The sequence below is a fragment of the Bacillus sp. SIMBA_005 genome, from assembly GCF_046535585.1.
Taxonomy (GTDB): Bacteria; Bacillota; Bacilli; order Bacillales; family Bacillaceae; genus Bacillus; species Bacillus pumilus.
In genome coordinates, this window is the sequence record NZ_JAWRWI010000002.1 from 345802 (window position 1) to 403472 (window position 57671).

At 41.1% G+C, this 57671-nt stretch carries 53 protein-coding genes and 1 riboswitch (2 of these 54 only partly in view); of the genes, 24 read left to right on the forward strand and 29 right to left on the reverse strand.

Annotated features, from left to right (window positions below; translation table 11 throughout):
- Positions 1–895 carry the 5' portion of a methyl-accepting chemotaxis protein gene (locus SB660_RS04425; RefSeq protein ID WP_169056026.1) on the reverse strand. The gene continues 620 nt to the left of window position 1, outside the view, so only the first 895 of its 1515 coding nucleotides appear in the window; the start codon lies at positions 893–895; the stop codon falls past the left edge of the window.
- A gap of 318 nt (positions 896–1213) precedes the next feature.
- Between SB660_RS04425 and SB660_RS04430 the strand changes: the two genes are divergently transcribed.
- Complete coding sequence (locus SB660_RS04430) at positions 1214–2551, forward strand: amino acid permease (RefSeq protein WP_410581524.1); 1338 nt, start codon at positions 1214–1216, stop codon at positions 2549–2551.
- Positions 2552–2582: 31 nt separating this feature from the next.
- Here SB660_RS04430 and SB660_RS04435 read toward each other — a convergent pair whose 3' ends face one another.
- The 8 genes from SB660_RS04435 to SB660_RS04470 form a co-directional block, all read right to left on the reverse strand.
- A complete protein-coding gene (locus SB660_RS04435; protein WP_339164524.1) occupies positions 2583–3689 on the reverse strand; it encodes a DNA alkylation repair protein in 1107 nt (368 codons plus the stop codon).
- A 90-nt stretch (positions 3690–3779) separates the two neighbouring features.
- Positions 3780–5108: a GntP family permease gene (locus SB660_RS04440; protein WP_339164526.1), complete on the reverse strand. Its 1329-nt coding sequence runs from the start codon at positions 5106–5108 to the stop codon at positions 3780–3782.
- A gap of 24 nt (positions 5109–5132) precedes the next feature.
- Complete coding sequence (gntK, locus tag SB660_RS04445) at positions 5133–6677, reverse strand: gluconokinase (protein ID WP_058013286.1); 1545 nt, start codon at positions 6675–6677, stop codon at positions 5133–5135.
- Positions 6678–6861: 184 nt separating this feature from the next.
- Complete coding sequence (locus tag SB660_RS04450; RefSeq protein WP_410581527.1) at positions 6862–7719, reverse strand: MurR/RpiR family transcriptional regulator; 858 nt, start codon at positions 7717–7719, stop codon at positions 6862–6864.
- Positions 7720–7811: 92 nt separating this feature from the next.
- A complete protein-coding gene (locus SB660_RS04455) occupies positions 7812–8747 on the reverse strand; it encodes a nucleoside hydrolase (RefSeq protein ID WP_410581529.1) in 936 nt (311 codons plus the stop codon).
- A 98-nt stretch (positions 8748–8845) separates the two neighbouring features.
- Positions 8846–9331: a DUF1433 domain-containing protein gene (locus SB660_RS04460; RefSeq protein WP_339164530.1), complete on the reverse strand. Its 486-nt coding sequence runs from the start codon at positions 9329–9331 to the stop codon at positions 8846–8848.
- Between the two features lie 58 nt (positions 9332–9389).
- Positions 9390–9872: a DUF1433 domain-containing protein gene (locus tag SB660_RS04465; RefSeq protein ID WP_410581531.1), complete on the reverse strand. Its 483-nt coding sequence runs from the start codon at positions 9870–9872 to the stop codon at positions 9390–9392.
- Positions 9873–9963: 91 nt separating this feature from the next.
- Positions 9964–10461, reverse strand: coding sequence for a DUF1433 domain-containing protein (locus SB660_RS04470; protein WP_169056032.1), 498 nt, complete (start codon positions 10459–10461; stop codon positions 9964–9966).
- 123 nt (positions 10462–10584) lie between these two features.
- Between SB660_RS04470 and SB660_RS04475 the strand changes: the two genes are divergently transcribed.
- From SB660_RS04475 to SB660_RS04485, 3 genes are all read left to right on the forward strand, one after another.
- Positions 10585–12075, forward strand: a complete 1491-nt coding sequence (locus tag SB660_RS04475; RefSeq protein WP_339164535.1) for a lipase family protein — start codon at positions 10585–10587, stop codon at positions 12073–12075.
- Positions 12076–12087: 12 nt separating this feature from the next.
- Positions 12088–12498, forward strand: coding sequence for a hypothetical protein (locus SB660_RS04480; RefSeq protein ID WP_339164537.1), 411 nt, complete (start codon positions 12088–12090; stop codon positions 12496–12498).
- A gap of 82 nt (positions 12499–12580) precedes the next feature.
- Entirely contained in the window at positions 12581–14257 is a 1677-nt protein-coding gene (locus tag SB660_RS04485) for a hypothetical protein (RefSeq protein ID WP_268497323.1), read from the forward strand.
- Between the two features lie 14 nt (positions 14258–14271).
- Here the strand turns inward: SB660_RS04485 and SB660_RS04490 are convergent, their stop codons facing one another.
- Entirely contained in the window at positions 14272–15171 is a 900-nt protein-coding gene (locus tag SB660_RS04490; RefSeq protein ID WP_268497322.1) for a LysR family transcriptional regulator, read from the reverse strand.
- A gap of 172 nt (positions 15172–15343) precedes the next feature.
- Here SB660_RS04490 and SB660_RS04495 point away from each other — a divergent pair, with 172 nt between their 5' ends.
- The 7 genes from SB660_RS04495 to SB660_RS04525 all read left to right on the forward strand — a co-directional run bounded on the left by SB660_RS04495 (position 15344) and on the right by SB660_RS04525 (position 24939).
- Positions 15344–16339, forward strand: a complete 996-nt coding sequence (locus SB660_RS04495) for a LacI family DNA-binding transcriptional regulator (protein ID WP_058013278.1) — start codon at positions 15344–15346, stop codon at positions 16337–16339.
- Between the two features lie 172 nt (positions 16340–16511).
- Positions 16512–17777: a galactooligosaccharide ABC transporter substrate-binding protein GanS gene (gene ganS / locus SB660_RS04500; protein ID WP_058013277.1), complete on the forward strand. Its 1266-nt coding sequence runs from the start codon at positions 16512–16514 to the stop codon at positions 17775–17777.
- A gap of 111 nt (positions 17778–17888) precedes the next feature.
- Entirely contained in the window at positions 17889–19160 is a 1272-nt protein-coding gene (locus SB660_RS04505) for a carbohydrate ABC transporter permease (RefSeq protein ID WP_339165821.1), read from the forward strand.
- A gap of 1 nt (position 19161) precedes the next feature.
- Positions 19162–20004: a sugar ABC transporter permease gene (locus SB660_RS04510; protein ID WP_012011808.1), complete on the forward strand. Its 843-nt coding sequence runs from the start codon at positions 19162–19164 to the stop codon at positions 20002–20004.
- A gap of 11 nt (positions 20005–20015) precedes the next feature.
- Complete coding sequence (locus tag SB660_RS04515) at positions 20016–21224, forward strand: glycoside hydrolase family 53 protein (RefSeq protein ID WP_061410068.1); 1209 nt, start codon at positions 20016–20018, stop codon at positions 21222–21224.
- A gap of 23 nt (positions 21225–21247) precedes the next feature.
- Entirely contained in the window at positions 21248–23314 is a 2067-nt protein-coding gene (locus tag SB660_RS04520; RefSeq protein WP_410581536.1) for a beta-galactosidase, read from the forward strand.
- A gap of 296 nt (positions 23315–23610) precedes the next feature.
- Positions 23611–24939 (forward strand): CitMHS family transporter, encoded by a 1329-nt coding sequence (locus SB660_RS04525; RefSeq protein WP_058013273.1) that lies wholly within the window; start codon positions 23611–23613, stop codon positions 24937–24939.
- Positions 24940–24980: 41 nt separating this feature from the next.
- On the opposite strand, the gene SB660_RS04530 is transcribed toward SB660_RS04525, so the two are convergent.
- From SB660_RS04530 to SB660_RS04560, 7 genes are all read right to left on the reverse strand, one after another.
- On the reverse strand, positions 24981–25409 hold the full coding sequence (locus SB660_RS04530; RefSeq protein ID WP_253621993.1) for a DUF4064 domain-containing protein: 429 nt from the start codon (positions 25407–25409) through the stop codon (positions 24981–24983).
- Positions 25410–25437: 28 nt separating this feature from the next.
- Entirely contained in the window at positions 25438–26391 is a 954-nt protein-coding gene (locus SB660_RS04535) for an ABC transporter permease (RefSeq protein WP_144461448.1), read from the reverse strand.
- Entirely contained in the window at positions 26388–27317 is a 930-nt protein-coding gene (locus SB660_RS04540; RefSeq protein WP_268497317.1) for an ABC transporter ATP-binding protein, read from the reverse strand. The genes SB660_RS04535 and SB660_RS04540 overlap by 4 nt, the downstream gene beginning before the upstream one ends.
- A gap of 322 nt (positions 27318–27639) precedes the next feature.
- Positions 27640–27978, reverse strand: a complete 339-nt coding sequence (locus SB660_RS04545) for a zinc ribbon domain-containing protein YjdM (protein ID WP_058013269.1) — start codon at positions 27976–27978, stop codon at positions 27640–27642.
- Positions 27979–28070: 92 nt separating this feature from the next.
- Positions 28071–29210 (reverse strand): glycerate kinase, encoded by a 1140-nt coding sequence (locus SB660_RS04550; protein ID WP_339164548.1) that lies wholly within the window; start codon positions 29208–29210, stop codon positions 28071–28073.
- 31 nt (positions 29211–29241) lie between these two features.
- Positions 29242–30513: a GntP family permease gene (locus tag SB660_RS04555; protein WP_268497315.1), complete on the reverse strand. Its 1272-nt coding sequence runs from the start codon at positions 30511–30513 to the stop codon at positions 29242–29244.
- 118 nt (positions 30514–30631) lie between these two features.
- Positions 30632–31744: a CdaR family transcriptional regulator gene (locus tag SB660_RS04560; protein WP_339164551.1), complete on the reverse strand. Its 1113-nt coding sequence runs from the start codon at positions 31742–31744 to the stop codon at positions 30632–30634.
- A gap of 161 nt (positions 31745–31905) precedes the next feature.
- Here SB660_RS04560 and SB660_RS04565 point away from each other — a divergent pair, with 161 nt between their 5' ends.
- From SB660_RS04565 to SB660_RS04580, 4 genes are all read left to right on the forward strand, one after another.
- On the forward strand, positions 31906–32556 hold the full coding sequence (locus SB660_RS04565; protein WP_216888126.1) for a TetR/AcrR family transcriptional regulator: 651 nt from the start codon (positions 31906–31908) through the stop codon (positions 32554–32556).
- 69 nt (positions 32557–32625) lie between these two features.
- Complete coding sequence (locus tag SB660_RS04570; RefSeq protein ID WP_339164554.1) at positions 32626–33879, forward strand: MFS transporter; 1254 nt, start codon at positions 32626–32628, stop codon at positions 33877–33879.
- Positions 33876–36203 carry an FtsX-like permease family protein gene (locus SB660_RS04575; protein ID WP_410581541.1) on the forward strand — a complete coding sequence of 776 codons (2328 nt, stop codon included), beginning with the start codon at positions 33876–33878 and terminating at the stop codon, positions 36201–36203. Before SB660_RS04570 ends, SB660_RS04575 begins: the two co-directional genes overlap by 4 nt.
- Positions 36204–36216: 13 nt before the next feature.
- Entirely contained in the window at positions 36217–36963 is a 747-nt protein-coding gene (locus tag SB660_RS04580) for an ABC transporter ATP-binding protein (protein ID WP_061410084.1), read from the forward strand.
- 32 nt (positions 36964–36995) lie between these two features.
- Here the strand turns inward: SB660_RS04580 and SB660_RS04585 are convergent, their stop codons facing one another.
- Positions 36996–37208, reverse strand: a complete 213-nt coding sequence (locus tag SB660_RS04585; RefSeq protein ID WP_058013261.1) for a hypothetical protein — start codon at positions 37206–37208, stop codon at positions 36996–36998.
- 412 nt (positions 37209–37620) lie between these two features.
- Here SB660_RS04585 and SB660_RS04590 point away from each other — a divergent pair, with 412 nt between their 5' ends.
- Positions 37621–38799 carry a Rap family tetratricopeptide repeat protein gene (locus tag SB660_RS04590; protein ID WP_216888118.1) on the forward strand — a complete coding sequence of 393 codons (1179 nt, stop codon included), beginning with the start codon at positions 37621–37623 and terminating at the stop codon, positions 38797–38799.
- Between the two features lie 99 nt (positions 38800–38898).
- Here the strand turns inward: SB660_RS04590 and SB660_RS04595 are convergent, their stop codons facing one another.
- The 5 genes from SB660_RS04595 to SB660_RS04615 form a co-directional block, all read right to left on the reverse strand.
- Positions 38899–39747: a PRD domain-containing protein gene (locus SB660_RS04595; protein WP_058013259.1), complete on the reverse strand. Its 849-nt coding sequence runs from the start codon at positions 39745–39747 to the stop codon at positions 38899–38901.
- A 30-nt stretch (positions 39748–39777) separates the two neighbouring features.
- Complete coding sequence (locus SB660_RS04600) at positions 39778–41244, reverse strand: glycoside hydrolase family 1 protein (RefSeq protein ID WP_410581545.1); 1467 nt, start codon at positions 41242–41244, stop codon at positions 39778–39780.
- A 4-nt stretch (positions 41245–41248) separates the two neighbouring features.
- Positions 41249–43108, reverse strand: a complete 1860-nt coding sequence (locus SB660_RS04605) for a beta-glucoside-specific PTS transporter subunit IIABC (RefSeq protein ID WP_410581547.1) — start codon at positions 43106–43108, stop codon at positions 41249–41251.
- Between the two features lie 343 nt (positions 43109–43451).
- A complete protein-coding gene (locus SB660_RS04610) occupies positions 43452–44330 on the reverse strand; it encodes a hypothetical protein (protein ID WP_410581548.1) in 879 nt (292 codons plus the stop codon).
- Positions 44331–44445: 115 nt separating this feature from the next.
- Positions 44446–45339, reverse strand: a complete 894-nt coding sequence (locus SB660_RS04615) for a hypothetical protein (RefSeq protein WP_216888107.1) — start codon at positions 45337–45339, stop codon at positions 44446–44448.
- A gap of 181 nt (positions 45340–45520) precedes the next feature.
- On the opposite strand from SB660_RS04615, the gene SB660_RS04620 reads away from it, so the two are divergent.
- Complete coding sequence (locus SB660_RS04620) at positions 45521–46072, forward strand: PadR family transcriptional regulator (protein WP_061410090.1); 552 nt, start codon at positions 45521–45523, stop codon at positions 46070–46072.
- A 4-nt stretch (positions 46073–46076) separates the two neighbouring features.
- A complete protein-coding gene (locus SB660_RS04625) occupies positions 46077–46565 on the forward strand; it encodes a DUF4188 domain-containing protein (RefSeq protein WP_008347392.1) in 489 nt (162 codons plus the stop codon).
- 10 nt (positions 46566–46575) lie between these two features.
- On the opposite strand, the gene SB660_RS04630 is transcribed toward SB660_RS04625, so the two are convergent.
- The gene (locus SB660_RS04630; protein WP_061410092.1) at positions 46576–47199 is read right to left on the reverse strand and encodes an NUDIX hydrolase; all 624 of its coding nucleotides are present in this window, start codon (positions 47197–47199) and stop codon (positions 46576–46578) included.
- Between the two features lie 169 nt (positions 47200–47368).
- Here SB660_RS04630 and SB660_RS04635 point away from each other — a divergent pair, with 169 nt between their 5' ends.
- Together SB660_RS04635 and SB660_RS04640 are read left to right on the forward strand one after the other, a co-directional pair.
- Positions 47369–47575 (forward strand): helix-turn-helix transcriptional regulator, encoded by a 207-nt coding sequence (locus tag SB660_RS04635; protein ID WP_012011842.1) that lies wholly within the window; start codon positions 47369–47371, stop codon positions 47573–47575.
- Positions 47572–48252 (forward strand): DUF3169 family protein, encoded by a 681-nt coding sequence (locus SB660_RS04640; RefSeq protein ID WP_061410094.1) that lies wholly within the window; start codon positions 47572–47574, stop codon positions 48250–48252. Before SB660_RS04635 ends, SB660_RS04640 begins: the two co-directional genes overlap by 4 nt.
- 49 nt (positions 48253–48301) lie before the next feature.
- Here SB660_RS04640 and SB660_RS04645 read toward each other — a convergent pair whose 3' ends face one another.
- On the reverse strand, positions 48302–49648 hold the full coding sequence (locus tag SB660_RS04645; protein WP_410581552.1) for an amino acid permease: 1347 nt from the start codon (positions 49646–49648) through the stop codon (positions 48302–48304).
- Positions 49649–49810: 162 nt separating this feature from the next.
- Positions 49811–49890: riboswitch (glycine riboswitch) on the reverse strand.
- A gap of 264 nt (positions 49891–50154) precedes the next feature.
- Between SB660_RS04645 and SB660_RS04650 the strand changes: the two genes are divergently transcribed.
- The 3 genes from SB660_RS04650 (at position 50155) to SB660_RS04660 (ending at position 53713) form a co-directional block, all read left to right on the forward strand.
- Positions 50155–51174 (forward strand): LacI family DNA-binding transcriptional regulator, encoded by a 1020-nt coding sequence (locus tag SB660_RS04650; protein ID WP_306011485.1) that lies wholly within the window; start codon positions 50155–50157, stop codon positions 51172–51174.
- Positions 51175–51611: 437 nt separating this feature from the next.
- Entirely contained in the window at positions 51612–52793 is a 1182-nt protein-coding gene (locus SB660_RS04655) for an MFS transporter (protein ID WP_144461435.1), read from the forward strand.
- 17 nt (positions 52794–52810) lie between these two features.
- Positions 52811–53713 (forward strand): shikimate dehydrogenase, encoded by a 903-nt coding sequence (locus SB660_RS04660; RefSeq protein ID WP_058013249.1) that lies wholly within the window; start codon positions 52811–52813, stop codon positions 53711–53713.
- Between the two features lie 42 nt (positions 53714–53755).
- On the opposite strand, the gene SB660_RS04665 is transcribed toward SB660_RS04660, so the two are convergent.
- Positions 53756–54949 (reverse strand): MFS transporter, encoded by a 1194-nt coding sequence (locus tag SB660_RS04665; RefSeq protein ID WP_410581555.1) that lies wholly within the window; start codon positions 54947–54949, stop codon positions 53756–53758.
- Positions 54950–55116: 167 nt separating this feature from the next.
- Positions 55117–55422 (reverse strand): YxiF family protein, encoded by a 306-nt coding sequence (locus tag SB660_RS24485; RefSeq protein ID WP_427365757.1) that lies wholly within the window; start codon positions 55420–55422, stop codon positions 55117–55119.
- A gap of 140 nt (positions 55423–55562) precedes the next feature.
- Between SB660_RS24485 and SB660_RS04670 the strand changes: the two genes are divergently transcribed.
- Positions 55563–55724, forward strand: coding sequence for a hypothetical protein (locus tag SB660_RS04670; protein WP_254107637.1), 162 nt, complete (start codon positions 55563–55565; stop codon positions 55722–55724).
- A gap of 53 nt (positions 55725–55777) precedes the next feature.
- Here SB660_RS04670 and bglA read toward each other — a convergent pair whose 3' ends face one another.
- Both bglA and SB660_RS04680 read right to left on the reverse strand, forming a co-directional pair.
- The gene (gene bglA / locus SB660_RS04675; protein WP_216888370.1) at positions 55778–57217 is read right to left on the reverse strand and encodes a 6-phospho-beta-glucosidase BglA; all 1440 of its coding nucleotides are present in this window, start codon (positions 57215–57217) and stop codon (positions 55778–55780) included.
- A gap of 9 nt (positions 57218–57226) precedes the next feature.
- Positions 57227–57671: the final stretch of a beta-glucoside-specific PTS transporter subunit IIABC gene (locus SB660_RS04680; protein ID WP_339164572.1), read on the reverse strand. 1454 nt of this gene lie beyond the right edge of the window; 445 of the gene's 1899 nt are visible here — the last part of the coding sequence; its start codon lies off the right edge, out of view; its stop codon occupies positions 57227–57229.

Here is a 57671-nt window from a genome sequence, read left to right on the forward strand (position 1 = left end):
TGCTCTGCAATCTGTAATCAATATCAAATGGTGTGCGTCCTGAATGATCATTTAAATGATCTGCAAAAGCTTGGAGAGCCGCTTCTTGATCCTCAGGGTGCAAGCGGTCGCTCCAGCTGCTTAATACGTTCGGGAAATCCTTTTCGTCCGTAAAACCAAGCGTTTTTCTGAACTGCGGGGACCACCAGAACTCGTTATTCGGGTTGACTGGATCGCCGGCCTCTACGACCATGTCCCAAGGAGCCTCCACAAGCGCACGGTTGATCAAGTCATATCTCGTCACAAATGCTTGTAGTTCTTCTTCTTTCAATTTCTGATCATGAATATCAAAAAGAGCTCCCGCCACACGAAGAGGGACACCATTTCGATCACGAATGGTCGTGCCAGTTGCTTTGAACCAGCGATAATCTCCGTTCTTCAACTTCAAGCGATATTCGATATCATATGGTGTACGTCCCGAATGATCCGATAAATGCGAAGAGAATGCATTTAGGGTATATTCTTGTTCATCCGGATGAATTCGAGATGCCCAGCTGTCTAAAACGTTCGGAAAATCGTGCTCGTTTTGAAAGCCGATCATTTTGCGGAAATCATCCGTCCATGTGAATTCATTTTTTGGATTGACTGGATCTCCAGCGATCACGACCATATCCCATAAACCAACTTGAATGGCTTTTGTCACTAAATTCATCCGCATTTGAATATCTTCATTTACTTCCTGCATCTTTTGCAAAGCTTCATTTATTTGGGCTACTGCTTCAATCGTTTGACTTGAAGAGAATGCAGCAGTATCTATTCTTGCTGAAAGGTCTCCCTTCTCAATTCGTTCTACTAATCGACTGCTCTCATTTAAAAGGGTTCCCGACGATGAATCATTTGCTTTTCTCATAAACATCTTTCATAACTCCTTTCATTCCTTCATACTTTTTTGAAATATTTTACAGTTATAAACAATTCTTTATTAGGACTTTAGTAATACAAAAGATATATCGACAAAAACTGAAAATTGTTTATGTCAGAATGAAGGCAAATGTTCATTTTTTCACGAAGTTTCAGATTATGGGGGTGGGTCATGAATGATTCTATGGAAAAAAACGGCTCATTTGATAGAATCAACCGCCTTTTTTGTCTGAAAAATCTCTTTTTTTATATTGACACTGACGTCCCGAAAAAAGAAAATGGAACATAAGCATTTTTAAAAAAGGAGAACGTTATGAGCGCGAATCAGGAACAACAAGAATTAAAAAAGCTTTTATCACCGCGTCACATTCGCATGATTGCATTGGGCGGGGTCATTGGTACAGGAATCTTTAAAGGAAGTGCCGATACAATCGGTTTAGCAGGTCCTGGGGTCATCTTTTCCTATGTATTTGCTGGATTATTATTGCTCATCGTAATGGCAGCCTTAGCTGAAATGGCGATTGTCTATCCGGGAAATAACCTTCGCGACCTGATACAGATTGCGCTTGGTCAACGTTTTTCATTTGTTGTCGGCTGGGTTTACTGTTTCATGTGGCTCACTGTGTGTGTCATCGAGATTATTGCGGCAGGCAGCCTGCTTCAATACTGGTTACCGAACGTGCCGCTATGGTCACTTTGTTTACTCTGTTCTCTCTTAGTCATCGGAATTAACTTAAATAATGTAAAATACTTTGGTGAAATTGAGTTTTGGTTCGCTGGAATGAAGATTTTCGTTATTATTGTGTTTATTATTCTTGGTGCAGCTCTATTATTTGGGATCATTCCGAACGAACAAAGCACATCGGCACTCACCAACTATCAAAACTTCGTCCCGAACGGATGGGGGGCGATCTTTGCATCTTTATTAGTTGTTATTTTCTCTTATGGAGGCTCTGAATTGATTGGGCTAACCATTACAGAAACAAAGGATGCCGAAAAGGTCTTACCTGGTGTTGTTAAAAGTATGATGTGGCGTATTATCTTATTTTACACTTTGCCGATTTTGATCATCTGCGGACTCATTCCTTGGAATCAAATTGATCCAAATAACAGTCCATTTGTTCAAGTCTTTTCAGCAGCCGGTATGCAAGGTGCTTCTCACTTCATTAATTTTGTATTGATTACAGCCGTTCTATCAGCTGCCAATTCTGGCATTTATGGAACAACGAGAATGATGCATTCTCTCTCTAAATCAGATGGCGGTCCGAAAAAACTGGCACAGGTCAACAAAAGAGGCGTACCCATTTTGAGTTTATGGGTGACCGTTCTGTTTCTTCTCATCGGAACATTCTTTGCTTACTTATATCCAGAGCAAATTTTCAGTTATATGCTGGCTATTCCTGGTTTTGCTGTTTCACTCATTTGGATTAGCATTTGCCTGGCACATCTGAAACTTCGCCCGAAATATCCACAGGAGCCGTATTTCAAAGTGTGGCTGTTTCCGTATTTGACATTATTTGCAGATCTTGTGTTAAGTGTGAGTTTTGTGATGTTTCTATTCAGACAAGAAAACTTGCCTAGCTCGATTATCAGCATCGGTTTCTTAATCGCAGCCATCATCGCTTCATTCTTAATGAAAAAGAAGGCTTAAACACTAAAACCCGCCATTGAGGCGGGTTTTTTCATAAACTGCTGTCTTTTGTCACTTCAAAATCAACAGACGCTTTCGGTATGCCGTTGATGATGATTGTTAATGTATGAGTCCCCTCATAATGTTTTCTCGTCGTCATATTTTGAAAAGACTGTGACCTGACGAATTCTCTATGTAACGTTGCGTCTGTTTCAAACTCTGTGATTTTAAATACCTTCTGATTGCGGGTACCCCGAGCTTTGACGTAGTCTATGGCATACTCTACACGCAGCTTTAGCGGCTTTTCAGCTTGTAGGGTAAAATGAAATGTCATTTTCTCTCCGATTCGAATAGGATCTTGTACAATCTTCAAATCCGTTACCTGAACGGATGGATCGTCCCCATAGCCAAACAACGCCATAATAGCTGGATCTCCTTTTTTGAGTAAGGTACGAGATGCATGTTTGACAATCCAGTTCGTATGTTTGTTAGTTCCATACCAGCTTTGAACCGTCTGCTTCATCAGATCTGGCTGAATTGCAGAGATATCATTTAAATGATTCGCTACACTTTTTTGCACATACCGCGATGGGTCAGCATTCAAGTTTTCCAAAATGGGCAGCGTGACCGAAGGATTCTTTTTAAGTGAAGGGACAGATAAGCCCCATGGCAGACGCGGTCTGCAGCCTTCACTAGCCAGCCTCCGCAAATGTTCATCATGATCCTGAGACCATATGAGCATTTGCGCCAGCATTTTGTCCTGATCTTGAATCAGAAATGGCCGAACGGCAAATTCAGAAGTGGAAAAGGGTGTGAAGAATTCGAGCGCTTTGATCGAGAGGTCCCAGTATGCAAGGCCGTACGTCTCGACGTAGTCTGGAAATACGAGCGCACTAAGCCCTGAAAAATGCGGGGCTGCCTGACGCAGTACCTCAATTGCCTTCTCATAGTTTTGAGGCAGACAGGCGTGCATCGATTCAGTGACTCGTCGCATCCGCCCTTTTAATTCAAGCTGCTGCCAATCCTCTTGAAATACGAGCCGCTTGAATGGCTCAGCATCAAATCCAGACGAAGCCTGCGCAAGTTTCTCCGCTAATTCTTGGATAAATAATTCATTGTACACATGTTTTAATGGTTCGATCGTGTCCGCCTCCCACATCTCAATATCATTATTTTACCCCAATCTGAAGAAAGTGGTATCACATCACACAAAAACAGCCCGACTCATATGAATCAGACTGCTTGTTCGCTATATAAACATATTAATAATCATAATAAATGCAATGGCACTAACGGAAATGATCGTCTCCATAGCCGTCCATGTCAAAAACGTCTCTTTAATGGTCATACCAAAATACTCCTTGATCAGCCAAAAACCAGAATCATTGACGTGAGATAAAATTAACGAACCCGCTCCTGTTGCTAACACAAGCAGCTCCCTGCTCACATCCGGCATAGTTGCAGCAATTGGTGCTACAATACCTGCTGCCGTCATCATGGATACCGTCGCAGATCCTGTTGCCACACGAATCACTGCAGCAATCAGCCAGCTAAGCAAAATCGGTGAAATCGGCGAGTGTTTGGCTAAATCTGCAATATAATCACCAACACCCGAATCAATGAGCACATTGTTGAAAGCTCCGCCTGCTCCAATAACAAGCAAAATGGAAGCGATCGGACCTAAGCACTCATTACTAAAGGAAAGCACCCGGTCACGGCTCATTCCTTGCATAAAGCCAAGACTGAAGAAAGAATAAACCGTTGCAATCAGCAATGCTGTTATCGGATCTCCGATGTACTTGAATACCTGAAACCACATATTGCCCTCTGGTAAGATAATGTCCGCCAATGTGGCAAGAAGCATCAGAATCACCGGCACCAATATGGTAAACATCGTATTCACAAAGCCGGGGAGTCTTCGATCTTCATTGCGTTCAGTGAATTGCTTTCTCAGCATCTCCGGAACGGGTTTATGTATACGTTTTCCAATCCACTTACCATATAGCGGTCCAGCAATAATCGCTGTCGGCAATCCCACAATAATAGAGAAGAAAATGGTTTTCCCCACGTTGGCATGATAGATGCCAACGGCTGCCATTGCCGCTGGATGAGGCGGGACTAGCCCATGCACGACAGACAGGCCAGCGATTAACGAGATCCCAATGGTCACGAGCGAGATGCCTGTTTCAATGGCAATTGTAAAAAGTAAAGGAATGAGAAGAACGAAACCGACCTGGAAAAAGACAGGTATCCCCACGATAAAAGCAACAAACATCATTGCCCAATGCACATTTTTCGTCCCAAACCGCCCGATTAGAGTTTGCGCTATTCGCTCTGCTCCCCCTGATTCAGCCATCATTTTCCCAAGCATGGTACCAAGCGCTAGAACAATAGCCAGCAATGATAACGTATTGCCTAATCCCGTTTTAATCGATTGAATGATTTCCTGCAAATCCATCCCCGTCGCAAAGCCTACTAGCATCGAAGTAATAATTAAGCTCACAAACGGATTCAACTTAGCGACTGTAATGAGAATGAGTAAAAGGACAATCGCCGCAATCACAATGAATAAAAGCATGTTCTCCCACCTTTTCCCTGATGTTTAACGATTTTGTTTTAATTGCAGCGCACTAATGACATCAAATTCATCCTTCAGTTTGTCGTAGAGGCGCTCATATAAATAAAACAACTCTATGTAAGTTTCATTGTTTTTCATATTAGGTTCATGACGAGCAGAGATTCGAATCCACTCTTGAACCTCTTCTATCTCTTCCATATGACCTAAACTATGTAGTGCAAGGACAGCAGCCCCCAGTGCTGACGCCTCGTAGCTTTCTGGAACAAGCACTTCTCTACCCATCGTATCCGCTAAAATTTGCCGCCACAGCGGAGATCGTGCAAATCCGCCCGAAGCTCTGACATCCTTTGCCGAACCGGTTAAATCTCTTAAGGCAACACCGATCGAGAAAACACTCATAATGACGCCTTCCAACACAGCTCTAATAAAATGCTCCCGCTTATGCTGAAGACCAATTCCAAAGAAGGTGCCTCTCGCATTTGGATTCCAATAAGGTGCACGCTCACCTGATAAAAATGGCAGAAACAGCAAACCCTCAGAACCAGCTGGAACCTTTTCCGCGATATCCATCATCAGATCGTAAGGGTCCACACCTAGACGCTTTGCTACCTCCACCTCTGACGACCCGAATTCATCCTTCAGCCATCTCAGCATGATCCCGCCATTATTGGTCGGTCCTCCTACAACCCAATGCTTATCTGTCAGGGCATAGCAGAACGTTCTTGATTGCTCATCTGTAATTGGTTTGTCCACAACCGTACGGACCGCACCGCTTGTCCCAATCGTCACAGCTACCTCTCCTTGACCAATCGCGCCCACACCTAAATTCGCTAGAACGCCATCATTCGCACCAATGACAAATGGTGTATCTTCTTTAATGCCCATGCGCAGTGCAATCTCTGGCTGAAGTCCTCTCAGTTGATATGTCGTTGGGACAAGTTCGGATAGTTGACTGGCTTCAATTCCAGCAATACGAAGCGCCTTCTCATCCCATTGAAGCGTTTCCAAATGAAACATGCCCGTTGCTGAAGCGATTGAATAATCGACGACATACTGACCGAAGAAATGATAAAGAATATATTCTTTGATCGAGATAAATTTTGCTGCCTTCTTAAAGACATTCGGTGCCATTTCTTTCATCCAACGTATTTTTGAAAGCGGTGACATTGGATGGATCGGAGTACCTGTCCTTTTATAAATGTGGAAGCCATCCATATCTGATTTAATTCGTTTCGCTTGTTCTGCACTTCTGTTATCTGCCCAAATGATACTGTTCGTTAGCGTCTTTCCATCCTGATCCATCACAATTAAGGAATGCATCGCTGTACTGATCCCGATGCCTATAAGATTTTCTTCATCAAATGCTGCTTCCGTCAATGCACCTCTTACACTCGCAATGACGGCTTCTAATATCTTCTCAGGGTCCTGCTCAACCCATGCTGGCTGGGGCTGAATGAGCTCATAAGGAACTGAATGCTTGGATAATACCTTCCCCTGAGGTCCAAACAGAACCGCCTTTGTACTTGTTGTTCCTATATCCAAACCAATTACCGCCTGGTTCCCCTTCATCTGTATCACGCCCAATCATTGATTTGAAGTCATATATGTAGTTTTTGAATGCCTGCTAAATCCCATTATAAAAATAATTTTTTCGACATTCAACGACCGAAAAGAAAATTATTTTCAATAAAAAGCTCACAATCGTTACCACATCAGCATTTTTCATTATCAGAAAAATTTATTTTTGGAATCATTACACCCTTTTTTGTGAAATGGTTTCTCGCATTTGTTTTAAATTCGTTATTGTTTCCTGCTGCCTTAAATGAGCAAGTGCAAAATATAGAACGTCAATGACCGTCAGCTGAGCAAGTCTTGCGGACATTGCTTCTGTTCGAAAAGCCGTTTCTTGCGTTGCTGTATACAACGTGACATCTGCAAGCTGGCTCAATGGAGAGCGCTGATAGCTTGTAATGCCAATGGTTTTGGCTCCTTTTTCCTTTGCCGTTTTCATCGCATCGAGCAAATCTTTATTACGTCCAGAATGAGAAATACCAATCACTGTACTGTGCTGGTCAAGAAGACCAGCAGACATCGCTTGAAAGTGAGAATCTGTGTGAACAATACAGTTGATGCCTGTCCTCATAAATTTATGAAAAGCGTCAGTCGCAATGAGGCCAGACCCACCACTCCCATAAAACTCTAAGCGTTTTGCTTCATGAATGATTTGTATGGTCTTTTCTACATCCCCTGGATTCAATAATTGAAAGCTATCCTTTAATGCAGATATATTCGTCTGAAAAACCTTTTGCATAAAAACAGCCATATCATCATCAAGACTCATTTCTTCATCTACATAATTAGGCTTTGTTTGGTCTATTTCCTGGGCAATAGCAATCTTCAAATCTTGAAAGCCCTCAAATCCAAGCCTTTTACAAAGACGAAAAATCGTTGCCTCTGAGCTTGCGGTCTTTTTCGCAAGTTCCACAATAGACAAATGGATGATGTCCCGGGGCTCACTCGTAATATGCTCTGCAATTGCTTTCAGCTTTGGCGGCAACCCTCTGCTTGCTGCTCGTATTTTTTCAATACTACTTAAACTAACAGAAGCCAATTGACTTCACTCCTCCCTTATTCATGTGAACGCATACATTTCCTCATGTTCCCATCTTATAAAAAAGAAGCCTGTTTGCACAGACTTCTTTTTTAAGCGCTCATTGTTTTGATCAATAAATCAAAGAAAGCGTCAACATCTACATCCGTACACACTTGAACGTTTCGCTCTTTCTCCCATTGATGCTGAAAATCACAGATCATCTGTCCATCACAAAGCTCACTCTTCGTCTCGACATCCACATGAAAGGCCTGTGTGCTCACGAGCTGCTTGTCAATGGCAAGACTGACAGCAAGCGGATCATGCATGGCACACGCCCACACACCATTCCGCTCAAAATAGCGCTGACGGTAAATGCTTGTGCTCTCTCTAATATATTGGGCTAATGTTTCATTCTGAATCGCATCGATTCTTTCATCCGTAAGCAAGACCTGTCTCGTGACATCTAAACCCACTTGAGTCAATAAAGGGAATCCTGCATTCAGCACTAACTTCGCCGCTTCTGGGTCTGCATATGTATTAAATTCCGCAACCGGCGTGACATTCCCCTGTCCTTCAACGACACCACCCATAAAAATGACTTCTTTCACGTGATGAATCAGCTCAGGACACTTTTTCACTGCAAGGGCTAAATTCGTTAAAGGTCCTGTCAACACAAGCGTAACCTGCTTCGAATACTGCATCACCCGGTCGATGATAAAATCAGGCGCAAAACCAGCATCTGCTTTTTTCATAGGCTGAGCATCCTTTAAAGCACCGCCAATCCCATCCTCTCCGTGAACCAGATGTTCATAATGGGGCGCTCTTAAAAGAGGCGTTGCTGCACCTTTGATGACAGGAATATCATCTGTCTCAACCAGCTCAAGCACTTTACACGTATTCAATGTAGCCGCATCGACAGACACATTCCCACACACCGTTGTAATCCCCAACATATCAAACCGATTACTTTTCACTGCCAGCAATATCCCGATGGCATCATCTATTCCAGTGTCTACGTCCAAGATCAATTTCTTTTTATTTGCCATGGTTGAAATCTCTCCCTTATTTGAAAGTGTTGTTAGGGGAATGATAGCATATGCCTTTTTCAACGATTGGGAGATAATCAGAAGTTGAACACTTGTAATTACTCTTTTTCTCCGATGTCTTTGAGATACTGTTCGCGTTCTTTTTCAGAGAGTCTTTTAAGATAGTTTTCCTTTATTTCAGGCTCATCTTTATATTTATCCCAGTCTTTAAATCGATAAGACAACTCTGGAGAATAGCTCATTGAACCAATTTCCTTAGATTTATGCATTAATGATGCTGAGAAATAAAATTTTTCAGGCTCATCATTTATATAACCATCAACTGTTACATATCCCATTGGACTTATGACTACCTTTTTTTTGAATGTTATTTTCTCTATAAAATGATGGATATCTTTATTTTGTAATCGTTCTTCTATTTTGGATTTCATCTTCTCTGCATAATCTTCTGCTTTTTCTTGATCGCTTTTCTCTTGCACCGCATCATTCGATTGACTTTGCTTATTGTGCTGAACGATTAATGAAGTTACTGAGAAAAAGATGATCCCAATCAATACAGATACAAGTTTTATTGTATTTTTCATATCTAGCACTTCCACCTTTTTATGAATGAAACATAAAAAAGGCACGTAAATACCTGTTTTACTCTTTTTCTCCAATGTCTTTCAGATACTGTTCGCGTTCCTTCTTGGTGAAACATTTAAGGTAATTTTCTTTTATTTCCGGCTCATCTTTATATTCTTCCCAATCTATGAAGCGGTCGGATAAATCAGAGTCAAAACTCATTGAACCTATTTTTTTAGCTCTATATTGTAAAGAAGCTGAGAATCCGTACTTCTCCGGTTCATCATTTATATATCCATCAATCGTAATATCTCCCATAGGGTTGATGTTCACGTCTTTTTCAAATGTTATGGTTTTAATAAATTGATGAATGTCTCTTTTATGTAAATGCTCTTCTATCTTAGGCTTCATCTTCTCTGCGAGTTCTTCTGCCTTTTCTTCATCGCTCTTCTCTTCCACTACATCATCTGACAGACTCTGATTCATGTACTCTACAACAAACGCAGTTACTGAGATGATAACGACCACAATTAATATAGAAAATTTCATTGTATTTCTCATAAAAAATAAAAACTCCTTAATGAACCTTTAATCAATCTACCAATGAAATTGACACAAATAAAAACAGGTAGGTGAGTACCTGCTTCCTGCTCTACTCTTTTTCTCCAATATCCTTAAGATACTGTTCGCGTTCTTTTTCGGAAAGGCTATTTAGAAAATCTTCTTTCACTTGCGGATCAAAATCATCCCAATTCTCGAAACGGTCTGATAGGTCAGGATCATAGCTCATCGAATCTACTTTGTCAGATTCGTATCTTAATAATGCTTCAAAACCAAATCTCTCAGGGTCATCATTGATATATCCTCTAATCATGATATGTCCCATCGGATTGATCGTGACTTGATTTTTAAACGTAATCTTTTTTATGAATCCGTGAATATCTGACTCACGTAAATCCTCTTCTACTTTTGGCTTCATTTTCTTTGCATACTCTTCTGCCTTTTCTTGGTCGCTTTTCTCTTTTTGTTGCATACTGTTATTCCCTCCAGCATCATGGGATTGGTCTCGCTTATGTTGGATAATTAAAACGGCTGACATAATAATGATAATAAGGATAAAAACAAACAAAAAAATTTTGAGGTATTTCATGTTATAATATCCACCTTTTCAACTTCAAATGTACCTCTAATCATAGTTAAATATTTTTACTTAAAATAGATATTTATCCCATAGTATATTATAATTTACATCATTGTTAATATTATTATAGGAGTGACTACTTTGTCTAAGTTAAGACCATATGCACTAACAGATGAGGATTATAATTTGATCTCTTCTAGATCTTATAGTATAGAAAGCTATAAAAAATCTAAGGCAATAAAAATTAGCAACGGTAGAAAAATGTATGTCGTTGATTATAAAGAAACAAAAAAAGGTCTAAATGCACTAACCCTTGTCTCAAGAGAAGATTATCGAATTTCTAACAAAGGAAAAGACCTCACCAAAATCAAAAACGCAGTCATCGCCTACCGCGGGTCAGAACCGATTGGCGCTGGCCAATATAAAGATACCATTAAAAAACATGGAAAAAAAGAGTCAGATGATCTTCTTTCTACCATTTTGACGAAGCTGCCTCCTTTTCGTCAGTCACAGACGTCAAAGGAAGTCACGACGAAGGTGGCGACAGGGACAACGACCTATACAAATGAGATTGTGCAAGATTGGCTGATATCAGATACAAAGTATTTGATTAAAAATATTCCCTTTGAACACGGCGCAGAGAATCAAATGGTGCAGGCGGACAGGTATGCGAAAGAAATACATAAGAAAATGCCAAATGCCAAGATGTATGTGACAGGGCATTCACTTGGCGGGTCGAATGCGTCCTATGTCCTTGTCAAAAATGATTTTATTAAAGGCGGGGTCACCTTTGAGAATCCGAATATTTACCCCAATCTATCGGATGGCCTCCAAGCCAAAGCATTAAAAGGTGATTACCGTAGTAGATTAACAGAATATATCAATCTCAATGACGGGCTTTCTCTTTTAAATCGACATACGACAGAAATCGGACGTGTGAAAGTGATGTATGATGCCGCTTTACCTGAAGGCGTCGATTACTCCGAAGACCCCTCCAAAGCCGTCCAATTTATGAAAAATCTCCTTAATCGGGCAATGAGCGTTAATCCTTCATTGGATGCAAATTTGTTTCTTGAAGCCCTTGCTGGCAGCCATGGCTTAAATCGGTATGCCTTTTCATCAGATGGCTCTGTTGAAACCATTGATGACATGTTGAGAAAAAACCCTTCTCTCACTGCCGCCATGTTACATCAATTGAGTCAGTCGAATGTTCATCCGCAAAGTGTGGTGGCAATTTTAATCAAGTCCCATGTTCTCATGAACACAGGTCGTAAATTCTCGACATATGCCGAGCACCATATGCAGCAAATTATCCGCAAAATCGAGAAACTCGATGACAAAGTGGATCAATCTGTGGAACAGGTACGCTCGAGATACAAACAGATTGTTGGCTTTGGTTCCTATGATCAGCTGACGGCTTCTGATGTGGATGCCGTGATTCGTCATTTAAAAACGGAGGGACTTGAGAATGAGTTCTATTCCGTCAAAGAGTATGATACAGCGATTGATAGCGCGATGAATATAAAAAGGTGGCTGGACTCAATATCAGATGATATGAGCCAGCTAGGGAAAGAATACCATGATGCAGATACAGCCCTAGCAAAGAATATGGGCATTTCATAAGGAGAACGAGGAATGGAATTTTCAAAGAAACAACCAACAGATGCAGACCGTTTTTTGCAACGAATGACAGATACGCATACATCAAGCTCCATCTTTTCTCAAACAAACTTTCGCACTGAAGACATGACACCAGCAGAGCTGGCTGCTTTGAAAGCAAAGATCAAAGAAGAGCAGAAAACAGCGCTAAGCAGAGCCATCCGGCATCAGCTGCAACATGAATTTGCAGAAGACCGCCAAGAAGCGGGGAAAATTTTAGATCTAATTGATGAACTTCAGAACAAAGTGTATAAACATCAAAAGCGTATTCATACGCATATGTCAGGACAAGCCATTGACGCTTTAACAGAGAAAATCGAGCAAAGACTCAAGTTTTACGAACTGAAAGAAGATGTTCAATCCGCCATCGACTCGATTGGCATTTAGATGAACCTTCCGTTCGATGAATCTTTTCCCCGTCTCACTCGTATATACTAAAAGAGTAATTGATTTGAAAGGAGATCTGTTTGTGGGATATATTTTGTTATTTTCGGTTGTGATCGGTCTTGTCTTGACCCTCTTGCTCACACCGCTCAGATTAATCGTTAGAAAGAAAGGGACAGAACAGCAGGTTCCGCTTATGTGGATTGCAGGCCTTGCTTTACTGTTTATGGTCGGAATTTTTGTATTCTATTACATCACCAATTTGGATCGCAATCCTTCATCCCTCTGGTTGATTGGACTTGTTGTGACAGCAGCAGGCGCCTTTTTATCAGTTGGATTGGAGCGTAAGATCAAAGGCGTGCTGTTTCTTATTCTCTTACTGCTCGGTGTTTATATGGCGACAGCTTTTCTATTCAATGCGAATGAGAAATTTGATGTCTCCAAAATGGAACAAAAGGTAGAAATCAAAGCGTTTGATGAGACGGAAACACCTGCAAGTGTACCGCCTCAATTTGCTCGGAACAAAATGAAGAAATCGTTCGGACAGGTTCCGAACACAAGCTACTATGAGCTTGGCAGTCTGCAAATCCAGAAGGTCAACGGTGAGTATGTATACATCGCCCCAGTGGAATTCTCGGATTTCTTTAAATGGATTCGTTCAGGGAGTACGCCGGGTTACTTTACATTAAGTGCGACCGACTCATCTGCCAATCCAAAGTTTGTGAAAACAGAGATGGTCTACACACCTTCCTCTTATTTCAACAAAGAAATTGAGCGGCATATCCGCCTTCAATACCCTGATTTGATTTTCTACGGCGACACACAGCTGGAAATCAATGATGATGGAAAGCCTTATTACATTCGTACGTATGGCGATTTTATCTCTGCCCGAAACGGCTTTAAAGCTTCCGGCGTGGTCGTTGTTGATGCCAAAACAGGTGCAACGAAGAAATATTCGCTAGATCAAGTACCTGCTTTTATTGATGGCGCTGTTTCACCAGAGGCCGTTAGTCTGCAAAACAGCTATTTCGGAAACTATATTCACGGGTTCTGGAACAGCATGTTTGGAAAATCAGATGTGAAGCTGCCTTCAGATGAAGGAACAGAAGCCAATGTGAGTCCAGTATTTGATTCAAAAGGAGATATGTACTACTTCACAGATTTCACAAGTCCGAAAGAGGGCGTTGATTCGATGCTTGGATATGCCCTGACAAATGCCCGAACAGGAAAAGCGACTTATTATACCGGTAATCTTGAAGCGTCCTATATGGATTCTCAAGGCGCTCTGCAAATTATCGAGAAACGTTTCATCGAGAAGAAATGGAAAGGCCGCATGCCGATTCTGTATAATTTCTATGGAGAAGCCAGTTGGCTCACGCCGGTTCTCGATTCAAATGGATTCCTGCAAAACTACTTTATCGTGTCGGCAGCCAATCCAGAAATCGCTGCGTACGCTTCTACACCAAACGAAGCACTGAGAGCCTATAAGACAGCTCTGCAAAAAGGCGGCGGTACCGTTAACAGTTCCTCTAAGCAGGAAAAGAAAGAAACTACAGGGAAAGTCAAACGAGTGTATAAAGAAAAGACCGGTGATTATACAACCGTCACCTTCCTGCTAGACGATGGAAAAAGCTACACCATGTCATCTGAAAAAGAACCTCTCGTCATTTATTTAAAAGAAGGCGATCAGGTCGCCATGAAATACACAGATACAGGTGAAATCTTCCTTCCAGTTGATGAAATCACCATTAAAGGGTTATAAAAAAGATGCTTCTCCTACCGAGGAGAAGCATCTTTTTTCTCTTTCCTTAACAATTCAACAAGCAATTCCTTATTTTTATTTCCCCCTGTCATAGGTGACTCGACATAGGAGAATTTTCGTTTGAAATCCATTCCTCTCACAGAAAGGACAGCCAATTCCCCCCCAATGCTGCCTCGCTGGAGGACATATTTAGATAAAACAGAAAGCCCCATTCCATGAATTACAGCCTCTTTAATCGCTTGATTGCTGCTAAATGTTACAAATGTCCGGGCTTTCAGTCCATTTGATTTCAGGACGTGCTGTAAGTATTCTCCGGTACCTGATCCCTCTTCTCTCGTGATCCATGTTTCGTTTTGCAATTGATCAATCGTGACATCCTTTTTCTTAGCAAAGGGGTGATCTAATGGTGCGACGATATAAAGCTCGTCTTCTAGAAAAGTTTCTACTGTCAATTCTTTGTCATTCGTCTGTCCTTCAATCAAACCGATGTCGACATGGAATAAGCGGACATGACTGGCAATCGCCTCTGTGTTATCAATGACCACCTCAATGTCCACATGCGGATAGAGCTGATGAAACTCTGCCAATATTTGCGGCAGCACATACTCTCCAATGGTAAAACTCGCCCCGATTGTCAGCTTCCCTCTTGCCAGATGATGATGTTCATAAATATCCTGCTTCGCCTGTTCATATAAACGAATGATTTGTTTTGATCGATGGTACAGCATATCCCCAGTTGGTGTAACAGTTAGTTGCTTTGGCGAACGATTGAGCAGAACGGTCTGGAATTCCTGCTCCAAGTTCTTAATATGAAGACTGACACTCGGCTGAGAAATCCGCAGCTTTTGGGCTGCCTTTGTAAAGTTTTTCTCTTCCACAACTGTCACAAATGTCTTCAGTGCATCGTAATACATCGGTCCCTCTCCTATCAGAAATCTTAATCCAAAACCTTTCTTATATATATCTTACTAATTCCTTCCCAGTGCGTAAAGAAGCGCTTTACTGAAAACAATTTAATAAAAATATTTACTAATTTTTTTAAAGACTCTATACTAGAAGGAGATATTTTCTATAGGAGGTGCTGATTTGGCAGCTAAAATAAAGGACATTGCTGAAAAAGCCGGATTATCCATTGCGACTGTATCTCGCGTACTGAACCAAGATCCCAACCTATCTGTCACGGATCAAACACGCGAGAAAGTATACGCCGCCGCTGAAGCTTTGTCCTATCAAAAGAAGACATTCAAACATTCATTAAAAAAAATCGCCTTTCTCTATTGGATGACAGAAAAGGAAGAGCTTGAAGATATTTATTTTAAATCCATCCGTCTGGGCATTGAGGAACTTACGAATACTCGTAGTTTAAATGTCACCGCTTACAAACCATCTGACGGGCTTCACTCCATTGATCCTTCTACAGAAGGGATCATTGCCATCGGCCGATTTAAAAAGTCAGAGCTTGACCAATTATATGCGATCACCCAGCATATCGTTTTTATTGATACGTCACCAGATGAAGACCGTTTTGATTCTGTAAAGCCAAACCTGAAACGCATTGTTGAAAAGATCATCGATTCTTTTATTGAAAAAGAACATACATCCATTGGATTTGTTGGCGGCACAGACCTTGATCTGAATACGAATATGCATATTCCAGATATTCGTGAAACGACTTTCCGTGAATATATGATGGCTCACAATGTCCTTGATGAGCGATTGGTCTATGTCGGTCACCATTTCTCAGTGGATGAAGGTTACGCGCTGATGATGAAGGCGATTGATGAGCTTGGAGATGACTTGCCATCCGCATTTTGTGTCGCTAGTGATCCTCTTGCCATCGGCTGCTTACAAGCATTAAACGAGCGCGGATTTTCTCTGCCGAACCGCGTGAGCGTCTTTAGTATCAACGATATTCATGTGTCTCAATATGTATCACCACCGCTCACCACGTATCATATCCACACATCTTTGCTTTGTGAAACAGCAGTCGATTTACTGTTAGAAAGACTTGTAGACGGCAGAACATTACCGAAAACTGTGCTGATTGCCTCAGAGCCTGTCTTTCGAAAAAGTACAATCTAAACAACTGGAAGCCCCGTCCAATCTGGAGGGCTTCTTTTCTCTCTATATGAGTAAAAAATTTTACTTAATAAATTTAATAAAACATGTTTACTTTTTTTACTTAAGTTGATATTCTCACATTAAGAAAGCGTTTTCTTATTATCTATGAAAAAAGAACGAGAGGGGATTACGAATGAAAAAGGGAAAATGGGCGACATTATCAGCAGTCGTTGGGACTGCTGTGCTTCTGCTTTCAGCTTGCGGACCGGGAGATGACAATTCTAGCGGAACACAGCCAGCATCTACAGGTACAAAGACCTTGCTAGTGTGGGAGGATGTCAAAAAATCTGATGGGATTCAAGACGCTGTAAAAGAATTCGAAAAACAACATGATGTGAAAATCAAAGTGGTCGAAAAAGCTTATGCCGACCAAATTGAAGCTCTCCGCCTAGATGGAGCAGCTGGGACAGGTCCAGATGTCATCACGATGCCTCACGATCAAATTGGATCAGCTGTCACTGAAGGGCTATTACAGGAAATGAAGCCCGATCAAAAAGTGATGAACTCCTTCACAGACGAATCCATTCAATCACAAACGGTAAACGGCAAGCTGTATGGTCTTCCTAAATCCGTTGAAACGACAGTGCTTTTCTATAATAAAGATCTTGTCAAAAAGGCACCAACGACACTTGATGGCTGGTATGATCTTTCGAAAAAGCTGACAAAAGACGGAAAGTACGGTTTTGTTGCGAAATGGGATGAAATTTACTACGCACAAAGTGTTTTAGGCGGATCTGGGGGTTATATTTTCAAGCAGAAAAGCGATGGCTCTTATGATGTCAATGACATTGGTCTGAACAATGATGGCGCCATCCAAGGCGGAGAATACATTCAAAAATTCTTTAGCGAAGGACTTTTCCCGAAAGGCATCATTGGTGAACAAGGAATCAACGTCCTCAACTCCTTATTCACAGAGAAAAAAGCGGCTGCTGTCATTTCTGGTCCATGGTCATTTGGTCCATTTAAAGAGGCGGGTATTGACTATGGCGTGGCCGAGCTGCCAACACTCCCTAACGGAAAACATATGAGCTCATTCTTAGGTGTGAAGAGCTACAACGTCTCCTCTTATTCTAAAAATAAAGAACTAGCTGAGAAATTTGTTGAATTTATCACGAATGAAAAAAATTCGAAGAAGCGCTTTGAATTGACAGAGGAAATTCCACCAGTGAAAAAACTGATGAAAGATCCAATCATTACGGAAAACGCGAATGCGGATGCTGTTTCAAAACAAACGAAATACGCCACACTGACACCGAACAATCCTGAAATGGCAGAGGTGTGGAAGCCGATTGACAGTGCATTAGGTCTCATTGCAACTGGTCGTACAGATGTGAAAAAGGCATTTGATGATGCGGTCAATCAAATCGACTCTCAAATTAAAGCAAATCACTCCAAATAACATCAAATGCGGGTAGTCGGTAGTCTATCAAACTGCCCGTAGTTGATCTAATTTCATATGAAGTAGGTGTTAGACGTGACGGGTAACCTTGAACTAGACCGCACACACACAATGGAATCAAAGACACACCGGAGACGGGCGCTAATGTTCTCCTTTATACCCGGGATGGGGCAGATATACAACAAACAGTACGGCAAAGGGGCACTCTTTTTCCTGTTCGGCGTCGCTTTTTTGATTGTATTTTATGATTTATTCAATATTGGCTTCTGGGGACTGTTCACACTGGGGACGATGCTGCCTCGTGACAACTCTGTTTTTCTTTTAGCAAAGGGGATTATTGCGCTGTTAACAGCTGGTTTTGGTATCGGCTTTTATGTACTCATGATGCGTGATGCTTTTATGAATGGAAAGAAACGGGATCAAGGGGTACCACTTCATTCCATCCGTGCTCAATATCATCAGCTCATCGATCAAGGCTTTCCTTACTTAATGAGCACTCCTGCTTTCTTTTTACTTCTATTTTCTGTTGTCTTTCCTATTATGTTCAGCTTTGCGCTTGCCTTTACGAACTATGATTTATACCACTCGCCTCCTGCCAATCTGATCGACTGGGTAGGAATCAAGAACTTTCAAAATATCTTTTCCATTGATATTTGGAGAGACACCTTCATTGATGTACTTGGCTGGACCGTCGTATGGACTTTGGCTGCATCGACCCTTCAATGTGCCCTCGGCATCTTTTTAGCGGTTCTGCTCAATCAGAAGGATTTAAAGGGAAAACGGTTTTTCAGAACCATTTTGATTCTTCCTTGGGCTGTTCCAGGCTTTGTGACCATTTTGGTGTTTGCTGGACTGTTCAATGATACATTCGGGGCCATTAACAATACACTTTTTGCATCGATAGGGATTGATCCAAAACCATGGCTGACAGATCCATTTTGGAGCAAAATCGCCCTCATTGCGATGCAGACTTGGCTTGGATTTCCTTTCGTTTTCATTATGACAACAGGCGTTTTGCAGGCAATTCCCGAGGATTTATATGAGGCTGCGACCATTGATGGAGCCAATTTTTTTCAGAAATTCCGGTCCATCACGTTACCGCTTGTTCTCTATTCCATTGCCCCCATCCTCATCACACAATATACGTTTAACTTTAACAACTTTAATATCATCTACTTATTTAATGGCGGAGGACCGCCTGTTGCGGGGTCAACCGCTGGAGGAACGGACATCTTGGTATCTTGGATTTATAAACTCACAATGCGGTCCTCTCAATATGCACTCGCTGCGGCTGTCACGATTTTACTTTCAATCTTTGTCATCGCCATTGCACTCTGGCAGTTTAAGAGAACGAATTCATTCAAAGAGGAGGACATGATGTGATATGGGATCAAAACAAAACAAGCTCATTCGCCTGAGCATTACTTATTTTATCCTTTTCATTGCCTCCATTTGTATTCTATATCCACTGCTTTGGACAATCGGTGCTTCCTTTAATCCTGGAAACAGCCTCATGAGCACAAGTATGTTTCCGAAGAATCCAACGTTCAGTCACTTTACCGAGCTCTTCTTTGGCCAAGGCGCACTTTATGCAAAATGGTATTGGAACTCCATGAAGATCAGTATTGCCACAATGTTGTTAACGCTGATTCTTGTTAGTTTTACAGGCTATGCCTTTTCTAGATTCCGTTTCAAAGGACGGAAAAATGGGCTGATGCTCTTTTTGCTGCTGCAAATGATTCCTCAATTTTCAGCGCTGATTGCGATTTTCGTTTTGGCTCAAATGCTTGGACTGATTAACAGCCATCTTGCACTGATTTTGATTTATGCAGGCGGACAAATTCCGATGAATACGTATTTAATGAAAGGCTATCTTGATGCGATTCCGAAAGATCTTGATGAATCGGCCAGAATGGACGGCGCAGGGCATTTCCGAATTTTCATCCAAATTATTATGCCGCTTGCTAAACCCATTTTGGCGGTTGTCGCCATCAACTCATTTACAGGACCACTGGGTGATTTCATCATCTCCAGTGTCATTGTCCGCTCACCCGAAATGTATACACTCCCGATCGGTCTGTACAATCTAGTGTCAGACAAAATGGGGGCCAGCTACACGACCTTTGCAGCCGGGGCTTTACTCATTGCGATTCCAGTCGCTTTATTGTTCCTTGTGTTACAAAAACAATTTGTGTCCGGCCTCACACAAGGTGGGACAAAAGGATAAGGGGAGATTTGATGAAGAAATGGATGCTTGTGACGGTTATCGTTTTCTTTTTGATGGGGTTAGGGATTTTACCTGAAGCAAAAGCGGATGCCATTTCCGTTCAGCCGATCAATGGACTGCAAGGTGATTTCATTAAAGGAGCCGATATCTCCATGCTTGCGGAGGTGGAGAGAAGCGGGGGCAGATACTTCGACCAGAACGGAACACAGGTGGACCCGCTCAAGCTATTAAAGGAAAAAGGCGTCAACTATGTGCGCATTAGACTGTGGAACCATCCATACGACAACCAAGGTCGTGCCTATAATGGCGGGACAAATGATCTTAATACAGCCATCGCTTTATCGAAACGCGCAAAAGCACAAAATATGAAAGTACTGCTTGATTTTCATTACAGTGATTTCTGGACCGATCCTGGTAAACAGTTCAAACCGAAAGCATGGGCATCTCTTTCACAAAACGATTTGGTAAAAGCGGTTGGCACTTACACTGGGGATGTACTCAAAACGATGAGAGCCCAAAATGCACTGCCGAACATGGTACAGGTTGGAAACGAATTGAACTCAGGTATGCTCTGGCCGAACGGCAAAAGCTGGGGTGAAGGCGGGGGTGAATTTGACCGGCTTGCTGCTTTGCTAAAAGCGGGAACAAATGCGGTTCGCTCTGTCGATTCAAACATGAAAGTCATGCTTCACCTTGCCCATGGCGGGGACAACGGGGCCTCCCGCTGGTGGTTTGATGAAATCACCAAAAGAGGCGTCTCATTCGATACGATCGGTTTATCTTACTACCCGTATTGGGACGGGGGATTTAGCGGTCTTACTAACAATATGAATGACATTAGCGCCCGCTATCACAAAGACGTCATCGTGGTAGAAACCGCCTATGGCTTCACAACAGCAAATGGCGACAACCTAGAAAACTCATTTAACCAAGATTCAGTCAATACTGCTGGCTACCCAGCTTCACCTCAAGGCCAGGCATCTTTTATACGAGATCTATCAGAAAAAATTTCACAAGTGAAAAACAATCGCGGGAAAGGGTTCTTTTATTGGGAGCCGCTTTGGATTCCAGCGAAAGGTGCCCCGTGGTCAAGTCAATATGGGCTGGCTTATATCCAAACAACCGGTACAGTCGGAAATGCTTGGGAAAATCAAGCGATGTTTGATTTCAACGGAAAAGCACTGCCTTCTCTAGACGTATTTAAACAAATGACACCGTAATTAAAAGGATAGGACGTGACAAAATGGGAAAGCGTTACCCACTCGTTCACCCAAATGTGAAAGGCTTTTTGCATGGTGGCGATTATAATCCAGATCAATGGCTTCATATGCCAGAAATCATTGACGAAGATTTTCGATTAATGAAGCTTGCACATTGTCAAACATTCTCCATCAACATTTTCGCATGGAGTAAGCTAGAGCCAAAAGAAGGTCAGTATGATTTTGCATGGCTGGATGACATTATGGACCGCTTGGCAGCTCAGGGGGCACACGCCATTCTTGCAACACCAAGCGGAGCTAGGCCTGCTTGGCTGTCACAAGCATATCCTGAGGTATTGCGCGTCGAAGCGAACCGTCAGCGTAATTTACATGGACTGCGCCATAATCATTGCTTCACCTCACCAGTTTATCGAGAAAAAACGAATACGCTCAATCGTTTGCTCGCTGAACGCTACAAGGATCACCCAGCACTGATCATGTGGCACATTTCGAATGAGTACGGCGGCGAATGTCATTGTGATCTCTGTCAGGAAGCATTTCGAGGCTATTTGAAAGACAAGTACAATCATGACCTTGAAGCTTTAAACCAAGCATGGTGGACGGGGTTTTGGAGCCACACGTATAGTGATTGGTCACAAATCGAATCACCTGCACCGCACGGGGAGCACATGATTCACGGAATGAACCTAGACTGGAAACGCTTTGTCACAGCGCAAACGATCAATTTTTATCAAAATGAAATTGAACCGCTGCGGGAATTGACGCCTCACATCCCAGTGACCACCAACTTTATGGGCGACTACCCGCATATGCGCCCATTTCTCGGACTGGATTATCATGAATTTGCAAAAGAGGTTGACGTGATTTCATGGGATAGTTATCCAGCATGGCATAGCGGCAGAGAAACAACCGCTGAATTAGCGTCAAACGTAGCCTTCGTTCACGACTTATATCGTTCATTAAAGGACGGTCAGCCATTTCTCGTGATGGAGAGTACACCTAGCCTTGTGAACTGGCATGAAGTGAATAAGGTCAAACACAAAGGCATGGCACACCTTTCTGCCATACAGGCGATTGCCCACGGATCAGACTCTGTGCTTTACTTCCAGTGGCGCCAAGGACGAGGTGCCTCCGAGAAATTCCATGGCGCCGTAGTCGATCATTCTGGACATGAACATACGCGCGTGTTTCAAGAAGTCGCTGATCTAGGGAAACAGCTGGAGCAGCTGCAGCCCATCGCAGGGACATCCGTTCAACCAGAAGTCGCCATCATATACGATTGGGAAAACCACTGGGCCATTGATGATGCGCAAGGCTTAAATAATACAAACAAACGCTATGTAGAGGCTTGTCAAACTCATTATCGAAGCTTTTGGAAAAAAGGCATTCCTGTTGACATTGTCGGCATGGAAAAGGATTTCTCATCCTATCGTGTGCTCATTGGTCCAATGCTCTACATGATCAAACCAGGCGTTGCAGAAAAAATTGAAGCCTTTGTTAAAGCGGGCGGCATTTTTATCGCAACCTATTGGAGCGGTATGGTCGACGAAAATGACCTCTGTTTCCTCGGCGGTTTTCCGGGTCCTCTCCGCCATGTACTTGGCATTTGGGCGGAAGAAATCAACACATTGATGCCAGATGAACACGTATTAATGACCACAGGAAATGGACGCACCTACCATGTCGGGCAATATTGCGAATCCATCCATCCTGAAACGGCCTCTGTGTTAGGACATTTTGAGAATGGCTGCTTCGAAGGACAGCCAGCCCTGACTGTCCATCCTTTTGGAGATGGAAAGGCATACTATATGGCTTCCGAAAATGAGCAGATTTTTTATGATGATTTTTACGAGGATCTCATCGCAGGAATGGAGATACAGCCCGTCCTATCAGCGGTGATTCCAGAGGGAGTCAGTGTCCAAAAACGAACAGATGGGTCGCAGGATTATGTGTTTATGATGAATTTTACGGAAAAACAGCAGCTCCTTTCACTAGATTCAGAAGAGAGCTATCAAAATATGCTGACAGGGCAACATGTGCCTCAAGAGCTTCAGCTTGAACCTTACGAGTACATTATTATGAAAAAATAGATTGAAAGAGGCGTCTACTCATAGGACGCTTCTTTCAATTTAATAGATCTAAATACCTATATAAATTTATGTATTTTATATATAAACTTGAATCTTTATATTTTATCTAAATTTTTTGACATGTTTCATCCTGCGCCAATACTGGTTCGACCATCCTTTTTCACCATTTTATAGGTATGAAAGCGGTTGCCTAATACTCATATTTTTGATACCCTTTTTTTCAATGCAGATATGGGACTGCATTGTCATAAAAAGAGCAAGAAAATGTAAACGGTTTATTGTAGGGGGAGGGACTTATGTTAACGTTTGTTGGATTGTTGATTATTTTAACGATTGTTGTATTGCTGATTTGGGGGAAAGCAAGTCCAATTGTTGCCATGGTCATGGTGCCTTTAATCGGGGCATTCATCGCAGGATTTGGGATTAATGACATTCAAACATTCTTTGAAGAAGGGATTATCAAAGTACTGCCAGTGGCGACCATGTTCATTTTCGCCATTTTATTTTTTGGCATTTTACAAGATACAGGGTTCTTTGAACCTGTAATAAAAACACTGATTAAACTGACTAGGGGAAATGTGGTCACGGTTGCGATGGGGACAGCTCTAATAGGAGTCATCGCTCATTTAGACGGAGCAGGAGCGACTACATTTTTATTAACTGTACCTGCACTGCTTCCACTTTATAAAAAATTACATATGAGTCCGTACTTATTGCTTCTTTTGATCGGGACGAGTGCCGGCTTAACGAATATGGTGCCGTGGGCTGGCCCCACAGGACGGGCAGCAAGTGTGTTGAACATGGACCCATCCGAACTTTGGGTGCCGCTCATCCCCATTCAGCTCATTGGGGTCGTTCTCGTATTAGGAATGGCATTTATTTTAGGAAAAAGAGAAGAAAAACGCATTCGCGTCAAAATCGCCGCAAATGAAATCGCTGCTGTTCAATTAGAAGGCGCAGATTGGGACCGGGCTATTCAATCCATTAGTGAGACAGGTGATGCTGCTTTAAAACGTTATCACTTAATTTGGGTGAATTTCATTCTGTTTATAGCCGTAGTTGTCCTTCTTGTGCTCAACGTGATTCCGGCTAGTTATATGTTTATGATTGGTCTTTCTCTCGCACTATTAATTAACTATCCGAAAGTGGATGTACAAATGGAGAGAATCAAGGCGCATGCACCTAGTGCACTCATGATGGCCGCTGTTATTTTCTCCGCAGGTTCGTTTCTAGGCATTCTCGAAGGAACGGGAATGCTAAAAGCTATCGCTGTGGACAGCATTCAAATTCTACCTGCTTTCCTGCTTCCATTTTTACATATCATTGTCGGGATGTTTGGGGTACCACTGGATATGCTGACAAGTACAGACGCTTATTATTATGCACTTCTGCCAATTGTCGAATCCATCACATCTGAGGTTGGTGTGACGGGCACTTCCGCGGCGTATGCCATGATGATCGGAAACATCATAGGAACCTTTGTCAGTCCTCTCGCTCCAGCCGTTTGGCTTGCAATCGGCCTTGCAGGAGTCGATATGGGGAAACATATTCGCTACTCTTTCTTCTGGATGTGGGGATTCAGTATTGTTCTACTGATCGTTGCCAAACTGATAGGCATTATTTAAATAAAAAAAGACATGCGCACAGCGACGCATGTCTTTTTTATTTATGAAGGATATTCACTTGTGTGAATGTCTGTATTCGGCTTTCTAATAAGAGACATTAATCCAATGATAAACAATAGAACCATTGGAGCGAATGCAAGACCGATTGTTCCAATTAAAAGAGTCACAGCAGACACCAAGAAAAGAACACCTGAAATCACGGCACGGCGGTCTGTTTTCAAAAGAATCACAGCGACAATCGACAGCACTGCTGCAATTCCAGAAACGACCATAAACTGCGTACCAAATGCATTGACTGAAGCTTGAAGCGTTTCTATCGGTAATGTTTCGCCTTCCTCTTGTAACACTTCATTAATTTCATTATAAAATGATGGACCTACCGAGAGGATTAAGGCTCCAAATCCAACACCAATGGCATTGAGGACAATACTAATAATCCCCATAATTTTTTCACCTTTACGACTAATCATGTGTAAACCTCCTAAAAATTTTTAAAATTTAACTGCCTGTTTTCACTTCTCGTTTTTGGAAGACAATTAAGGCAATGGCTAAGAAAATAGCCCAATAGATGACTAGGACGATTAGTGAGAATCCTAGAGACATACCTTCGATAACAGTAACCTGTTCCATAAAGTATTGGGATGGATCGTTTGCAAATAACAAATATTTTGACCAATCAAAGAAGAGCATTAAAATACCTGTAACTGATCCACCCACAATATAAGCTAACACACTAATGGCAATGGAGATGGCTTCACTTCTAAATACTGTAGAAATGGCAAACGAAAGGGTTCCCAAAACGACAAACATTGCACAATGAGCAAGATAATAATAGATCATATTTGCAAACTGCGAACGTTCAATCACTTCACCATTGTGATACACCAAATTCACATAATCAGTGCTAAGTCCAAAGAAAATAGCACCCAATATGAAGGACAAAATAAATAGAACCACAACAAGTAATAGAGCATACAGCTGTACTGTAATATATTTAGATATTAGGATCTTTAGCCTTGATGGTGGACGAATCAATAATAATTTTATTGTACCATGCTTGTATTCAGCCGACACAATAGTGGAAGCAATAATGATCACAAACACACCTACTAGCTGAAGTAAATTGGCGTTTGTTTTCACATAATCCCATACACTGTGGCTAAACTGATCAGCTGGCGGCAAGTTATGCTTGATTCGATAATCATTAATAGCGATCTCTTTTTCAAGGTTTCTTTTAAAAAAACCAGCCTCTGTCTCTTTGAGCTCTTTCTTGTTTTCCTTATTCATCATTTCTAGCTGGGTTTTCCAATCACCTGAAGCTTGATCTTTGTCATTTGTTTTCACTACAAAGATCAGTGTAGCAATCATCCCTAAAACAAGAAGTCCAACCATAATCCAAGTTCCAATACGATAACTGATCTTCATCCACTCGTTTTGAATGAGGCGAATCATACGTCTGCCTCCTTTTTACCTGTTAAGCTTAAGAACTTATCTTCTAAGGTTTGTTTTTCTATTTTGATTTCGTACAAATGAATGGACGCGCCGCTTAAATGACGAATCAATTCCGGCATTTTCTCTTCTGACAAGGAGAAGAATAAATACTGCTCCTCTTCTCGTACAGTCGTGCCCTCCTCAAATATACCAATGAGCTTCTGTGTTTCTTCCAGCTCACCAGATGCGACCTTCATTCGATAATTGACCAATTCGTCTTGATTCGTCTCTGCACGCTGATCCTCAATCGCAATCAGCTTTCCTTTTTGGATAATCGCAAAACGATCACACATCAATTCCATTTCTGACATGAGGTGACTTGAAACAATGACAGCAAGCCCTTCTTCCTTTGCCAGCCTTCTCAAGTAATCTCGTATCATACGAATTCCCTCTGGATCTAGTCCATTGGTCGGCTCATCTAATATCAACAGTTTCGGTCTATGTATAAGTGCTTGCGCAATGCCTAAACGCTGCTTCATTCCTAATGAAAATGTTCGGACACGCTTATGTTTCACGTGCTGTAAGCTGACTAGTTCTAGCAACTCATCAATTCGCCCTTCATCCACTTTCCCATTCATTCTGGCAAAGTGAACAAGATTTTGTCTGGCTGTTAAATGATTATACATTTCTGGGTTTTCAATAATGGCACCAACATCTTGGATGGCATGCTGATATGAAGATTGAATACTATGACCATTAATCAGAATGTCACCAGATGTAATTGGAGAAAGACCGACCATCATACGAATGGTTGTCGTTTTCCCTGCGCCGTTTGGTCCTAAGAAGCCAAAAACTTCGCCCGCTTGGACAGAAAAGCTCAAGTCTTGAACGATCTTTTTCCCGTGAATATGCCTAGATACATTATGCAGTTCTAAAACGTTCGTCACGTTACCTCTCCTTCTTTGTCTAAGTATCATCTATCATCTATTTCCAAATAAACACCATGATCCGTTAAAAATAGAAGAACACTTCCATATGGTACAGCAATGCCCAAAAGTTGTGAAGGGGATGAGCCAAAATTTAGTGAATCATCTGTCTTTTTTAAGGTAGGGTTAAGAAAACAACCATTTTTTATGTGAAAAGAGGCTTGATTTTTTAAAAATGAATTATTTTCAACAGGTACATATGTATGGAATTTTGTTTAAGTTTATTCCTTTCACCTATAAATAAAGAAAAAGAGGCTTCTGACTGACAGCCTCTTTTCTCTCATTATACCTTTTTCACAAACTCTGATTTTAACTTCATTGCACCGAAGCTAGGAATTTTACAATCAATGTTATGATCGCCTTCCACTAAACGAATGCCTTTGACCTTCGTCCCTATTTTTAAGACAGAAGAAGAACCTTTTACTTTTAAATCTTTAATGACAGAGACCGTATCCCCATCACTCAATAGATTTCCATTCGCATCTTTGACCACTAGCTGCTCATCTGCCGCTTGTTCTTGTTCAAGTGACCATTCATGCGCACATTCAGGACAAACCAGCAGACTGCCATCCTCATAAGTATACGTTGAACTGCATGAAGGACAATTTGGTAGATTAGACATTTGTGTTTCCTCCAACTTTCTATTTCATTTCATACAATTTTACCACATTTCTATAGAAAGAATGTGATAGAAAAGGAAACATTATTCATCGTTTACTTATTTTTTCCAATTGATATAACAGCCGCAATATTTCGAGCGGTTCTCTCTACATGAATAGCCCCATCTCTCATCGCCTCAGAAAGAGAAGTGACACCTGGAACGATACTAAAAAGGGCATCAATGCCATGCTCATGTACGACTGCACTATCCCTTGAGAGAGAGCCCGCGATGCCGATCACAGGCAGGTGATACTGCTTTGCTGCTTTAGCTACACCAATTGGGGTTTTTCCATAAATGGTTTGCTGGTCAATTCGGCCTTCACCAGTAACAACTAGGTCTGCCTCCTTGATGACATCATCAAACTGAACTGCCTTCAGCACAATATCAATGCCTCGCTGCAAATCAGCGTGTAAAAAGCCTAATAAACTCGCACCAAGTCCTCCTGCCGCTCCTGCCCCTTCTGCATCTTCAAAAGATACATTAAACTGCTTTTCTGCTATTTGAGCAAAATGAGCTAAATTCTTGTCTAGCACTTGAACCATATGTTCATCTGCACCTTTTTGAGGGCCGAACACAGCAGACGCTCCTCTCTCACCCGTTAAAGGATTATCCACATCACAGGCTGCCTCCAGCCGAACGGATTGCAGTCTAGGGTCAAGTCCAGTTAGATCAATTGAAGCTAATTGATGAAGGGTCCCACCGCCTGGCGACAGCTCCTGTCCTGCTTGATCAAGAAAAGCCGCACCTAATCCTTGCATCATCCCAACGCCGCCATCATTTGTTGCACTTCCGCCAAGCCCAATGATGACATGTTTTGCTCCTTGATCTAGCGCCGCAAGCATTAATTCCCCAGTTCCTCTCGATGTCGTGAGTAACGGATTGCGTTTTTCTTGCGGAACAAGGTGTAACCCAGAGGCTGCGGCCATCTCTATAACGGCCGTCTCACCGTCTCCTAACATGCCAAAAAAGGCATCGACGGGGTCACCAAGCGGGCCTGTGACCACATGATTGATTATGTACCCACCCGTCGCATCAACTAGCGATTGAACAGTTCCCTCTCCTCCATCTGCCATGGGAAGTTTGATATATTCAGCGTCTGGCAAAATCGCATGAAATCCCCGTTCGATGGCACATGCTGTCTCATATGCAGATAAACTTTCTTTAAATGAATCTGGTGCAATCACAATTTTCATCCTAAAGCCCCTCGTTTCTTATCAAATGTCATCAGCCAAACAACTGGAAAACGCCAAATATAATGGTCGATACGACGGTTAATGTCAAACCAATTAACGATTCAAAAGGCATGAGCTTCAACCGCTCTTTGATATCCATTTGAACACTTCCTGCTGTTGCATGGAAAAAGCTCCCATGCGGCATATGATCAAGCACAGTTGAACCAGCATGAATCATCGCTGCCCCTGAAAGAGCCGATACGCCGAGGCCAAGTAACGTACCGCTAAATACGCCACTCGCTACTGCTGTTCCTGCTGTTGTCGAAGCAGTGGCGGCAGACATAAAGATCCCTGAAGCTGGTGCAAGTAAATACGGAGGTAATCCCGATGCATCAAGTGCTTGTATAAACACATCTTTTAAGGAAGAATTTGATACAATTCCTGCTAGTGTGCCTGTCCCTAATAACATAATCGCTACACCCGACATTTTGTTCAGCCCGGACATCGCATAATCATTAATAAATTTCCCTTTTTTCATGAAAAGAGCGCCTACAATGCCTCCGATCGGTAAGGCGATCATTGGGTCTATATTAATTTGAAAAAGCGGTCTTAAAGCCAACAATAAAATGGTGACAAGTGGACCGACCACCGCTGGTAAAAAGGCAGGTACTTGAAACTGGCTTTGATTAACTTCTTCTTCAAGTACAGGCGCTCCTTTCTTAGCAAGCTTTTTGGCTAACACGTATGTGACAGCTAAGCCAAATATAGCCGGAATGACACCTGCTGCCATCATTGAAGTAAGCGGTACACCAAACGCATCAGAAGCGGCAATGGCATTCGGATTCGGTGACATGATATTCCCCGCTTTCCCTCCTCCAATCATAGCAAGTAGAATTCCCGTTTTTGACAGCTTTGCCCGTTTGGCAATGGCAAGTGCAATAGGTGCCACCGTGATAACGGCTACATCTACAAAAACGCCCACTGTCGTTAAAATCATGGTTGCAAGTGCCAGTGCTAAAAGCGCTCTCGCCTCTCCAAGCTTTTTCACGATCGCCTCAGCGATAGATAAAGCTGCACCCGATTCAATTAAAACGCCAGCCAGCACCCCTGCCGCCATAATTCTAAGGACAGCCGGAATCATGCCTTTAGCACCTTCCATCATGACATTGACGGTCTGAGCAATATCTACGCCGCCAATTAAACCGCCTATAAATGCACCTGCCAGCATGCCATACGCAGGTGATACTTTTTTTAGAATAAGAACAATCGCAATAACCAGTGCCATAATGGCTCCCAGTGTACTTACAGTCACATCACCATTCATCCTCGATCCCCCCAAAATTGTCTTTCTTTTATTGTAAGCGTTTACTAATCGGAATCGGGTTGTGAATCTAGATGAACTTTTTTCATTTATCACTTCAGCTCATTGTGCATATGCACAATCAAGATAATTGATACATCAACTGCGCCATATAAAGCTCCATCAACTGTTTTACATGACGAGGATCTTTTCCGGTCAAAGCTTGTATCTTATCTAAACGATATCTCAATGTATTCCTGTGAATATATAACCGATCAACAATTCTTTGTAAATCACCACCCTCTTCAATGTAACTTCTTAATGTGTGGGCAAGTTCCGCTTCTTGTGTTAATGGCTTGTAAAAGTCAGCCCAACTACCGTTTTCTTCAACAGCTCCTGCAGTGATGAATAGCCTTTCCAGCTGATAAGATTCAAAAAAATAAATACTTCCCTCCGGATCAAGAGCCTTCCCTAACCGCAATGAATCTCTAGCGTGTTCAAAGGACAATGACAGCCGGCTTATGTCGTCTGCGACAGTTCCTATCGCCACCAGCACCTGGCCTCCTACTGCATTTTCCATTGTTCTTTGCAGCTGCCCAACCACATGCTTTAAATGATGATCAGAAATCGGCTGCCTTAAAAGAACCAATTCATGACGAAAAGTCATGCCAAGCAAATCATCCGCATTCTTATCGTATTGAATTGCATGCATCATTTTATGCACAGCGTCTTCTGAGGATGGAACTGGCTGAAAAATGATGGCCATTCGGCGCTTATCTAAATCCATTCCCAGCCATGCAGCTCGGTTCTTTAGCTGATGATCACCAACGTCCGAATCAGAAATTAACTGATTGACAATTTCACTCTCTATCCGCTGCCGCCACTGCACTCGTTCAAGCAGAAAAGACTGCTCTAACACTAGCTCAGCTGCCATTTTCACCAGCTCGGCATGATGCCGAATGTCCTCTGGCTCACCAGTAATGCCAATCACACCAACCACTTGTTCACGAAAGCAAATGGGCAAATTGATTCCTGGTCTTACTCCTTCTAAGTGCAAGGACGCATCGTGGTCAATTTCCATACTGTTCCCGTTTGTGAGCACAAGTCGTGCACCATCATGTTTCTGACCAATCCTTTTTCGTTCACCAGAACCAATGATGACACCATCCGCATTCATTACATTGATATTTTTATCTAAAATACGCATCGTACGTTCAACCATTTCTTGTGCCAATTCAGTGGTTAAAAATTGCATGAGGCATCTCTCCTGAAGGTGTTTTCATTCAATGTAACATAGTGTCATTGCACAATAAATGCAAAGTGTTTAAAAATGAGCCATTGACAAAGGTACATTGAAAAGTGTTTAATCAAATCAAAGGACCGACCGACAGTCTAGTCAAAAGAAAGGATGGCTTTATGAGAACCGTTAAACATCCTGAGGAACGTAAAAATGACATCTTAAACGCATCAGAAGAGCTCTTTTCTACCAAAGGCTATCAGCAAACAACGATTATCGACATTCTGAAAGCTGTTGGCATTGCAAAAGGCACTTTTTATTATTACTTTTCATCCAAAGAAGAAGTGATGGATGCCATTATTGACAGGATCATCAAAGCAGATATCATCGTGGCAAAGCGTATTGCGGCAGAGCCAGCCCTTCCAGTCGTCGACAAACTATTTCGCATCATCATGGCGCAATCGCCAAAGCAAGGAAGCAATAAACAGGGCATGATTGAACAATTTCACCAGCCTTCTAATGCAGAGATGCACCAAAAAAGCTTAATCAAAGCGATTAAAGAACTATCACCCGTTTTAGCTGATGTCATTCAGCAAGGGGTGGAAGAAGGAACATTTAAAACAAATTACCCTCAAGAAACGGTGGAATTCCTTCTTGCTTCTGCACAGGTCATATTTGATGAGGGCCTTTTTCAATGGACAGCCGAAGAGAGTATGCAGCGAGCGCTAGCTTTTATTGATATCCTCGAATCCTCATTACATGCAGAAAAGGGGAGCTTCTCCTTTCTTCTGAAACGTTTAACTGGAGAGCTTGATGAACACAATCAGTGATTGGTCACTTCAATACCAATCCTGCATACATTATAGACTGACGGTCGGTCTAAAAGGAGAGTGATACCCTTGTCTTTATTATCTAAAAGAGGTTCATCCGACTTTATTTACCTCGTGCTCGGACAGATTATTTCCGTTTTTGGGTCTTCCTTAATTCGGTTTGTTCTATCTTTACACGTGCTGGATATGACTCAGCGCGTTGACTTATATGCCTTACTATTCGCTTTATCCAATGTCCCGCTCCTTCTTTCCCCCTTAGCAGGCGCAATCGCTGACCGGTATAACAGAAGGAACTTGATGATTTTATTTGATGTTCTCACCGGCATCATGATTCTGGCTTTTTATTTTTGGTTATTCTCAGGCAATGATTCACTCTTTATGATCGGAGCGGTCATGGTGCTTCTTGGTGTGATGAGCACGTTCTATGCTCCCGCTGTGATGTCCAGCATTCCACAGTTAGTAAAACAGGAACACTTAGAACAAGCAAACGGGATCGTTAATGGCGTGCAGGCACTTTCAGGTGTTCTCGCTCCTATTATCGGCGGAGTTCTGTACGGACTGATTGGAAGTCAATCCATCATAGGTGCCAGTGCCATCGTGTTTTTTCTATCAGCATGCATGCTTTTACGGTTAAACATCTCCTTCTCCCCTAGCCCCTTAACGGAAAATATGGGCAAAGTGCTCGTAAAAGATATGAAACAAGGATTTACCTATATTGGCAGTCAGACATTTTTAAAAAGAGCCATGTTGCTTGCTGCAATGTTAAATTTCATCCTCACGCCATTTTTTATCGTAGGTGGTCCAATTATTTTAAGGGTCACAATGAAAAGCAGTGACATCATGTATGGTGTAGGCATGGGCTTAATTGAGTTCGCTGTCATCGCAGGAGCTCTGCTAGTTGGACTTGTAGCAAAGCATTGGCGCATCCCTACTTTATATCGCTGGCTGATCGTCATCGCGATCATCTTGCTACCTGTCGCATTCTCAACATCCAACACAGCTCTTCAATTTGGCACTTATCCAGCTTATTTTCTCTTTCTAGCAGGATGTCTTCCAATTGCTATGCTGCTTACAATGATCTCAATCGTTGTGATTTCACATGTTCAAAAGAAAACGCCAAATAATCAATTAGGAAAAGTGATGGCCAATCTGACAATGGTTTCTCAATGTGCTGCCCCGCTTGGTCAAATGATGTATGGGTTCTTGTTCAATACGTTTTCAGCAAACATGTATGTGACAGTACTAATAGTCAGTACTTTCATGTTTGCCCTTGCCTATTTAACAAAAAATATGCTGCAACATGAAGGAGAATCAGCCTCATGAGACTGACGTTTATCAAGAAAGACTTAACCCGCCATCGTCTCATTTCCATCGGTTTAATCATTTGCATTATGATGACATCATTTCTAGCAACAAGTGCCGCTCAAATGATAGTACAGCTGAATGGTTCCATTTCTAATCTGCTCCATTCAGCTAAGGCACCAGACTTTGTCCAAATGCATGACGGCAGACTAAAGGAAAAAGATATTGAGGCATTCTCAAGAAAGCAGTCCATGGTAAAAGCACATCAAATCGTCCCAATGATTCCAATTGAACATGCAAATATCAAGTTCGGAAACGAACCCGCCAAAGCAGGTGTGATGGATCATTTATTTGTAAAACAAAATCGTTATTTTGATTTTCTTTTAAATGAACAAAATGAAAAGCTCACTGTCAGTAAAGGTGAAGTGGCTGTGCCTATCTACTTTCAGCAAAGGTATCATCTGAAAATAGGAGAAACGTTACTGATTGGGAAAGGGGCTCATCAATTCTCTTTCCGCATTAAAGCATTCTTGCGAGATGCACAAATGAACCCCAGTCTTGTTAGTTCGAAAAGATTCCTTCTTCATCACAAAGATTGGGACGCAATGAATCAAGTGTTTCATAAAAAGGAATATTTAATTGAATTTTTACTGCATGATGCCGCTCAGGCAGATGCCTTTCAAGCAATCTACCAGTCATCACAGCTTCCACAACAAGGGCCAGCTGTCACATTACCTTTGCTGCGTATGCTGAACGCATTGACAGATGGAATGGTGATCGCCATTCTCCTACTTGTTTGCATGCTGCTCATCGGTATAGCTCTTCTCTCTCTTCATCTTGCTATGACTGCTTCTATAGAAGAGGACGAACGTGAAATTGGAATATTGAAGGTGCTTGGGATTCCTTTAACAAGAATCAAGCAATTATACGTTGGAAAATATGCCTTCCTTGCTAGTATAGGGTGTACAGCAGGATATGGGTTAACTCTTATATTTGGTGATATGTTTACAGCCAATATTCAGCGATACATGGGGAGTCAGCCTTCTTTTACTTCTTGGTTCATCCCGCTTTGTGTTTCTATTGTGATGGCAGTGATCATCATTTCTTGCAGCTATACTGTCCTAAGAAAGTTTGGCCGAGTATCAGCCGCTCAAGCACTTCAAGGCAGCGTCATTTCAACGAATGATAAAAAACAAATACCCTTGCATCTCAAGAAAAACAGGTTCATCTCAGTCAATATTTGGCTTGGTTTAAAAGATCTGTTATCACGAAAGAAGTTGTACACAACAATTACTTGTATTATCGCCCTTTGTACATTTTTGATGCTGCTGCCTATTCAACTATGGTACACCTTACAATCACCGGATTTCATCACATATCTTGGCTCTGGTCAAAGTGACCTTCGAATTGATATACGACAAGGAAATCATCTAGAAGAAAATACTAATAACATAGAATCAATGATCCGTGAAGATCGAGATATTCATGCATCAGCCATATATGAAACAACCTCTCTTCAGGCAAAATCAAAGGAGAATTCATTAGAAACACTCTATTTAGAAACAGGGAATCTCTCAGCATTTCCTCTCACCTATTTACAAGGGCGACAGCCTTTAAAGAAGAAAGAAATTGCCTTATCAGTTCTCAGTTCAGATTCACTCCAAAAAAAGATAGGAGAAAAAATTATTCTCGTAACAAATGGACAGGAAATTCAAAAAACTGTGACTGGCATTTATCAGGATGTCACCAACGGCGGGAAAACAGCAAAAGCAATAACACAGCCCTTTCCTCAATCAGTCCTTTGGAAAACCATTCAAATTCAACTAAACCAAGGAATAGAAATTGCGGAGAAAAAGACAGTATTTGAAAAAGAGATATCTCCTGCAAAAGTGACAGATATGAAAGAATACGTTCATCAAACAATCGGCAGCACAGCATCTTTAGTAAAAGTCGTTGCATTTTTGTCTATATTAGCTGCTTTTGGAACTGCCAGTTTGATGTTATTCATGTTTCTGCATATGTTAAAAGCAAAAGATTCAAGTCGAAACCATTTATTACGAACGATTGGATTTTCTAAAAAAGATGTAACAGTACAATATATGACAAGTTTTATCGTCGTTATCTCTTTGGGCACCTTTATTGGCACGATCGCTGTCCACACAATTGGACCAGCTTTAATGAGTGTAGGTGGAGCATCCTTAGGGGCATCAAGCCTTCAGTGGCTGGCACCACAATGGGTGTCAGTTGTGTACCCAATCACACTGTTGATTGTCAGCTTAGCTTTAACCGCTTCGTTATTGAAGACGTTTTTTACTAGTCAAACTACTCGTCATACACTTTCATAAGGAGATGTTTCACATGGAACACTTGATTGAAACAAAACGATTGTCTTTGCAAATTAATTCTTTAATCATTCTTAAAGATATCCATTTATCGATACATCCTGGGGAATTTGTGACGATTATGGGCCCTTCCGGATGCGGGAAAACCTCCTTGCTTTATCAGCTTAGCGGGATAGAAACAGCCTCAACAGGAGAGATCAAATATAAGGGCCATTTATTATCAGAAATGACAGATAAACAGTTAACTGCTCTGCGTTTAACAGATATGGGATTTGTCTTTCAACACAGCCACTTACTAAAAAACCTTAATCTGTTTGATAACATCATTGCTGCAGCTTACTTAACAAAGAAGAAGCCAAGAAAAGAAGTGAATGAACGAGCTAAATATTTAATGGAGAAACTTGATATTGATCATTTAGCAGATAGATATTTGTCAGAAGTATCAGGAGGTCAGCTTCAAAGAGCCTCTATCTGTCGAGCGCTTATGAATGAACCAGACATTCTTTTTGCTGATGAACCAACAGGTGCTCTTAACTCTCATGCAACGAAGGATGTGATGAATATATTTTCGAAAATCCATTCTGAAGGAGCAACACTATTGCTTGTCACACATGACCCAAAGGTTGCTCTTCGTTCTGAAAGAATCATGTTTATGAATGACGGAGAAATAACAGCCAGCTTACATTTAGGGAAATTTGATGAGGCAAGTGCCGAGAAACGGGAGACCAGATTAAATCAATGGCTTCAAGATTTAGGTTTTTAAGTTGGAATAAAACAGGCAGCTTTCTGCCTGTTTTACTTTTCCTGACACTCAAATGAATAATCCATAGACAAACTATTAGTTTCTAATATGATTTTGCCGCCTACTTGTTGGCAAGATTCTGTCAGCAATTCTATTTCTTTGCTATAAAAATATCTCTTTGACATATAAAGAGTCAATAAAACAAGTAACAGTGTCGCCATAATCACTGTGATTTGCCAGTTTAAGATTTTAAATCTTTTTTTCATATCAACATCCTTCCCAACAGACTAGTGTTAGTGCTTGCTATTTATTTTGTCTGCTTCTATCAGTTTCTATTCCAAATTTGATCTAGCATCATCATAACTGATTTCCTTTAATGGATCTACCTTCCAACTTACCCACAGATCACCCAAAATCTCTTTATTTGTAATATACCAGTGATATTTTCGATCATAATCATAAAACCCATTGTATATATTCCTTTTTCAGACGATTAAAAAAAGATTTTAATCATTTGTAAAAACATTCAATCATCATTACAATTTCGTACATCACATGACCATAGGTCCTTTTTATTACCTCTTGGCAATCACCTCACAGAAATGATTATATTTTTCCAAAAATTGTGATATCGTTTTTTATGAAACAGGTGAAAGGATCTTAAAGAGGTGAAATTTCATGGCTATCATTTCTGCTGAACAGGTGGGGAACCGTTTAAATGATTGGCGAATTGCGATTCGCAAACATGATGTACAAAGTGCTAACGCAATGTACACAGAATTAAAGCAATTACTTCAAGAAATGGAAGAGAATCAGGAGGTATTGACTTATTATTCATTGCTAGAAGGCAAGTATAAACTCATGATATATGAACGAAGAGGTAAAAAGCTGAATGAACAGACAGAGCTAGATTGCCCCTCTAAAACAAACGACTTAATTGAATACTATTTTTACCTATACAAAGCCCTTTACGCTTCATATAACAGAGACTATGCATCAGCCATTGGACTGTTTAAAATTGCCGAGAAAAAACTGCAAAACATTCCGGATGAAATAGAAGTAGCTGAATTCCATACGAAAATCGCCAACTTATATATGCTACTTCGTCAGAGCCTAATTTCTCTTCACTATATTCAGAATGCTATAGATATTTTCAAAAGTCATGAAGGGTATGAAAGAAGACTAGCGACAGCCATTGTCATCGCTGCTGCTAATTATATGGATATTGGCGACTTCACAAGAGCAGAAAACTACTACAAAAAAGCATTACACATCGCTGACAGTCTAAATGATCATTTTCTAACTTCACAGCTTTTTCATAATATCAGTATTCTTTATGCCGAAGCTGGAGAATCGAAAAAATGTATCGATGCCCTAGAAAAGGCTCTAAGTGATGAAAACTACCTCTCATCGTGCTATTTCCATCACACCATGTTTATGTTAGTCAAAGAGCTGCTCTCTATTGATGAAAGAACACAAGCTCTCTATTACTTCGAATTGGTCAAACAAAAACATGAATCAGAGAAATGCCCCATCTATACAGCAAAAATGAATTTGCTTTACCATCTATACTTTACTGAGGATATGTCTCAAAAAGCTCAAGCCTGTTTCGAGGAAATCAGTATTCTAAAAGAATTAAAGGATGCTGAAGGTGTCTGTGAATTAAGTGCACTAGCTGCAAAACACTTTGAAGATTTAGGTGCCATTCATCTAGCCTATCTCTTTTTGAAGGAAGCCTATCACATGAACCATCCTATATTTGAATGGAGGAATTCTAATGAAAAAAATGAGTTTATTGATCATCGCATTAACCATCGTCGTTTTCGGACAAACAGTGTCTTTCAATTCGTTAAATGAGACGAATTCTGGCACAACAGAACGACCTATCGGAACTTAATATAAAATTGATCACAGCAAAGAACCACTTGCCCGATCACAAGGCAAGTGGTTCCACCATTATTTTAATTGCTGATAAGATATGAGGCGGTGTATATGTACCGCAAGATAAGTAAGCTCATCATTAGGAATGACGATACTATGCACCTGTTTAATATAATCTTTGATTTTAAAAGCAACATCCATCGCCTGAGGATACAAGTGTGCAATTTGTTCAAACAACTCATTTTCTTGATCCGAGAGTAATTTATTTGCATAAAACCTCTCTACAAAGAACTTCACATGTGTAATGAACCGACTGTAATGAATATTTTCTTGGTCCATTTTCATATTCAGTGTATAGCGCACAAGATTGACAATGCTTCCGATCATTTTGGCATATTTCATGCTATCTTTCGAATCGGATTCTTCACCTAATGCATTGATTAAGTGAAAGGCGATATTGGCAGCTTCTTCTTTTGGCAATTGTATGCCCAATGTATCATTGACTAACTCAAGAGCGTACTTCCCTACTTCAAATTCTTCAGTATAGTAATTTTTGATTTCCCAGTACACTCGGTTCGTAATATTAATATTCTTTTTATGTCGTTCAACAGCAAAATTCAAATGATCCATTAAGGTAAAATAAACCCCTGAATTTAGATTTGAATTTAACCTTTTTTCTGCATATTGGACGATGCGCTGAGTTAAATCGATAAACTCTTGAGGCATTGAATCTAACAATTGAAGAAATTCCTTTGCTCTCATGTTATCGACTGACATAAAGACTTGGTCCGCTTTTTTCTCTTCTATCATTTGACCCGGTTTCTGTCCGTAGCCAATCCCACGGCCAAACAAAACCATCTCCTGTTGGTTCTGATCTTCCGCCAGGACCACACTCGAGTTTAAAACTTTTTTTATTTTAAACATCGTCATCACCTGTTTTCATGATTGTGGTGTTCAATCAAGCGATTCACCATTTGTCTCAATGACTTTTTGGTACCAATAAAATGAGTCTTTTCGAGATCGTTTTAACGTTCCGTTTCCATCATCATCTTGATCTACGTGAATAAAGCCATAGCGTTTTGACATTTGTGATGTACCTGCACTAATAATATCAATTGAGCCCCAGCTCGTATATCCAAAGAGATCGACGCCCTCTTCAATCGCTTCTCTCATCTGGCGGAAATGCTCTTTAAAATAGTTAATCCGATAGTCGTCATGGATAGAGCCATCACTTTCAACTACATCCTTTGCACCCATTCCATTCTCGACAATGATAAGAGGTTTTTGATAGCGATCATACAGTTCAATTAAAGAAATTTTCAGACCAACCGGATCAATTTGCCAGCCCCAGTCAGTTGAAGGCAGGTAAGGATTTTTGACTCCACGAATCGTGTTTCCTTCTGTCTGTTCTAACCCTTCTTGAGCTGATTCAGTTAAAGACATATAGTAGCTAAATGAAATGAAATCGACTGTATTTTCTTTTAGAATGTTGAGATCATCTGCTTCCATTTGAATATGAATATTTTTTCTCTCAAGCATCCGTGTAATCAGTGGCGGATATTCGCCAAACACCTGAACATCTGCATAAAAATAGTTTTCTAAGTTTTGTTTTAAGGCTTGTTCCACATCATTCGGGTGACACGTATGCGGATACGTTGTCAATTTTGTCAGCATACACCCAACCTGGCTGCCTGGGATAATACGATGGCAATCAGCTGTGACAAGAGCAGATGCAACAAATTGATGATGAAGTGCTTGATACACCGTCTCTTCTACTTTACCTTCTGGGCAACGATCAGGAATAATTCCTGCTGTAATGAATGAGTGGCGGTGAATACTATCAATTTCATTAAAGGTGAGCCAATATTTCACATCATGTTGATAACGTTCGAAACATACATTGGCGAACTTCACAAAGAGATCGACCACTTTTCTTTCCACCCAGCCGTTATATTTCACACTAAGGGCTAAAGGCATTTCATAATGAGAGAGTGTCACAATCGGTTCTATATTGAGTTTTTTCATTTCGGCAAATACACGATCATAAAATTGCAGCCCTTTTTCATTTGGTTCAGCTTCTTCTCCAGTAGGGAAGATCCGGCTCCACGCAATAGAAATGCGAAGTGTTTTAAAGCCCATTTCAGCAAATAGAGCCAAATCCTCTTTATAGTGATGATAGAAATCAATCCCTCTGCGTTTAGGGTACTTTTTATCGTCTGGGTCTTTTATTGCACGATCTATATTTTCAGAAGTCACAGCAAGATGTCCTTCATAATCTTCTACACTTAAATTGGAACGATACATTGCAATATCTGCAACTGATGGTCCCTTTCCATCTATATTCCAAGCGCCTTCTGCTTGGTTGGCGGCAATGGCGCCGCCCCATAAAAATCCTTTTGGAAAACCTTTAATTGTTGTCATCTGTTTAGCCTCCTAATTGTGTGACAACCATCAATGTATCTTGACGATTGACCTCTTGTAATGGCTGTACCTTTATTTCATATTGATCTGTATTTGTGATGACAGCAAGTGTAACTGGATCATAACCTGCTGCTATGATTTTTTCTACATCAAATTCAATCAGTAAATCTCCTGCTTGAACACGTTTACCAACCTGCACTTTTGGATGAAAATACTGTCCTTCCAGTTGAACGGTATCAATGCCAATGTGGAATAATACTTCAACCCCTTGGTCCGTTTTCATACCAAGTGCATGATTTGTTTCGAACAGCATAGTCACTTCACCATCTACTGGTGCATAAAGCGCACCTTCTGAAGGGACAATGGCAATCCCGTCTCCCATGACCTTTGAAGAGAAAATATCATCTTTTACTTCAGATAGAGAGATCATTTGACCAATCACAGGACTTTTGAATGTTTCACCCGCTCCAATTTGTTCAGCAAATGCCGCTTGATCATTTGTCTTTTCTTCTACTGTTTTATCCTTACCTAATACAAAAGCAGCGATAAAAGCGACAATAAAGGAAATGATTGCTCCAATGACAGCAAACATTAGATTTCGTGGGAGCTCATCTGATATAAACATTGACATACTTGCTAATCCAGGGCCAACAAGTACAAAGGCTTGTATACCAACTAATCCAATGAAGATCCCGCCAACAAACGAACCAATCATGACACTTCCAAGAACTCGCTTATTTTGAAGTGTCACACCATACAAAGCAGGCTCTGTGATACCAAAAAATGCTGAAATCCCTGCCGAAATGGCTGTTGATCTGAGTACCTTGTCTTTTGTGCGTAATGCTACAGCGAAACACGCTCCACTTTCCGCAATATTATGTGCAAGTGATGCAGGTAAATAAAGTGCTTCTTTCCCAAGGGTTCCCATCGTTGTGACTGCATAAGGGACCATTGCTTTGTGCATACCTGATGCGACCATGAATGGGAGGACTGCTGCTAAAATCGCGACAGCTACCCAGCCTACTGTATTAAACATTGCGAGAATGATGGATGAAAAACCTTGTCCTGCTGTAAAACCAATCGGTCCTAATAGAAGTAATGTAATTGGTACAGTAATGACCAATGACATCATTGGAACAAAGAAAATCCGAATTGGTTTTGGTGAAAATCGTGTAAAGAATTTTTCCATTTGAGCGTATAGCAATACAGAAAGGGTTGCTGGGAACACTTGATACGCATAAGCTATATTTTTCACGTCGAATGACAGCAATTGCGCGCCTTCAGTAAGCATAGCCGTCATGTTCGGAAGAAGAAGCGCGCCGACTGCTGATAGTGCGACCAGTGGGTTCACCTTTAGTTTATTCGCCGTCGTTACAGCGACTAGTAAAGGCAGGAAGTAAAGCGGCGCGTCCCCTACCATGTTCAATATTTGATAGGTTTGACCCTTTGCATCCATCCAGCCTAATAGAGAGAAAAGGAGAAGAAATGATTTTAAAATCCCTCCGCCTGCGATAGCTGGAACAAGCGGCTGGAATACACCGACAATGAAATCTAACAGAACTGTGCCTATTTTTCTTTTTTCTTTTGGTTGATTAGATGGCACAACTTGCCCCGATGAGCTGCCACCCATTAGACTTGTTACCTTTTGATACACTTCAATCACGTCATTCCCAATCACCACTTGGCATTGTCCTGACATTCTCACAGCTATGACACCTGGTGTTTTTTCTAGTGCTTGTACATCTGCTTTTTTCTGATCAATTAGTGTGAAGCGAAGTCTTGTTGAACAGTGCTCAAGGTGCGCAATGTTTTCTTTACCGCCAACATGCTTTAAAACGTCTTTGGCAACTTGTGTGTAATCCATTTTTCCTCCCCCTTTTCCCATACATGAGACCTATATTTTGGCAATAAAAAAAGGACCTAAAACGACAAATTAAAGAAATTCATCGTTTTTAGATCCTGCCTGCATGACCAGTCACATGTCTAATTTATTTATATTGGATTTGATTTTAGTATATATTGATTATATGAAAGCGTCAACATTTATTTTTCAGAAATTTATTAAGGTCTATATACCCAAATTGATTTTCTTTTATTTAGTTAAAACAACCTTTCTCGCTTTTTTATACATCGATATCCTTTTATCATCAATAAGAACTATCTCCATTAAAAAAACCAGATAAGTTTACTCATCTGGTTTCCATCATCTATTTTTTTCTTTCTTCTGCCTGCTTTTTGAATGCTTTCGCTTGTTTTTGGTATTCCTGTTTCGTAACCGCTTTTAACTCTACGGTACCGCCTGTCATTTTAAATGGAAGTTTGATTGATTTTACATCTCGATCAGTGGAACCTTTAATGATCCCCTCTTCAATTGAAGGCTCATGGCCCATTTTAAAATTTCTTCCATCCGTTTCACCCGAGACTTCTAATCTCATTTCTTTATAAGGCTTACAATCCTCTCCGGGAACCGTTGTGATTAGAAGGGAGCCGGTCCATCCAATCTCAATATGCATGGTTTTCACCTGTAAAAATAATTGTTTGTCCTTTGCCGTATAGAGAAAGCCATATACCTTTGCCACTTTCTCCTTGAAGTTTCTCATACTATCATAAAACCTATCTTCCGCGGTATCAAATAGATAATCATATTGTTTTTGGATATCTTTATGATATTTCTCTAGCTTTTTTTGATTGATTGCCTTATAAATCGTGCTTTTCTTTTCGCCTTGTTTTTTCACTGAAAGGTTTTTTCCTGAAAAATGAACATCGTATACGATCGTTTCTTTACCTTGTGTGACTCTGAATTCATACCCATTTTCTTTTGAACTGCCGGATACGACAAATTGTTTTTTATAGATATGCGGATACCATCTTTCTTCTTCTATATACTTTTCATTCAAATGCCCTGTTACTTTCCCTTTGCTCTCAGATACCTTAAACCAGCTCATGCTATCCTTCGTTTTATACGCAAATGCATAGGAATGATTCAATGAATTCTTTTGTGCGATTGCTTGATATGCTGTCCAGCCGCCTCCACCTAAGATGAGTACTGCCAGGATAGACACGACCCACATTTTCAATTTACTCATACGTACCTCCACTAATATATGATTTAAAAAACCTTCATGATCCCTATTTAGATATTCAACTAAATTCTGATCGCCCTGAAATGCCATTCACAACATTCATCTGTTCCAACACGATCTACTTTTGCAATTCTTTCGCCTTCTTTTTGAATTCTTCTGTTTGTTCTTGATATTCCTCTTTCGTGACCGCTTTAAATTCTATTGTCCCGCCTGCCATTTTAAAAGGAAATTTAATGTATGTTGCGTCTCGGTCAGTTTCACCTAAAATAAAACCCTTTTCAATTGCAGGATAAGTACTCAAATCAAACATCATCCCATCTGAAACTCCACCAGCTGTATGTTTCGTTTCTTTATAAGGTTCACCACCATCTCCTGGGGTCTTTCTCATTAGAAAAGAACCTGCCCATTCAGACTGCATATACATTCGTTTTACTTTTAGAAATAGTTGGTACGAACCATCCTCTGCCGTATACAAATAACCATAAGCGCCTGTTACTTTCTTAATGAAGTTTCGTACATAATCATGAAATCTATTTTCCGTGTCATCCATCAGTTTCTCATATCGAGTATGAATGTCCTGTTGAACAGCACGTAGGTTTTTTTGATCAACTGCTTTGTATGTGATGCTGTGCTTTTCACCTTGTTTTTTCACAGAAAGATCCTTTTCGGCAAGGTGAACTTCATATGTGACCGTTTCTTTCCCTTGCTTCACATAAAATTCGTAACCGTTTTCAATTGATTTCCCAGTTAATTGATATTTGTTGATAAACATATTGGGATCATAATGCCTTTTCGGATTTTCCTCTAAAATGGTTTCATTCAGATGACCTGTTACTTTTCCGTTTCTTTCCGTTACCTTGAACCAGTTCACACGATCATGAGTCTTATATGCAAAGGCGTAGGGGTGATTTAAACCACTCTTTTTTGCGATTGCTTGATAGGCTATCCAGCCGCCTCCACCAATAATTAGTACTGCCAAAATAGCCATGGTCCAGACTTTGTATTTACTCATATGTCCCCCTCCAAAATATGATCTTTCAATCTATATGAATGATTCATTTCATGAATTAACAAATCAGTGATCTCTTCACCTCCTTTCTAGCATTTGTTTTTTTCTCATACATCTTGTGTCTGCAGCTATACATCGTTTATTATATATCTAAATAATATATCTTTTAGATAGGTGTGCTGATATGAAAAAATACAATGATACGACGTATGCGATTTTAGGTATTTTAACGACAGATTGTAAGTCAGGGTATGAAGTGAAGCAATTAATTGATAGGAGCTTGCATCACTTTTGGAAAATTAGTTATGGACAAATTTATCCAGCTTTAAAGTTAATAGTCGAGGAAGGGCTTGCGAAGGTTTCACCCGCTTCTACAACTGGGCGCTCAGACAAGCGGGAGTATCATCTGACTGAAAAAGGGCTGGACACGTTGAGGCAATGGCTGGCGCATCCGCTCGATCAAGTACCATCAGAACGAAATGAAGTGTTATTAAAGTTATTCTTTGGTCAATATCTTTCGTTTGAGAAAAAATTGGTGCTTTTACAGGATTATGAGAGGCAGCTCCGTATCCGTTATGAGACATATGTTGCGATTGAACAAAACATTCAAGAGCTGTATCCAGATGAAGCTGATGCGAAGTATTGGCTGTATACGTTAGATTACGGAAAGAAAGTGGCGCAGGCTGGAATTGATTGGTGCGTGGAGACCTGTGAATCGATGAAGAAAGAAGGGTGAACAAGTGAAAAAAAATATACGTGCTGGCAGGTATACAACAGACAATTCTGAGCCGATTGTTGTGTTCATTATCGGAATGAGAATCAATAAACGCTGGGCTGTCCATCAATGGCTGCCAGTATTTAAGGCGATGCCGGGGATGATCAAAGAACTTTATACACATCAAGAAGAACTTGGTTTTCTAGGGACAGAAAATTACTTCGGTTTACGCACAACCACCATGATCCAATATTGGAAATCAACAGAGGACCTCCTTGCCTACGCCAAGATGGAGAAGCATTTGGCTGCTTGGAAAGGATTTAACCAAAGAGCACGAAATAATGACGCGGTCGGAATTTATCATGAAACGTATCAAATTCAAGCCGGCTCATATGAATCTATCTACGTGAACATGCCTTCATATGGATTGAGCCAAGCTAAAGCGCCCATCCTAATTGGAAAAGGGAAAGGAAAAGAAACCGCAAAAGAACGCCTTTCTACAACAAATTCCTAGAGCTGATTCTCTAGGAATTTCTTTTTGCAACCATCACAAAATGTTTTAATATGCGGGCAGTTAATCCCCAAATGGTGTAACGATCGTAATCATAAAACCACTCCTCAATCGAACGACTCCCCCAGCTGTATTTTTCTCCATTCATGATTTTTTCATAAGGAAAGTCCTCTCCTGGTGTTGGCTGCACCGATACATGGTGTAAGTACGGTTCGTATTGGATGAGCCATGATAGAGGCACAGTAAAGGTCTCCTCTACTTCTTCTTGATTAAAGGAATGTTTGACCTGCTGTTCATCAATGATTCCGACAAATGGATATACCACAAAGGATGGAGAGGCAATATAAGGACTGAGCTGTCCTAACACCTTGACGGATTCGGGCGGAATCCCTAGTTCTTCATATGTTTCCCGCAGTGCAGCTTCCTGTGCGGTTTCGCCGCCGTCGAGTTTGCCTCCTGGGAAGCTAATATCGCCAGGCTGTTTTCTCATCGTCAGTGATCGTACTTCAAATAAAACATGCCATTCCCCGTTTACTTGCACCAAAGGGACAAGGACTGCAGCTTTGAACGCTGTTTCTTCTCCAATAAATAAAGGTTGAGATTGATGTAAGTCATTTTTTAATTGGTCAATGAACACGGGCATCACCTATTTTCTGTTTCTCTTTCTTTTAGCGTATCATGGTTCATCTTTTGAAGAAAGATGATCTTTCTGACAATTATTTTTATCAATTTGACAACTTTACTTGTCAAATTGAATAATATGCTTTACAATCAAAGAAAGATTCAGATCAAATTGAGGTGACAGAATGAAAAATCGATTAAAAGAGCTTCGTGCGCGTGATGGTTTGAACCAAACTGAGCTTGCCAATCGTGCAAAAGTTTCTCGTCAGACCATCAGCTTAATGGAGCGAGATGAACTAATGCCATCTCTCTTGCTCGCTGTTAAGCTTTCACGAATTTTTCAGGAACCCATTGAACGTATTTTTCTATTCGAGGAGGATGAACTATCATGAAAACTGTATACAAAATGCTCTTAGGTGCTCTCCTTGGCTTTCTCGGTGCTTACTGTCTGCTTGCAGCTGAATTTGAGATGACCCTTCTTGATGTTGCATTTGAAGCGACTCTTGTCATCAGCGGCTTGACGATTGTATTAATTGTTTATTGTTTTTCAGGGATTTCACGTATGAAGAAAAGAGTATCACTTTCGGTATCTGGAGATGAAGAGGATGAACTCGAAGTAAAACAGTATCGCACCTTTACTGATTCGACTTTAGCCAATACGGTAAGTACCATTTTATCCATTATTGCCATCGGTATGGCTATCGTCACCGAACAGCCTATTTGGCTGATTCTCGTCAATGTTGCTATATTTATCGTCACCATTATCAGTTCTTACGTAGCAATATCCGTTCTAAAACTTGTCTACCCTAATCGCAATCTCCCAAGCCCTTCTGACAAAGATTATAGTAAAAAACTGCTTGCTATTTCCGACGAAGGTGAAAAGCATGTGATGCTTGGCGGATTGTTTCACACGTATCAAATGATGAACATCTTATTGACCGGTGCCATGTTTATTCTGATCGTGTATTCCCTTGGAGCCAATCACTCTCAGCTCTTTTCAATCATCGTGATTGGACTTGTTTTAATTATTTTGAATGCAAATTATATGTTCAGGATTAGAAATCGTTAAATAAACAAAAAGCACAGCCTAATACAAAGGCTGTGCTTTTTTCTGTCCATTATGACGCACGGCGTTTCTTTCGTGCATAAATCAATAATAAGAAACCAAACCAAACCGGTGTTAACAAGAGCGCCGGACGTGTTGCATCCGCAAACAGCATGATCACAAGAATGGCAGCAAAAAGGACAAGAACACAAATGTTTACAAAAGGTGTGAACGGTGCTTTAAAGGTAGATGCTGCATGCAGTTCAGGCTTTGTTTTTTTATATTTCAAATGGCAAATTAGAATTATACTCCATACCCAAATGAAACAAATGGCGCTGATGGTTGTGACAATACCAAAGGCTTGTTCTGGAATCAGCTTGCTTAAAAGAGCACCGACCGAAACTACAATCGTTGAAACGAATAGTGCATTACTTGGAACAGCGTGCTTGTTCAGGCGGCCAAAGGAAGATGGGCCCTGTTTTTGATGACTGAGATTATACAAAATTCGGCTCGTTGAGAACATACCGCTATTACAAGCCGAAGCCGCAGACGTCAAGACAACAAAATTAATGAGTCCCGCTGCTACTGGAATTCCAATCAGCCCAAAGGTTTTCACAAAAGGACTTTCTGATGCACTGAGCTCAGTCCATGGATTGATACACAGTAAGACAAAAATGGCGCCCACATAGAAAAAGAGAATTCTTAATGGAATTTTATTAATCGCAGATGGGATGTTTTTTTGCGGATTGGCTGTTTCTGCTGCGGACACACCGACCAGTTCCACTCCCACATACGCAAAGATGACCATTTGGAATGACAGTAAGAAGCCTGTGACACCATGCGGGAATAGTCCGCCGTGTGACCAAAGATTCGTTACCGTCACCGGCCCTGCATCTGTTTGGAAACCAATGATTAAAAGGACAATTCCAACGCCGATCAGCAATAGAATCGTAATCACTTTAATGAGTGCAAACCAAAATTCCATTTCTCCGAAAAGCTTCACCGTTAATAAATTAAACCCTAGTAAAATCAACAAACAAATAATAGCAGGAATCCATTGCGGGATATCAAACCAATACTGCACATACACTCCGACCGCAATAACATCCGCCATCGCGGTCATAATCCAGCAAAACCAATACGTCCACCCTGTCACAAAGGAAGCCCACGGACCAAGGTAATCCTCTGCAATATCGGTTAATGACTGATAGCCTGTCTTCGATAAGAGTAGTTCACCAAGTGCCCTCATGACAAAAAAGATCGCCATTCCGACAATTAAATAAGCAAAAATGATCGATGGCCCTGCCAACTGAATGGTCTTTCCAGAGCCTAAAAATAGCCCAGTTCCAATGGTTCCGCCAATTGCAATCAACTGAACATGGCGGTTTGATAAATCTCGTTTTAATTCTTGTTGTTCCAATGCTAACGCCCTCCTACGACACGATCTTATACTGAAATAATGAACTCTCAAAAAGTCCATAAAAAAAGAGATTGGATGCGCTCCAATCTCACGGTCATAAAAGAATAGCAAAATAGAGAAAAGCAATACACGGCTTCATCCATGCATTACAAATACAATATTTCGTACTCTTCTGTCCTTTTGCCTGAGATTGTGAACCCTTCGGCGCCGCACATACATGCGGTCTCTCCAGAAGCTGCTCCTGCTATAGTGTGACCCACAGCAATCATAGCCTTCGTTATTTACTTAAAATGTTGCTATTTCTGAATAATTTCATATTTTACGCCTCTAAAAGAAAGCTGTCAATGGAAATCTTTTATGAGTGACGGTGGCAGCCATATAACTTCACTTCATCAATCCCCCTTGATTCATGTATAATAAATCAAAAGATGTTCGGCTCGTTTGATGGAGAAATCCCTCTTGATCAAGAACAAAGTTAGGTAATCCATGGAAGTTGGTGAAAACAAATGAAAAAAATGAACAAACAGCGTGTCACATTACAGGAAGTCGCCAAGCATGCCGGTGTTTCGACTTCAACGGCATCACTTGTTGTTCGAAATAATCCTAGAATCTCTGAAGCCACTCGAAAAAAAGTACTGCAATCCATGGAGGACTTAGGATACGTATACGACCGCGTTGCTGCCAACATGCGGTCAAAAAGCTCAAATATCGTTGGCGTGATTGTCACGGATATTTCTAACACCTTTATTTCTGAGTTTTTAATTGGCGTGCAAACCACACTTGAGTCACTGGGCTATACTGTTCTACTTGGTACGACCTTTGACAGTGTCGATAAACAGGAGCGGCTCATTTCCACAATGGTAGAGCACCGAGTGGGCGGGATTATTTTAAACCCAGCTTCAAAAAGCTCTGCACGAACGGTTAAACAATTAAATCAAATTCGCACCCCAAAAGTACTGGCAAATCGTGAATTATCAGATGTGCAATGTGACTATGTCGGTGTTGATTATGAACAAGGTGCTTGGATGGCGGTTCATCATCTTCTTCAAAAGGGGCATCGGCGTATCGCCTTCTTAGGCGGCATCAAGACCTCATCGACTTGGATTGAGCGGATGAAAGGTTTCAAAAAAGCACATGACGAAGAAAATCTGACGATTGATGATTCTCTTATTATTGACATAGAACCTACTCGTGAAGGCGGGAAAGAAGCACTTGGCCAAGTGCTTGATCAGCCTGAGCCTCCTACTGCTATTTTTTGTTTTAGCGATCTAGTCGCATTTGGGGTCATTCAAGAACTGTCAGCACAGGACATTAAGCCTGGTGAAGATATCGATGTGGTTGGATTCGATAATGTTCCTGAAGCAGAGATGTACCATCCGCCGCTCACCACTGTTTCCTCCTTCCCCCGATCCATCGGGGTAAAAGCAGCGAACCTTTTATATCATAAAATGAACGAACAGGATGAAGAGCTGCAGAGATTGATCTTAAAGCCTCAACTTCATATTAGAGAAACCGCTCCCTCATGATGAAAAAGAGAATTGCATGCAGCAATTCTCTTTTTTTGTTGATCAAGTCAATGATTTCTTTGTTTCATTTTCCTTTTTTTAAATCACAAAGTCATAAACTTGACACATTTAAAACACAGGAGTATATTTATCTCGTTGCTTCTTTTAGTATATCGTTATACCTATTTCATCTTATCGTTATTTCTATTAAAAAACAGGTGAAATTGATTTTTTATGATTCTGATCAAATCATGAACTGTCATTTTCTAATCAAGACTGGTATTATTTTTTACATTTTAGTAGAACGATGTACTTAAATGAAGAACAGATGAATATTCATTATTTTACTCATCAATCACACAAGGGGTGTTGTGATGGACTTATGTACATGTAAGGAAATATCAAAGGGTATACAAAGAATTTAACCTTAAAGGGGTTTCAAATATAGGAGTGGGAACATGAAAAATCCTTATATTAAATCATCACTTGGAATGTATTTAAACTACTTCATGCTTGGCATGATCAATATTATTGTAGCTTCTAACATGGACAGCTTATCTGAACGTTACCATGTAGATATTCCGAAAATCAGCTTGCTTGTATCGGCGATCGGAATTGGTAAACTCATTGCTCTCTTTTTCTCAGGCCGGTTAGCCGACAGTTGGGGACGTAAGCCTGTCATTATTACAGGAAATTTTCTTTACTTATTATTCTTAATCGGTATTCCAACGACAACGAGTTATACACTGGCATTCATCCTTGCGATTTCAGCAGGTATTGCAAATTCACTGCTTGATTCAGGAACCTATCCTGCTTTGACAGAGTCATTTCCGAAGAAAGCAAGTTCGGCTTCTGTTTTAGTGAAGGCGTCTGTATCCATTGGTGCGACTGTTCTTCCATTTATCTTGGCGTTCCTAGTGGCACATGACATCTTTTGGGGCTGGGCGTTCTTTGGACTAGGACTTCTTTATTTACTTGTTGGGATTTACTTAATCTTTATGCCCTTCCCGAACCATAAGCAAGTTTCTTCACAAGACGCTCTTCCAGTACAGGAGCAGCTGAAAGAAGAACCAAAAATGCTTGGCGAAGGCTTAGCTGTTGTACTCATGGGATTCACGTCAACTGCATTATTTGTCGTATGGCAGACATGGCTTCCGCAGCTCGGGTTAAAATTAATCGGACTTGGCACAGAACAAGCCACACAGCTTCTATCTTATTTTAGTATCGGTGCACTGGTATCTGTTCTCTTGCTATCGATCGTCTTAGATAAATTCATTTCACCGATTATGGTAGCGATCATTTATCCAATTGGGGCGTTCCTTGCAATGCTTTCACTTTTCCAAATCGAAGCATACAGCATTGTCATTATCAGCACTTTTTTCTTAGGGCTATTTACAGCGGGAATCTTCCAGCTGGCGATGAGTATTATGATGAAACTATTCCCGACAAACAAAGCAACGGCTTCATCCTACGTCAACATTGCGGCAAGCTCCGCGTTTATTCTCGTGCCGCTCATTACAAGTGGATTGGTCAGCACGTACGATATTAAAATGACGTTATTTTTCGATATGATCATTGCGGTTATGAGCGTATTGCTAGCGGTCTTTGTTCTTGGACGCATGAAAAAATTATTTAGATAATTAAGGAGATGTCAATCATGACAAACATACATGAACGAAATATTGATGGGAAAACAAAATTAGTCGGTCTTCTTGCTACACCAATCGGGCACAGCCTTTCACCACGGATGCATAACCTTGGCTATACACTAACAGGGATCAACTATGCTTATCTCGCATTTGAAGTAGGGAACGATGAACTAGAAGCAGCCGTATACGGTATGAAAGCAATGGGTGCAGCTGGATTTAACGTCTCTATGCCGAACAAAATGAAAGTACTAGATTACTTAGACGAACTAGACGATTCTGCAAGATACACACGTGCAAGCAATACCGTTGTCAACAAGGATGGTAAGCTCATCGGTTACAACACAGACGGTCTTGGGTATGTGAGAAACTTGATTGAACATGGCGTTGAATTAGCCGGTAAAAAGGTCACTCTCGTTGGCTCTGGCGGTGCGGCGACTCCGATTGCGATTCAGCTTGCACAATCTGGCATTCGTGAAATTAGTATTTTCGCTCGTAATGATCAATACTTTGTTCAAGCAGAAGAAAATGTAAATTATATCAACAACGAAATGAAATCTTTCGGTGTCAAAGCAAACATTTTCCCACTTGAAGACAAAGACGCGTTCCGCCGTGAAGTAGCAGAAAGCGCGATTCTAGCAAATGGGACAAGCCTTGGCATGAAACCACTAGATCAACTCAGCATTATCGATGATACACTTGATGTACTTCGTGAAGATTTGATCGTGACTGATGTCGTATACAACCCGCAAAAAACAAAGCTTCTTGCGCAAGCACAGGAAGCTGGCGCCAAAACCATTAACGGTCTTGGAATGATGCTATGGCAAGGTGCACTTGCTTACAAACTCTTTACTGGTGAAGATATGCCAGTTGATCAAGTAAAACAAATTCTTTTTGAAAATGACCGATTCTAATACAAAAAAAAGACGACTTCCCTGAACGGAGGTCGTCTTTTTTTAATCATGTACCATGATTTGGCGGTATCGATACAGGATATACAATGCGCCGATAATGGCCGCAACAGCCACCACTGCATCGAACATAAAGATTTGTAAAATGGACGAGTGACTCTGAATTAAACCTGTTACAACCGGGATGACGATAGCCGACACGCCGCCCGCAGTGGAGATAATCCCTGTCATCGTCCCTTTGTTTTTCCAGAAGAATTCAGCCATCACAGTTAACGTCAGCTGAAAGACTCCTGCTGTTGAAAATCCCAATACAAACGCATTGACGGTTCCGATGACTGGGGATTTCACGACCAAGAGCACACAAATGGAAACAAGCGTAATGATTGGATAGATCAGCAGCACAGTGACTGGACGGACAAAACGGCGCAACAGAAATGCGAGCATCACGACAGACAGCAGCCCGCCCATGCTATAGTAACTGAGCAGTTTCACAGCACTGCCCGATGCCATCCCCAATATAGCCTCACCGTACGTAGGAAGCCAAATTTGCGGCAAAGCATATAACCCATTTGACGTAAAGCTGATCACAATGAGTGCGATCCCTTCTCTCCAAAATGTAGGCTCTGTCGAGAAGCGCGGAAGTCCGTCATGGTCCGTTACCTGGACTTGTTCTACCTTGCGATGATTCGGAAATGGCAAGGTCCACAGCATCAAAACATTCACAAGATAGATCAGAGCAGGAACAAAAAATGCCATTCCATAAAACAAATCATGCTCTGCCAAAAAGAAAATCGCGAGTGGCAAAATGGTTGCCCCAATTGATATAAAGGCCTTCACCATCACATTCGCAGATCCCGATTTTTGCGGGAAAGCCTCCATTAATGCAGGATACGTCCCAGCATCCATCGCTGAATTCGCGACTCCTGCCAAAATCGCAAACGCAAACGCAATTTGATAATTCGGAGACAATGGAATTCCGATCAGGAACACCGCCATGAGCACACCCGAAACCAAAATGACCGGCTTCCGCCCAAAACGATCTGACAGCACGCCCGATAAACCATACGTAAGTACCCTGCCAATGCCAAGCGCCGAAATCATATAACTAATTCCTGCACTATTGGTATCTAACTGTTTGATTAAAAATGGCATATTGGAAGCCAAAATTATATTGACCATACCTAATAAAAAGTAATTAATATACAGACTAGAAGCCGTTCTCACATACGGATTCCTCATCCTGACACACCCCTCAACACCATCGCAATGAAGTGACCGCTTATAAGATCTCATGTGTGAGGAAGAACAGCTTTACAGCCTTCACGTTCATACATCTCATCATGTCATGCAGCTCGCAGCTTACATGCCCTTCATGTATCAAGCATTTCTTCAATTTTTCACTGCTCTTATTTTATATGAATGTGAAAAGTAATGATAGTGAATTGCTTAAATTTGAGGGAATTGAGACGCTCTCGGTAGTGGTTTCCATGTATTTGAATTTTATCTTCTCTTGATTGAAGGAAAGTAAAAACCTTTTGACAAAACAATTGATTTTCTTCGATATCTAAAAATACGTTTCCTGGTAGTGTCATATAGCTTAATTCGTTCATTAAGTGCTTTCTTCTGCTTCTTCTTTTTAAGGTGTCCATTTTTGCTTTAGAGTTATTCATGTTAGCGACCTTAATCTTCCCTTTCCATCTCGTACTTATCATTACGATACATACTTCATTAGAAAATTCATTACATCAAATCATGTAATAAAACCTATTCATATCTTTATCTCTTTTCAACCTCTGCAGCGATATGAGACAATGCTAACTAAAAACAAACCACTCTCAAAAGGAGTATCCATATGTATAAAAAAATTATTCCTGTTGTTATGGTAATATTCGTCCTTTGGATTCTTCTTCAAATATCCTTGAACATGAATATCCTTCACAATCCAATGAACTATTTTGTCGCTATTACTCTCTTTTTTCTTTGTATTCAGTCTCTATTAAAACATAAACGATGAAAAACCCGAACAAGCATATACCACGCTCATCCGGGCTTCTATTATTTTCTTTATTACACTTCTTCACCATTCGTGGCAATGACGTTTTGGTACCAAGTAAACGAATCTTTTTTGAGTCTCTTCATTGAACCGTTGCCTTCGTTGTCGCGGTCAACATAGATCATGCCGTAGCGTTTTTTCATTTCGCCTGTTGTGAATGACACGATGTCAATGATACCCCAAGGTGTGTAGCCAATCAGGTCAACACCGTCGTATTCGATGGCCTTTTTCAGTGCTTCGATATGAGAAGCGAGATATTGAATTCGTTCTGGATCATGAATGGAGCCGTCTTCCTCCACTTGATCAATGGCACCAAACCCATTTTCAACGATGAAGAGCGGGATTTGATAACGATCGTAAAAACGATTCAACGTATATCTTAAGCCTGTTGGGTCAATGGACCAGCCCCAGTCGCTTGATTTGATATAAGGATTATCTACACCATGCGGAAGGGCTCCGTTGACAATGTCTCCGTCGTTATCAGACACCGCATCACTTTTAACCGTTGTCGACATGTAGTAGCTAAAGCCAAGATAATCTACTTTCCCTTTTCTTAAGCTTTCTTCATCACCTTCTTCAAACGGAATATGATAGCCTTCGCGTTCGAATTCTTTCAGTGCATAGCTTGGATAGTAGCCCCGAACTTGTACATCTGGAAAGAAATAGCGTTGTCTCATATATTCTTCAGCAAGCATGACATCCTCTGGATTTGAGGAATATGGATAGATTGGCACATGAGAAACCATTGCACCAATTTGAAAAGCAGGATTGATTTCTTTTCCTTTGGCTACTGCCCATGCACTTGCAAGTAATTCATGGTGTCCTGCTTGATACATGACTTCTTTGGCATTTTCGCCTTCTTTGACTGATACCCCTGAGTTTGTCCAAAGGAACAGTGGGTTGTTGACATCCATTTTGTTATTGATTTCATTAAATGTCATCCAGTATGTGACCTTGTCCTTGTATCGATTGAAGCACACTTCTGCGAATTTTGCGAAGTATTCAGCAACTTTTCGGCTTCTGAATCCGCCGTATTCTCTTGCCAAGTGAAGCGGCATCTCAAAGTGAGACAGCGTAATCACAGGCTCGATGCCATGCTTGAGAAGTTCATCGAATACATCATCATAGAATTGTAAACCTGCTTCATTCGGTTCCGCTTCATCCCCCTTAGGGAAAATCCGGCTCCAGCCGATCGATGTACGCAGGCATTTTAACCCCATTTCAGCAAACATCGCGATATCTTCCTTGTAACGATGATAGAAATCGATTGCTTCATGGTTCGGATAAAATTTGCTGTCTTCTATCGTCTCCGTCATTTGTCTCGGTACTCCGTGAGCACCAGCTGTCATTACATCCACAACACTTGGACCTTTTCCTGCTTCATTCCATCCACCTTCAAATTGATGTGCAGCTAATGCGCCGCCCCATAGAAAATCTTTTGGTAATGTCATTATCTATTCCTCCTATTTCACAATTGTGATCATGACGTCCGTTGGCTGACATGTCGATTGTTTTTCCACGATCACATCTTCGTACGCTTGTGTATTGGTGATGATGATCGGTGTGACTGTTTTTAATCCTTTGCTTTCAATGGCTTCTTGATCAAATGTCATCAACAAATCACCCTTCTTTACCTTGTCACCTTCTTTGATCTTGAGTGTAAACGCTGAGCCATCTAGAGAAACCGTATCAATTCCTACGTGAACAAGTAACTCCACACCAAATTCTGAACGAAGTCCAATGGCATGCTTTGTTGGTGCAAGCATGACGACGCTGCCGTCAAACGGTGCATACAGCTTATTGTCTGTCGGTTCAATGGCAAACCCTTTGCCCATCGCCCCAGAGCTAAATACAGCATCTGGTACTTCAGATAATGCGAGCACTTTTCCAGTAAGTGGTGCAGTGATT

What these genes read in the sequence shown, in the direction of transcription:
- SB660_RS04430 (WP_410581524.1), top strand. Translation starts at nt 1,214, where the DNA reads ATGAGCGCGAATCAGGAACAACAAGAATTAAAAAAGCTTTTATCACCG.
- SB660_RS04435 (WP_339164524.1), bottom strand. Translation starts at nt 3,689, where the DNA reads ATGTGGGAGGCGGACACGATCGAACCATTAAAACATGTGTACAATGAA.
- SB660_RS04440 (WP_339164526.1), bottom strand. Translation starts at nt 5,108, where the DNA reads ATGCTTTTATTCATTGTGATTGCGGCGATTGTCCTTTTACTCATTCTC.
- gntK (WP_058013286.1), bottom strand. Translation starts at nt 6,677, where the DNA reads ATGAAGGGGAACCAGGCGGTAATTGGTTTGGATATAGGAACAACAAGT.
- SB660_RS04455 (WP_410581529.1), bottom strand. Translation starts at nt 8,747, where the DNA reads ATGGCAAATAAAAAGAAATTGATCTTGGACGTAGACACTGGAATAGAT.
- SB660_RS04460 (WP_339164530.1), bottom strand. Translation starts at nt 9,331, where the DNA reads ATGAAAAATACAATAAAACTTGTATCTGTATTGATTGGGATCATCTTT.
- SB660_RS04465 (WP_410581531.1), bottom strand. Translation starts at nt 9,872, where the DNA reads ATGAGAAATACAATGAAATTTTCTATATTAATTGTGGTCGTTATCATC.
- SB660_RS04470 (WP_169056032.1), bottom strand. Translation starts at nt 10,461, where the DNA reads ATGAAATACCTCAAAATTTTTTTGTTTGTTTTTATCCTTATTATCATT.
- SB660_RS04480 (WP_339164537.1), top strand. Translation starts at nt 12,088, where the DNA reads ATGGAATTTTCAAAGAAACAACCAACAGATGCAGACCGTTTTTTGCAA.
- SB660_RS04490 (WP_268497322.1), bottom strand. Translation starts at nt 15,171, where the DNA reads ATGTATTACGATGCACTGAAGACATTTGTGACAGTTGTGGAAGAGAAA.
- ganS (WP_058013277.1), top strand. Translation starts at nt 16,512, where the DNA reads ATGAAAAAGGGAAAATGGGCGACATTATCAGCAGTCGTTGGGACTGCT.
- SB660_RS04505 (WP_339165821.1), top strand. Translation starts at nt 17,889, where the DNA reads ATGGAATCAAAGACACACCGGAGACGGGCGCTAATGTTCTCCTTTATA.
- SB660_RS04510 (WP_012011808.1), top strand. Translation starts at nt 19,162, where the DNA reads ATGGGATCAAAACAAAACAAGCTCATTCGCCTGAGCATTACTTATTTT.
- SB660_RS04515 (WP_061410068.1), top strand. Translation starts at nt 20,016, where the DNA reads ATGAAGAAATGGATGCTTGTGACGGTTATCGTTTTCTTTTTGATGGGG.
- SB660_RS04520 (WP_410581536.1), top strand. Translation starts at nt 21,248, where the DNA reads ATGGGAAAGCGTTACCCACTCGTTCACCCAAATGTGAAAGGCTTTTTG.
- SB660_RS04525 (WP_058013273.1), top strand. Translation starts at nt 23,611, where the DNA reads ATGTTAACGTTTGTTGGATTGTTGATTATTTTAACGATTGTTGTATTG.
- SB660_RS04530 (WP_253621993.1), bottom strand. Translation starts at nt 25,409, where the DNA reads ATGATTAGTCGTAAAGGTGAAAAAATTATGGGGATTATTAGTATTGTC.
- SB660_RS04535 (WP_144461448.1), bottom strand. Translation starts at nt 26,391, where the DNA reads ATGATTCGCCTCATTCAAAACGAGTGGATGAAGATCAGTTATCGTATT.
- SB660_RS04545 (WP_058013269.1), bottom strand. Translation starts at nt 27,978, where the DNA reads ATGTCTAATCTACCAAATTGTCCTTCATGCAGTTCAACGTATACTTAT.
- SB660_RS04550 (WP_339164548.1), bottom strand. Translation starts at nt 29,210, where the DNA reads ATGAAAATTGTGATTGCACCAGATTCATTTAAAGAAAGTTTATCTGCA.
- SB660_RS04555 (WP_268497315.1), bottom strand. Translation starts at nt 30,513, where the DNA reads ATGAATGGTGATGTGACTGTAAGTACACTGGGAGCCATTATGGCACTG.
- SB660_RS04560 (WP_339164551.1), bottom strand. Translation starts at nt 31,744, where the DNA reads ATGCAATTTTTAACCACTGAATTGGCACAAGAAATGGTTGAACGTACG.
- SB660_RS04565 (WP_216888126.1), top strand. Translation starts at nt 31,906, where the DNA reads ATGAGAACCGTTAAACATCCTGAGGAACGTAAAAATGACATCTTAAAC.
- SB660_RS04575 (WP_410581541.1), top strand. Translation starts at nt 33,876, where the DNA reads ATGAGACTGACGTTTATCAAGAAAGACTTAACCCGCCATCGTCTCATT.
- SB660_RS04580 (WP_061410084.1), top strand. Translation starts at nt 36,217, where the DNA reads ATGGAACACTTGATTGAAACAAAACGATTGTCTTTGCAAATTAATTCT.
- SB660_RS04585 (WP_058013261.1), bottom strand. Translation starts at nt 37,208, where the DNA reads ATGAAAAAAAGATTTAAAATCTTAAACTGGCAAATCACAGTGATTATG.
- SB660_RS04590 (WP_216888118.1), top strand. Translation starts at nt 37,621, where the DNA reads ATGGCTATCATTTCTGCTGAACAGGTGGGGAACCGTTTAAATGATTGG.
- SB660_RS04595 (WP_058013259.1), bottom strand. Translation starts at nt 39,747, where the DNA reads ATGTTTAAAATAAAAAAAGTTTTAAACTCGAGTGTGGTCCTGGCGGAA.
- SB660_RS04600 (WP_410581545.1), bottom strand. Translation starts at nt 41,244, where the DNA reads ATGACAACAATTAAAGGTTTTCCAAAAGGATTTTTATGGGGCGGCGCC.
- SB660_RS04605 (WP_410581547.1), bottom strand. Translation starts at nt 43,108, where the DNA reads ATGGATTACACACAAGTTGCCAAAGACGTTTTAAAGCATGTTGGCGGT.
- SB660_RS04610 (WP_410581548.1), bottom strand. Translation starts at nt 44,330, where the DNA reads ATGAGTAAATTGAAAATGTGGGTCGTGTCTATCCTGGCAGTACTCATC.
- SB660_RS04615 (WP_216888107.1), bottom strand. Translation starts at nt 45,339, where the DNA reads ATGAGTAAATACAAAGTCTGGACCATGGCTATTTTGGCAGTACTAATT.
- SB660_RS04620 (WP_061410090.1), top strand. Translation starts at nt 45,521, where the DNA reads ATGAAAAAATACAATGATACGACGTATGCGATTTTAGGTATTTTAACG.
- SB660_RS04635 (WP_012011842.1), top strand. Translation starts at nt 47,369, where the DNA reads ATGAAAAATCGATTAAAAGAGCTTCGTGCGCGTGATGGTTTGAACCAA.
- SB660_RS04640 (WP_061410094.1), top strand. Translation starts at nt 47,572, where the DNA reads ATGAAAACTGTATACAAAATGCTCTTAGGTGCTCTCCTTGGCTTTCTC.
- SB660_RS04650 (WP_306011485.1), top strand. Translation starts at nt 50,155, where the DNA reads ATGAAAAAAATGAACAAACAGCGTGTCACATTACAGGAAGTCGCCAAG.
- SB660_RS04655 (WP_144461435.1), top strand. Translation starts at nt 51,612, where the DNA reads ATGAAAAATCCTTATATTAAATCATCACTTGGAATGTATTTAAACTAC.
- SB660_RS04660 (WP_058013249.1), top strand. Translation starts at nt 52,811, where the DNA reads ATGACAAACATACATGAACGAAATATTGATGGGAAAACAAAATTAGTC.
- SB660_RS04665 (WP_410581555.1), bottom strand. Translation starts at nt 54,949, where the DNA reads ATGAGGAATCCGTATGTGAGAACGGCTTCTAGTCTGTATATTAATTAC.
- SB660_RS24485 (WP_427365757.1), bottom strand. Translation starts at nt 55,422, where the DNA reads ATGATAAGTACGAGATGGAAAGGGAAGATTAAGGTCGCTAACATGAAT.
- SB660_RS04670 (WP_254107637.1), top strand. Translation starts at nt 55,563, where the DNA reads ATGTATAAAAAAATTATTCCTGTTGTTATGGTAATATTCGTCCTTTGG.